The organism is Mycobacterium sp. MS1601 (genome assembly GCF_001984215.1).
Taxonomy (GTDB): Bacteria; Actinomycetota; Actinomycetes; order Mycobacteriales; family Mycobacteriaceae; genus Mycobacterium.
Genome location: NZ_CP019420.1, coordinates 1,538,267 through 1,592,188 on the forward strand (window position 1 = coordinate 1,538,267; position 53,922 = coordinate 1,592,188).

Genomic DNA, 53,922 nt, shown 5'->3' on the forward strand with positions numbered 1-53,922 from the left:
GTCCTATGTGGCCCAGTCCGCGCGCGGCATCTACCAGCCCGCGGTGCCGCAACGGCTCATCGACGAGTGCACCACCATCACCGCCCGGTTCATGACGCGATGGCAGGGCGAGCCCGACCCGCGCCATATCGAGGCCATCGACGCGTACTGGGTGTCGGCCGCCGAGCACGGAATGAACGCGTCGACGTTCACCGCCCGGGTGATCGCCTCGACCGGGGCCGACGTGGCCGCCTCGTTGTCCGGCGCGGTCGGCGCGATGAGCGGGCCGCTGCACGGCGGCGCCCCGGCGCGGGTGATCCCGATGCTCACCGAAGCCGAGCGCACCGGTGACGCCCGGTCGGTGATCACCGGGATCCTGGACCGTAAAGAGAAGCTGATGGGATTCGGGCACCGGGTCTACCGCGCCGAGGATCCGCGTGCCCGGGTGCTGCGAGCGACGGCCAAGCGCCTGGACGCCCCGCGCTACGAGGCGGCCGCGGCGCTGGAGCAGGCCGCGCTGACCGAGTTGCGTGAGCGTCGCCCGGACCGCGCCATCGAGACAAATGTCGAGTTCTGGGCGGCCGTCATCCTCGACTTCGCGAAGGTGCCGCCAACGATGATGCCCGCGATGTTCACCTGCGGACGGACCGCGGGGTGGTGCGCCCACATCCTCGAGCAGAAGCGCTTGGGCAAGCTGGTGCGGCCGTCGGCGATCTACGTCGGACCCGAGCCCCGGCGGCCCGAGTCGGTGCCCGGCTGGGACACCGTGGTGCGGGGCGCGATGAGTTGACGCGGCACCTTCGGTCTGTACCTGCAACAGTCACCGACCGAAGGAGCCACCATGGCCATCGAAGTCCACCCCGTCCTGGTGCCCCATCTCGTCGTCGACGACGCCGCAGCGGCCATCGACTTCTACGTCAAAGCGTTCGGGGCCACCGAACTGATCCGGCTGCCCGGACCCGGGGGCAAGCTGGCGCACGCGGCCGTGCAGATCAACGGCTTCATGGTGATGCTCAACGACGACTTCCCGGAGATGACCGACGGGAAGTCGATGACACCGACCGCGCTGGGTGGCACTCCGGTGACGCTGCACCTGACCGTCACCGACGTCGAATCCTGGTTCCAGCGCGCGGTCGACGCGGGAGCCACCGTGGTGGCGCCCCTGGCGGACCAGTTCTGGGGCGACCGGTACGGCGTGGTGCGAGATCCCTTCGGGCATCAGTGGTCACTCGCCCAGCCGGTGCGAGAGGTCGACATGGCCGAGCTGGTGAAGTCGATGAGCCAGTGAGTACCCGGCTGCGTGCTGTGGTCCTACCTCTAGCAAGCTAGGGGTATGCACCACGTCATCGAACTGCAGGATGTGACCTTCCGACGCAACGGTAAACAGATCCTCGACGGCATCTCCTTCGCCGTCGCCGAGGGAGAGCACTGGGCGTTGCTGGGCCCCAACGGCGCGGGCAAGACAACCATCCTGGGCTTCTGCGGCGCCGAGACGTTTCCCACCTCGGGGACGGTGCGGGTGCTGGGCGGCCACCTCGGCAAGGTCGAACTGGCCAAACTGCGCAAGACCATCGGACACGTCAACCCGCGCCACCCGCTGGACTTCCCGCTGCGGCTGCGGGAGGTGGTGATGACCGGTGTCACCGGAACCATCGACATTCCGATGCGCTGGGAACCCACCGCCGAGGACGTGGCTCGGGTGGATTCTCTGGTGGACACCCTCGGGCTGCGGCACCGGGCCGAGGAACGGTGGCCCACACTGTCGCAGGGTGAACGAGGGCGCGCGCTGATCGCCCGAGCCCTGGTGGGCCGGCCCCAGCTGCTGCTGCTCGACGAACCCTCGACAGGCCTGGATCTGGCCGCCCGTGAGCAGATGCTCGAGACCGTGGACGCCCTGGTGCACAGCCACCCCGAGTTGGCGTCGATCACGGTGACCCACCACCTCGAGGAACTGCCCGTCACCACCACACACGTGCTGTTGCTCGCCGAGGGCCGGATAGTCGCCCAGGGACCCATCGAGACGACACTGACCAGCGCGGCGGTCTCGGAAGCCTTCGCCCATCCGGTGGAGGTGCGCTCCGACGGCGGCCGGTGGACGGCCCGCGCCGCCCGAACAGCCGACCGCTGACCCTCAGCGCGCCGTGTCTGCGATCAACAGATCGACAACGTCACTGAGGCGGCCGCGCCGCCGCATCGCCATGCGTTGCCGGGCCGCCGAGCTTCCTTGTGAGAGTTGTTGCTGCACAAGGCTGTAGACCTGTTCCCAATCGCCGGCAGCAGTCAGTTGTGCCCTGAGCATCACCACGAGATCGGTCACCACCGCGTGCGCCGCCCGGGCTGTCGGCACTCCGGCATCAACCAGGACACCCTCCAACCCGGAGCGGGCGGCACGCCACAGCGCCGCGCGCCCCAGCGGCGCCGGCACCGAAAGTTGTGGCAGCCCCTGCCGCAGCCCGTCGAGTTCACGTTCGACCAGCGCGCGAAACAGCCCGGCGATCAGCACGATGGTGTCCGTCGACGGACAGCTGTCGCAGATCCGCAGTTCCAGGGTGGGTGCCGAATTGGCCGGTCGCACATCGAAATACGCCATACCGGAGTCGGATATCACCCCGGTGGCAACCAAGTCTGCGATCAGCCGGTCGTAGGCTGCCGCGCTGTCCACCGGCGCCGCGGGCCCAGCGGTTGGCCAGCGCTGCCACACCAGCGTGCGGCCGCTCGCGTAGCCAGTGTCGGTGCCGTCGGCACGGAACGGCGAGCTGGCACTGACGGCCAGCAAGGTGGGCAGGTACGGCGTCACCCGTTGTGCGACCAGCACCGCGTCATCTCGGTCCTCGACCCCGACGTGCACCTGGGTCCCACAGATCAACTGTTCGCGTGCCAGCAGTTGGTAGTCGGCGAGCATCCGGCGGTATCGAGCGGTGGCGGTGACCTGCAATTCGGCCAGCAGCGCCAACGGAACCGACCCGGCGGCCACCACCCCGATGCCCGCGGCCGCCGCCGCGGCGATGAGCGTGCGACGGTGGAATTTCAGATCGCGGCGCAGGGCGTCGAGCGTGGTGACGACATCGCTGTTGGTCTCGACCACACACTGCTGGAGTTCGGCGACATAACTCGGCGACAGATGCGACAGCAGTTCGGGCGCACGACCGGTCAACCGCCTGGTGTCGAGGTCAACCAGGTGGAATTCTTCCTCCACACCCAGGGTTCGCATCTCGTCCTTCTCCCCGAAATGTACCTCCTGGCCGGCAGCTGAAACTCAAACCTCACCGGATCCTCAGAATGGCTGCTGTACAAGCGATTTCGGTACATCCGTCACCAGGATAGGCGCAGCGGACACATAGCCCACTCATAGCCGACGCTCCTAGCGTCGAAGAGTCGGGGTCAATCGGACGACATCGCTCGAAACAGGAGTGAGACGATGAACCTGAAGAGAAGCATTGCAACCTTGTCTCTGGCCGCTGCTGTGACCGCCGGCATGATCGGCGCCGGATCCGGCGTGGCGATCGCGGAGCCGGGCGGCTGCGGACCGCATGCCTGCGGTGGACCGCCTTCGGCAGGTCCGCCCCCGCCCCAGGGAGGCCCGGGACGCGAGTGGCCGGGCCAGGGGCCTCCGCCTCCGGAACACCCGGGCGGCTTCCACGATGCGCCGTGGGGCTGGGGACCGCCGCCTCGCGCCGGTTGGCGCGGCCCGCTTCCTCCCCCGGGCGGCGTGTGGAACGCGGGACCGGTGAACTACTGGGGATACAACGTGCAGCCGGTCTGGAACCCCGGTTTCGCCCAGTGGGGCTTCTGGCTCTTCGGAGTCTGGATCCAGCTCTGAGCTGGTTTTCAGCCGCGCAGCATCGACATCAGGCGTTGTCGCGCAGTCGGTTTCGGAGCGCCGGCCGCGACAGCCAGCATGTCGGCGATATCGGTGAATTTGCCACGCGGCCGGCCGGTGGCCTCACCCCTGGCGATCTCGGCGGTGTCGATCGCCCGCCATCCGGCCGCGTCCACCACCTCGGGTTGCCTACTGCGCACCACCCGGTCCAGACCCCGCCCCGTGGGGTCGGAGAGCTTGCCGTTGTTGTAGTCGGCAACCAAGCGCTCCACGGTTTGCAGGGCACATGACTTGTTGGTGCCGATGAAGCCGGTGGGGCCGCGTTTGATCCAGCCCGCCACGTACACCCCGGGGCTCACCCGCCCGTCGTCGTTGGGTACCACCGCAGCCTGGTCGTCGAAAGGCAGTCCGTCCACCGGCGTGCCCCGGTAGCCGATGGACGTGAGCACCAGCCCGGCGTCCAAGGCATCGGCACCGTCGAATTCGATGCCCGTGACCCGTGTTTCACCCAGTACCCGCACCGGCGTCCGCCCGTAGACGAACCGGATACGCGGTCTGGTGATCGGCGCGGCACTGTCGTCGAGTTTGGTCAGGATCTCCAGCTTGGCGCGGGTCAGTGGGTCACGCTCGGTCTCGAGATCACGCTGCACCCACCGGTGGTCGTCGGAGTCGAGCACCACCGCGTTGGTGGCGGTCAGCCCGATCAGCTCCGGCAGCGTGAACGCCGAGGCAGCCGGTCCGCGGCGCGCGGCGATGACGACCTCGCGAACCTTCGAGGCGCGCAGCACCTCCAGTGCGTGGTCGGCGATGTCCGTGCGGGCCAGCGTGTCAGGGTCGGTGGTCAGGATGCGCGCGACGTCCAGGGCGACGTTGCCGTTGCCGATCACCACCACCCGATCTGCGCTGAGATCAACAGAGAGTGTGGCGAAGTCGGGATGCCCGTTGAACCAGGCCACCAGTTCGGTGGCCGTCGCGGTGCCGGGAAGATCCATCCCGGGAATGTCGAGCCTGCGGTCTTCTGCGGCACCCACGGCGTAGAGCACCGCGTGGTGGTGTGCCATCAGGTCGGCGTGGGTCAGGTGCTTGCCGATGTCGACGTTGAGATACATCGAGAAGCCGCGGTGGCCGGCGATCCGGTCGAACAGCGCGGTGACGCGCTTGGTGCTCTGATGGTCCGGTGCGACCCCGGCGCGCACCAAACCGTAAGGGGTGGGCAATTTTTCGAACATGTTGACGCGCACGCCGGGCTGGGTCAGCAGCTCGTCGGCGGCATACATCGCCGCCGGACCCGACCCAACGATGGCCACGGTCAGGGGGCTGGCGCCCTGCCGGACAGCCGGCGCCGGGATCACCGGAGCCAGCTTGGAGGTGGGCGGCAGCTTCTGCCCCTTGGGCCGCGGCGGATAAAAAGCAGCGTTGAGTTCGACGAACGGCAGTTGCTCGGGGCGCAGCTTCGAATCCGGAGCGATGGCACCCACCGGGCACGCGCTGACGCAGGCGCCGCAGTCCACGCAGGCGTCCGGGTCGATGTAGAGCATCTCGGCGGTGGCGAAGCCCGGTTCATCCGGCGACGGATGGATGCAGTTGACCGGGCACGCGAAGACACAGGACCCGTCGCTGCAACACGACTGGGTGATCACGTGAGGCATGAGCTCAGGCCGGAACGGACTCGGGCTGCTGGGTCGGCAGATGCGCACGCTGCGGTTCGCTGCGGTAGCGCGACGGTGCGCCGTTGATCTTGCACAGCCGCCAGATCAACCGGGCGACCGGGTTCATCAGTCCGGTTTCCTGGCAGAGCATGCGGACGTCGCCGAACATGTCCCGCAGCATCTGCCGCGACTCCGGCGCAGAGAAGAACACGTCCTTTTTCACCGACCGCGGGATGTCGAATTCTTTCCAGAAGGCCCGCGGCGGCACCAGGATGGCCTGGCACAGCACCCGCATGATGATCGGGACGTGCAGCGACAGCCAGAACCGCTTGCGCGGAGGCATGTGCGGGACACGCTTGCGCAGGTACTCGTGGGCGAAGGAGATGTGCCGTGCTTCCTCGGCCACGTGGATGGCCATGACGCGCTCCATGATCGGGTGCAGCGACCTGCCTTCGCGCAGCACGCTCTTCTGCGTGTGATCGATGGGCTCCTCGCCGGCGAGCACACCGAAGAAAAAGACAATGGGCAGCGGCCCTGCGGCCAAGGGGATGAACTGCGAGAGCCACTTGAGCATCCGGGGCATACCGGGAACGTCGGCGCCGATCCGGTTCACCATCTCCTGGAACATCATGGTGTGGTTGCACTCTTCGACCGACTCGTGCAGGCAGTAGCGATACTCCGGCGAGCCGTTGGGCACCCAGAAGGCGTAGTTCATCAGGCCGCGGATCAGAATCGACTCGAAGTGCAGGCCGACTTTGGCGACGTTGGCCTGGCGCCACATCCCGATCTCGATCTGCCGTTCCCGCGACTGCGCCTGGTACCACGGGTGCCTGCCGAACGGGTCCGTGGCGGGCAGGATCCAGCGCTGGTCATCGGGAATCACCGCAAACTCCGGGGAATCCCAGTCGATGTCGGTGTAAGGGTTGAAGTTCCGCCGCACCGACCCCTCGGACAGTGTGGTGAGCATGTCGACGTAGGGCTGATCGTCGCGCACATCCATGTTTTTGCGCCAGCGCCGGATGATGCGCGTCCGAGCGGTCTTGACAGCCATATCGAATCCTCTCAAGAGGTTTACATTCGCACGCTTGCTGTCCAACAACAGTACCCGCGGTCCCAGGATTCAACCAGGACTTTGTCCGCAGTGTGGCCCAGCCAGGTTATTTACATCACATGTGATACAGATCACTATGTCGGCCGCGGAAATTACCCCTCGGCAGACCGAATAGGCTTGCGGCATGGTTGAGCAGCTGACGATCCCCGACAACCTCAAACCCGCCGACGGACGGTTCGGGTGCGGTCCGTCGAAGGTTCGTTCCGAGCAACTTCAGGCACTGGTCTCCCAGGGCGCCGAGCTGTTCGGCACCTCGCACCGACAGGCACCGGTGAAAAACCTGGTGGGCCGCGTGCGCGATGGCGTCCGCGCGCTGTTCTGCGTGCCCGATGGGTACGAGGTGATCCTGGGCAACGGCGGTTCCACCGCCTTCTGGGATGCGGCCGCCTTCGGACTGATCAACGAGCGCTCACTGCACCTGACCTACGGAGAGTTCAGCTCCAAGTTCGCCTCCGCGGTGGCCAAGAACCCGTTCGTGGGTGACCCCATCGTCATCAAGGCCGACGCGGGCAGCGCACCCGCGTTGGCGGCCGACCCGTCGGCCGACGTGCTGGCCTGGGCGCAGAACGAGACGTCCACCGGCGTCGCCGTCCCGGTGGCGCGGCCCGACGGAGCCGGCGACGCCCTGGTGGTCATCGACGCCACCTCGGGCGCCGGCGGACTGCCCGTCGACATCACCGCGACCGACGCCTACTACTTCGCCCCGCAGAAGAACTTCGCAAGCGACGGCGGCCTGTGGCTGGCCGTGATGTCACCGGCCGCACTGGCCAGAGTGGAGTCCATCGCGGCATCGGGCCGTTGGGTGCCGGAGTTCCTGTCGCTGCCCATCGCCGTGGACAACAGCCTCAAGAACCAGACCTACAACACCCCCGCCATCGGCACGCTGCTGCTGATGGCAGAGCAGCTCGACTGGCTCAACGGCAACGGCGGACTGGACTGGGCGGTGGCCCGCACCGCGGACTCCTCGCAGCGGCTGTACACCTGGGCCGAGAAGACGCCGTACGCCACGCCGTTCGTCGCCGACCCGGCGCTGCGCTCACAGGTGGTGGGCACCATCGACTTCAACGATGATGTCGATGCTGCCGCCGTCGCAAAGGTGTTGCGCGCCAACGGCATTGTCGATACGGAGCCCTACCGCAAGCTCGGCCGCAATCAGTTGCGGGTGGCCATGTTCCCGGCCGTGGACCCCGACGACATCACCGCGCTGACGCAGTGCATCGACTGGGTGGTCGACAAGCTCTGACCTATCAGTTCGAACAACCCCCGCGTGTCTGCGCGGCGGGCGGTCTGAACTGCCGTAAGGTGCGGGGCAATCGGGCCCGGCGCGGTGGCCCCAAGGAGGTCGTCATGCGAGATCTGAAAGTGGTCGGACTCGATGTCGACGGTCGGCACATCCTGCTCGGAGACGACTCCTTGAGCTCCCAGTCGCCCGCGTCGGACACCTTCCGCCTGCGTATCAACGACAAACTGAGGGCGGCGGTGCGCGGCGACAAGGCTCGCCTGGACCAAACTCAGATGGACATCGAGGTCACCAGCGTGCTGCGCCCCAAGGACATCCAGGCCAGGATCCGTGCCGGGGCATCGGTGGAGCAGCTCGCCAAGAGCGCCGGCGTCGAAATCTCCCGCGTCGAGCGGTTCGCGCACCCGGTGCTGCTGGAGCGTGCCCGCGCCGCCGAACTGGCCGGTGCGGCCCATCCGGTGCTGGCCGACGGCCCCTCGGTACTGACGCTGATCGAGACCGTCACCACCTCCCTGGTGGCCCGTGGCCTCAGCACGGAGGCCACCAGCTGGGACGCCTGGCGCAACGAGGACGGCCGCTGGACCGTTCAGCTGGCGTGGAAGGCGGGACGCTCGGACAACGTGGCGCACTTCCGCTTCACCCCCGGCGCCCACGGCGGCACGATCACCGCAGCCGACGATGCCGCCAGCGAGTTGATCGATCCCCACTTCGACCGGCCGCTGCGTTCAGTGGCCCCGTTGGCACAGCTGGACTTCGACGCCGCGGTCGAGGCACCCGTCGCCCCGACACCCAAACCGGCACCCAAGCCGACTCCCGAGCCCGCGAAGGCCGCTCAACAGGAACCCGCCCAGGCCCCAAAGCCTGAGCCCACCCAGCGTCCCGCTCGGGCCCGTAAGGCCAAGCCGTCCGTACCCGCCTGGGAGGACGTGTTGCTCGGGGTCCGCTCCAGCGGCGACCGCTGATCAGCGGCCTGCGGCCACCAGACCCAACAGCGATATCCAACCGACGGCCACACCGGCCCCCACACCCAGCGCGAACCAGCGCACCACCGGTTTGTGCCGCCATCCCCAGACCGTCGGAGCCAGCCCACCGACGGCCACCAGGTTCAGACCGACGGCCAACAGCAGGTGCACCCGGATCAGGCCCAGGCTCAGCACCACCACGGCAGCGCCGGTGACGGCGGCGACAAAGGCTGCCACGGTGAGGCCGGTGGCCCAGGGGGTCGAGTCGTCGATCACGCTCGGAGCTTAAACCCGGGCACGCTCGTAGAACGCCAGCGCCGCGGCCGTCGCCACATTGAGAGAATCCGTCCCCCGCGCCATCGGGATGCGCACCCGCACGTCGCTGGCGCGCATGGTCGACTCGCGAAGGCCGGGCCCCTCGGCGCCCACCAGAATGGCCAGCCGCTGATCCGCCAGTGCCGGTACCGCCTCCGACAGCGCCAGGGCCTTGGCATCTGGCGTCATGGACAGCAGCCGAAAGTGATTGTCGCGCAATATGTTCAGATCACCAGGCCAGCTCTCGGCCTTGGCGAACGGCACCAGCAGGGCATGGCCCATCGACACCCGCACGGCGCGCCGGTACAGCGGGTCGGCGCACCCGGCGCCGAACACCACCGCGTCCACGTCCAACCCCGCGGCGTTGCGGAAGATGGACCCGAGATTCTCGTGGTCGTTGACCCCCTCGAGAACCGCGATGGTGCGAGCACCTTCGATCACCTGCGCCACCGTGAGCTCGGGCGGTCGGCGCGCTGCGGCCAGCACACCGCGATTGAGATGGAAGCCGACCACCTCAGCCATCACCTCGGCGCTGGTGCGGTAGCAGGGCACGTCGACACCGGCAAGGTCGGCTGCCAGTTCCTCGAAGCGCCGGGCGGTGCCCAGCAGCGCATGCGGGGTGAACCTGGACGCCAGCATGCGTTGCGCCACCAGGACACCCTCGGCGATCACCAGGCCTTTGCCGCTGGGCAGATCGGGGCGGCGGTCGATGCTGTTGAGGTCGCGGAAATCGTCCAAACGCGAGTCGGACGGATCCTCCAGGTCAATGAACGTCGACAAGCGCGCGGCTCACGCACCTTCTTCGACGATGGCCGACATCAGATCGGCCGCGCGTTTGAGGGTCACGCGTTGATCATGGTCGAGTTCGGCCAGTTTGCGCTGCAGCCACTCCTGGCTGGCGCGCCGCTCGGATTCCACCAAGTCCACGCCGGCGTCGGACACCGACACCAATACCTGCCTGCCGTCCACCGGATGCGCGGTGCGGGCCACCAAACCCAGCTCGGCCAACGACGCCACCACTCGCGTCATCGACGGTGGACGCACCCGTTCGCGGACGGCGAGGGCGCCGGGTGTCATGGCGCCTTCCTTGTGCAGGGTGGCCAATGCGGACAGCTGTGACATCGACACCGGGGATTCAGGACGACGGAACCGTAATTGACGAGCCATCCGAACAATTGCGAGCGACAGGTCACTGGCCAGACGGTGATCGACGTCTTTCACATCGCAAACGATACGACAGGGGCGACAATAAGTTCGGGCAAACCCACCTGAGCCACGTCACACACCGGCGCGGTCGACTAGTTTGGACCTCGATGACTTCCGAACAACGGGCCGCTGCGCAGCCTCCCCCGCTGCCGCCGGGACTCCTGGAGCCGTGGCGGGTGATCGCGGTCGGGGCCGCCGCATGGGTGGTGGTCACGGTTCTGTCGTTCACCATCTCCGCACTGCACGAGTGGCGACCGATCAGCATCGCCGGGCTGGCCACCGGTGTGGTGGGCACGTTGATCTTCCTGTGGCAGCGCAGCGCCGCTCAGCGTGGTGCACGTGGAGCGCAAACAGGCCTGACCATCCGCGACAACCGCACCTGAGAGTGCGCCTAGCAAACTATTCGGCTGATCCGGCCTCGGCCGCGACCGGGTTCTGCGCCACGTCGATGAGACCGTCGTCGTACGGGTCGAACTGGGGCGAACCGGCACCTGCGGGCGCCGGAGTGTCCGAGTGCGCTCCGCACCCGTAGGAGAAGTCCACCACGTGTCCGTCGGCGGCCATCTCGTTGGCGCACACCCCGAACATCACCCCGAGCGCACCCGCCAGCGGAAGGTAGAACCCACAGTCCCGGCAGACCCGCTTGGTCGACCTCGCCATCGCCGACTCCGGCCCGTAGTCACCGTCATGCCAGCGCTGGGCGGCGTCGTCGCGCCCCCACTGACCGAGCACCTGGCGCCGGCCCAGGCCGATCTCGGCGGCGGTCTCGTCGATCTCGGGATCACCGGTGAGCAGAAAGCCCGGCACCAGGCGAGGATCACCGGCAGGCGGGGCCAGCAGGTCACCCGGGCTGAGGTCGCCGGGGCGCACCCGCTGATCCCACGGCACCCACTGCGGCGCCAGTAACGCCGTCGGGCCTGGGACCAGCACCACTTCGCTGATCGTCACGTGATCGGCACCCGGGTAGGCGGCCACCACCACAGCCCACTGCCAACCCCGGTATCCGGCCAGATCGGCCAGGAACCGGTGGGTGGCGGAGGTGGGATCCTCATGTGTGACGCCGAGGTATTCACCGACCGAGCCGCCGCTGGACTCCTCCACCGCTGCCCGCGCGACGTCGACTGCGCCGGTGAGCAGGGACGCCAGAGGACCCGACGCCGGCGTATTGTCGGCCCGGAATTCGGTGGTGTCCACGGTTTCGGTGGTGTGAGTGGTTTCGGTGGCTTCGGTCATGCTGTCCATCGCCACTCATAGTGCCTGAACCAGCCCACATGAGCCACACCGGTAAGCCATCCGACCGCCACTGCACCCATAGGGAACAATCGACGCTGTGTCGGAGCGGCGGCGTGACCAACAGAGCCCTGGGCCGGACCGCCGCCGTCCGCACCAGCACGGCGAGCACCCGGGAATGGCCAACTACCCCAGCGAGGAACCCGGCTACCGCCAGACCCGCCGAAGCACTCCCACTCCGAGCGCCAACCGGTATCTGCCGCCGCTCGGCGAGGAACCGGCTGAGCCGGCACCAACCGATCCGCCACGCAGACGCACCGATCCAGCGGACCGCATCACGGTGACCAGAGCCGCCAGGCAGCGCAGCCGCGAGATGGGCTCGGCCGTGTACGGCCTGGTGCACCGAGCCGCCACCGCTGACGGCGCCGACAAGTCCGGACTGACGGCGCTGACCTGGCCTACGGTGGCCAACTTCGCCGTCGACGCCGCGATGGCCGTCGCACTGGCCAACACCTTGTTCTTCGCGGCTGCCTCCGGCGAGAGCAAGGGCAAGGTGGCGCTGTACCTGTTGATCACCATTGCCCCGTTCGCGGTCATCGCGCCGCTCATCGGACCCGCGCTGGACCGGCTGCAGCACGGGCGTCGGGTGGCCCTGGCCCTGTCCTTCGGCCTGCGCACCGTGCTGGCGTTGCTGCTGATCGCCAACTACGACGGCGCCACCGGCAGCTTCCCGTCCTGGGTGCTCTATCCGTGCGCGCTGGGCATGATGGTGCTCTCCAAATCCTTCTCGGTGCTGCGCAGCGCCGTGACACCGCGCGTGATGCCGCCGACCATCGATCTGGTGCGGGTGAACTCCCGACTGACCATGTTCGGGTTGTTGGGTGGCACCATCGTCGGTGGAGGTATCGCCGCCGGGGTCGAGTACGCCTGCACCAGGCTGCTGGGTGCCCCCGGAGCGCTGTTCGTGGTGGTGGGCGTCAGCCTGGCCGGCGCCTGGCTGGCCATGCAGATCCCCAGCTGGGTCGAGGTCACCGCAGGAGAGGTGCCCACGACCCTGAGCTACCACGACCACAGCGGTGTTTCCCGGGAGTCGGCGGCACCGGCCAGTTCGCTGCGACAACCACTGGGCCGCAACATCATCACGTCACTGTGGGGCAACTGCACCATCAAGGCGATGGTCGGCTTCCTGTTCCTGTACCCAGCGTTCGTGGCGAAGTCGCACGACGCCAGCGGATTGGAGCAGCTGGCGATGCTGGGCCTGATCGGTGCGGCCGCCGGAATTGGCAACTTTGCGGGCAACTTCACCGCGGCGCGCCTCAAACTGGGGCGACCGTCGGTGCTGGTGGTCCGCTGCACCATCGCGGTGTGTGCGGCGGCACTGGCCGCCGCCGTCGCCGGCACCCTGGTGGTGGTGGCCATCGCCGCGCTGATCACCTCCGGCGCCAGCGCCATCGCGAAGGCCTCGCTGGACGCCTCTCTGCAGGACGATCTTCCCGAGGAATCGCGGGCCTCGGCCTTCGGCCGGTCGGAGTCGGTGCTGCAGCTGGCCTGGGTCCTGGGCGGAGCCATCGGAGTACTGGTCTACACCGACCTCTGGGTAGGGTTCACCGCGATCACTGCCCTGCTGATCCCGCTGCTGGCCCAGACCGTCGTCAGTTTCCGCGGCAACTCACTGATCCCCGGCTTCGGCGGCAACCGACCGGTGATGGTTGAACAGGAGACGGTGGATCACACGGTGGTGACCAGGAAGTGAAACGAACGATCGCGGCGGCCACCGCCGCCGCTGTGGTGCTGGCCTCTGCGGGTACCGGCACGCTGGCGTGGGCCCTGACCCGGGGTGAAGGAGGCGGCCACGGGCTCCCGGAGATCAGCGCGTTCACCGGCGGACAGCTGATCCGCGTCGGTCCGTTCCTGTACTGCAATGTGCTGGACCTCAACGACTGCGCGACTCCACAGAGTCAAGGTGAGTTGCGGGTGACCGAGCGCAATCGGGTACAGCTGTCAGTCCCCGAAGCCATTGCCGCGGCGCCGTGGCGGCTCATGGTGGTCTACGAGAATCCCGACAACACCACCATCAGCACCTTCCGACCGGACAGCCGGCTGTCGGCGACCATTCCGACGGTGGATCCCCAGCGTGGCCGCGCGACGGGTCTTGCGGTGCAGTTGCTGACGCTGGTGACCGACGGCAACGACGAGATCCGCGAGGTCCCGCACGCCGAGTGGTCCGTCCGCTTCGTCTGGGAGTGAGTCACCGCGCGTGGTTGCGCAGGTACTCCAGATCCGAGGCGATGCCCTCGCCGGGAGTCTCGATGATGACGTCGCTGCCCGCCGCCCGGCAGATGTCGGCGATCACCGCCGAATCAAAAGTGCCCGCGTCAAAATTCGCATGCCGGTCGGCTCCCGAGTCGAAACCGTCGCGGGAGTTGTTGGCGTGGATCAGATCGATGCGACCGGTGATGGCCTTCACGCGGTCGACGATGTTGTCGAGCTCTTCACCGCCGGCCCAGGCATGGCAGGTGTCGAGCACAAAACCCGGCTCGTACTGTCCCACCGCGTCCCACAGCATGGCGAGGCGGTCGAACTTGCGGGCCATCGCGTTCTCGCCGCCCGCGGTGTTCTCGATCAGGATCGGCAGCGGGAACCCGCCGTCCTGTTCCTGACGTTCGAAGGCCTTTCGCCAGTTCTCCACTCCGACAGCGGGATCGTCCTTGGCGGTGACGTGGCCGCCGTGCACGATCAGGCCCTTGGCACCGATGCCCGCGGCGGCTTCGGCGTGCTGCAGAAGCATCTTGCGACTGGGGATGCGGATCTTGTTGTTGGTGCTGGCCACGTTGATCAGGTACGGCGCGTGGATGTAGATGGTGACGTCGCTGTCGCGCAGCGCGTCGGCATGCGGATGTGGTGGCGGCTTCTTCCAGCCCTGGGGGTCACCCATGAAGAACTGGATGGTCTCGGCACCGATGGCCTCGGCCGCGGTCAACGGGTCTTCGGAATCGACATGTGCACCCAGTAGAGCCATGCCGTCAGCCTAAACCGCGGCGATGACACCTCCCGGGAGTGTAATCTGCAATCGATTGCAGTCCGCACGCTTCACAATGGAGTGACATGACCACGAGTACACCGGACGACGACGTCGCCTCGTTCCACCTGACCGTCAACGGCCGTGGACACGACGTCGACGTTCCCGTGGGTACCTCACTGCTCGAGGTGCTGCGCAACGACATCGGTGACAAGTCACCGAAGTTCGGGTGCGGACTGGGTCAATGCGGCGCGTGCTTCGTGCTGATCGACGGCCATCCGACCCCGGCGTGTGACACACCCGTCGAGTACGTCCACGGTGAGGTGCGCACGCTGGCCGGGCTGGATCACAACCCGGTGCAGCGCGCCTTCCTGGAACTGCAGGCCGGTCAGTGCGGGTACTGCATCGCCGGGATGATCGTCAGCGCGACAGCGCTGCTGCGCGACAATCCCCGGCCCACGCGTGAAGCGGTGTCGGCCGCCCTGGACCGCAACCTGTGCCGGTGCGGAACCCATCTGCGTTTTGTCGACGCCGTGCTCGCGGCGGCAGACTCGGACGCGGGGAAATGACCGTCGAGCTGCCGCCCACCCTGGCCGCCAATCGCCGGATCTCGACGTGGCTGACCTTCACCGACGACGGCACAGTCCACCTACGGGTCGGCAAAGTCGAACTCGGACAAGGGATTCTGACGGCCCTGACGCAGATCGCGGCCCATGAACTCGACGTCGCACCGGAGACGGTGACCGCCACGGCCGCCAACACCGCGTCATCGCCGGACGAAGGGCTGACCGCGGGCAGCCTGTCCATCACGTTCTCCGGCGCAGCGGTCCGGCGGGTGTGCGCGGAAACCAGGGAGTTGTTCCGACGTGCCGCCGCCCACCAGGCGGCACTCGACATCACCCAGGTACGACTGGCGTCGGGTGTCTTCGTCAGAGCGGACGGCTCGCGCATCGGTTCCTATGCAGACCTCTCCAACATGGTCGACCTGCACGTCGACGTGGGCGATCCGTCCCTGGCCATCGAGTTCGCCCCGGCCACCTCGAAGGATCTGCCTCGGATTGACCTTCCCGACAAGGTGCTGGGCCGGCCCCGTTTCATCCACGATCTGGAGTTCGACGGCATGCTGCACGCCAGGGTGGTGCGCCCACCCGGCCCGGGTGCGCACCTGAACGACGTTGCACTGCACCGTGTCTCATCGATGCCCGGCGTCTTTGAGGTGGTGCGCGACGGTGATTTCCTGGCTGTTCTGGCCCGCCGCGAAGGCCAGGCCGCCCGGGCCGCCGAGACATTGGCCGCCACGGCCGCCTGGTCGCTGGGCATAGAGCTGCCCGACGTCGACGACCTGCCGAGTTGGCTACGTGCCGCCCAGGCCGAGACCCGCCAGATCCGTGCCGAGGGCGCCCACCACGGTGGAGCGGCCGTCGTCAGCGCGACGTTCTCCAGGCCGTTTGTGGCGCACGCGTCGATCGGACCCAGCTGTGCCATCGCACGCTTCGACGGCAGCCGGCTGCACATCTGGAGCCACAGCCAGGGCGTGTTCACCCTGGGACAGGCCATCGCGACGGCACTGGCCCTGAGCACCGACGACGTGGTGGTGCAGCATGTCGAGGGGCCGGGCAGCTACGGCCACAACGCCGCCGACGATGTGGCCATGGACGCCGCCCTGCTGGCGATGCAGGTTCCCGGCCGGCACGTGCGGGTGCAGTGGACTCGCCGCGACGAGTTCGGCTGGGAGCCGTTCGGCCCGGCCATGGTCGGCGACCTCACGGCCAGCGTCGACGACTCCGGCACCATCACCGATCTGTCCTATGAACTGTGGACCAACGGCCACACTGCCCGACCCGGCTACGCACCCGAGCACAGCCTGCTGGCCGACGCTCACCGCGACCGCCTGCAGATGCTGCCCCCGTCGGTCGACCCGCCTGCCGAACGGGGTCATGGTTCGGCGCGCAATGCCGAACCGTACTACGACGTCGCCAGGGTGGATGTCACCGTTCACCGTCTGCTGACGATGCCGATCCGCTCGTCGTCTCTGCGCTCCCTGGGTAGTCAGCTCAACACCTTCGCCCTGGAATCGGTGATCGACGAGCTGGCCGTGGAGACCGGTCGCGACCCGCTGGAGCTGAGGCTTGCGAACCTGTCCGACCCCCGCGCGCGGGACGTGCTGACCACCGCAGCCGCGGCGGCCGGCTGGGGCACTGCGCTGCCCGACGGGCTGGGTCGCGGAATCGCGTTCTGCCGCTACAAGAACCGTGGCTCGTACTGCGCTGTCGTCGCCGATGTGGAGGCCACCGACCGGCTGCGGGTAACCCGGCTGACCATCGCCGTGGACGTCGGCCGAGTGGTGAACACCGACGGCGTGCGCAACCAGATCGAGGGCGGCGCCATCCAGGCGACCAGTTGGGCTCTGTTCGAGCAAGTCCGCTTCGACCGCCACAGCGTCACCAGCACCGACTGGGAGGTCTACCCGATAGCTCGGTTCACCGATGTCCCCCGAGTCGACGTCCACGTGCTGGACCGTCCCGATCAACCATCTCTGGGCGCCGGTGAGGCCACCCAGGGGCCCGCCACAGCGGCCATCGGAAACGCTCTCGCAGATGCCCTCGGGATCCGGGTCCGCACATTGCCGTTCACACCACAGAACATCGTGGCAGCCATCGACAGCGCCGTCTGAGACGGCGCACGTCCCTCAGCCGCTAGGCCCCGTGTCCCTACCTTCTGGCCACGGTCTCCTGCACGGCTTCGTCCCTCAGCCGCTAGGCCCCGTGTCCCTGCCTTCTGGCCACGGTCTCCTGCACGGCTTCGTCCCTCAGCCGCTAGGCCCCGTGTCCCAACGGCACCTGTTCACCCGGCGGCGTCGTACCCGGCGGGGTGCCGTCGCCGAAAGGCCTGCCGCCCAACGACTCCCGCCCGTGCGGGGTCAGCCAGTTGGCCAGCTCCGGCCCCTTGGGCACCACCCGGGTGGGGTTGATGTCGGTGTGCACCATGTAGTAGTGCTGCTTGATCTGCACAAAATCGGTGGTGTCGCCGAATCCCGGCGTCTGGAACAGATCTCGTGCGTACGCCCACAGCACCGGCATCTCGGACAGCTTGGTGCGGTTGCATTTGAAATGCCCGTGGTAGACCGGATCGAAGCGCGCCAGCGTGGTGAACAGCCGCACGTCGGCCTCGGTGATGGTGTCACCCACCAGGTATCGCTGCGTCGAGAGGCGGTCCTCCAGCCAGTCCAAGGTGGTGAACAGCCGGTCGTAGGCGGCGTCATAGGCATCCTGTGAACCGGCGAAACCGCACCGGTACACGCCGTTGTTCACTTCGGTGTAGATCCGCTTGGCCACCACGTCGATCTCGTCGCGCAGTTCCTCGGGGTACAACACAGGGGCGCCGGGGCGGTGATAGGCCGTCCATTCCGTGGACAGATCCAACGTCATCTGCGCGAAGTCGTTGGTGACCACCTGCCCCGTGGCCACCTCGACGATGGCAGGCACGGTGATGCCCTTCGGGTAGTCCGGGAACCGGGCGAAGTACGCGTCCTGCAGCCGCGGGATCTTCAGTACCGGGTCGACGCCGCCCGGGTCCAGGTCGAACGTCCAGCTGCGCTCGTCGTGCGTGGGTCCGCAGAAGCCGATGGACATCACGTCCTCGAGCCCGAGTAGGCGCCGCACGATGATCATGCGGTTGGCCCACGGGCAGGCCCGCGCCACGATCAGCCGGTACCGGCCCGGCTCCACGGGATAGCCGTCACGGCCGTCGGCCGTGATGCGGGTGGTGATGTAGTTGGTGTCCCGGTTGAATTCGCTGCCCTGGGCGACGTAAGCCATGCGCCTAGATTGCCCGACCGGACGCGCGTTTACGCGTCGAGTTCGCGGGCGACGGCCTTGACCACCTCGGAAACCCGACGGGCCACCTTGCGATCCGGGTACTTGCCCTTGCGCAGCTCCGGCTGGACCGTGCCCTCCAGCAAGGTGATCAGATCGTTGACCATGCCGTGGAGCTCGTCAGGGGTGTGCTTGTGCTCGACAGGACCCGCCGACTCCCGCCGGGTACGCGACAGACTGGGCGGCGCTTCCAGCAGCTTGACCTGAAGGGCCTGCGGGCCGCGCCGGCCGGCGGCGACACCGAACTCGACCTTCTGGCCGGCCTTGAGACCTTCCACGCCTGCGGGCAGCGCCGAGGAGCGGACATAGACGTCCTCTCCTTCTTCCTGGGAGAGGAAGCCGAAGCCCTTCTCGGCGTCGTACCACTTCACCTTGCCGGTCGGCACTGGTCTCACCTGCTTGTCAAGTCTTGGCAACATAAGGAAGCGTCCCGCCTGCGCAGGACGCAATGACAGGTGATCCTACTCGGCCGCCGGCTCCGCCAGCATCCCCGTTACTCGGTAGGCTGGCCGTACCTCTGGAGGAGCGATGCGCCTGATATTGAATGTGATCTGGCTGATCTTCGGTGGCCTCTGGCTTGCACTGGGCTACCTGTTGGCCGCACTGATCTGTTTTGTCCTGATCATCACCATTCCGTTCGGTTTCGCATCGCTGCGAATCGCGTCCTATGCACTGTGGCCGTTCGGCCGCACCATCGTGGACAAACCGGGCACCCGTCCCGGCGCCCTGATCGGCAACATCATCTGGATCATCGTGGCCGGCATCTGGCTGGCGATCGGGCACCTCATCACCGCGGTGGCCATGGCGATCACCATCATCGGCATCCCCTTGGCAATCGCGAACCTGAAGTTGATCCCGGTCTCGCTGATGCCGCTGGGCAAAGACATTGTGCCGGTCGGCCAGGACCGTGCCGTTGCGGAGGCACTCCGGTGACGGTCACCGCCCTGGGCCTTCCTTCTATACAGCGGCCTCCCACAAGCGCTGCTCCCAGTGCGGGTCCTCTGGTCGACACCTTCGGCCGCGTCGCGACCGACCTGCGGGTGTCGCTGACCGACCGCTGCAATCTGCGCTGTACCTATTGCATGCCTGCCGAGGGCCTGGACTGGATGCCGCGCACCCAGATGCTCAGCCCCGAGGAGCTGATTCGACTGCTGCGCATCGCGGTCACCCGGCTGGGCATCACGATGGTGCGCTTCACCGGCGGCGAGCCGCTGCTGATACCCCATCTGGAAGAGGTGGTGGCAGCAACGGCCGCGATGCGCCCGCGGCCCGAGATGGCGATGACCACAAACGGGCTGGGACTGCACAAACGCGCAGCGGGCTTGGCCCGTGCCGGCTTGAACCGTGTCAACGTCTCCCTGGACAGCGTCGACGCCGCCCACTTCGCCGCCATCACCCGGCGCGACCGGCTCGACGACGTACTGGCCGGCCTGGCAGCCGCCGAGGCAGCCGGCTTGGGCCCCGTCAAGGTCAATGCGGTACTGGACCCGGTGACCGGCCGCGGTGATGTCGTGGACCTGCTGAGGTACTGCCTGGAGCACGGATACCAACTGCGGATCATCGAGCAGATGCCGCTGGACGCCGGTCATCAGTGGAAGCGAGGCGAGATTCTCAGCGCCGCCGAGATCCTGACGATTCTGCGCAGTCACTTCGTCCTGTCCCCTGATCCCCGTCCACGCGGGTCGGCTCCGGCCGAGCTCTGGCAGGTTGACGGGGGCCCGGCGACCGTCGGCGTCATCGCCTCGGTCTCGGAGGCCTTCTGCTCCGCCTGTGACCGCACCCGCCTGACGGCCGACGGCCAGGTGCGTAACTGCTTGTTCGCCACCGACGAGACCGACCTGCGCCTGCTGCTGCGCGGTGGCGCCGACGACGACGCCATCGAGTCCGCCTGGCGCGCCGCGATGTGGAGCAAAGCAGCCGGGCACGGTATCAACGACCCCGACTTCGTCCAGCCCGCGCGCCCGATGAGTTCCATCGGTGGCTGAGGTGACAGTGCGGTACTTCGCCGCGGCCCGCGCCGCAGCGGGTACCGAGGAGGAGACGCTGAAGGTGGCGGCGGGAACGACGGTCGCCGATGTGATCCAGATCCTCGCTCTGCGTGACAAGCAGCTGGACCGGGTGCTGCAGCGGTGTTCATACCTTTGTGACAACATTGCGATCCGCGATACCGCAACCGTGATCGAATCGGGACAAACGCTGGACGTGTTACCCCCATTCGCCGGCGGATGACCGTGATTTACATCACATAACAATCCGATAACGAGCTGGCTACGAGGGAATAGACACCATTTCGGACCTGGGAAAACACGTTCCCGTCGTGGCGTTTTAGAGCCTTCTTAGACTTTGCCCGGCCGCAAAACGCCAGGACAGAGCCAAGGTGACGCACACGTTTGAAGCCACTACCGTTCACTCCCAGGCCAGCCGAGCTCTTCCCAGCGGCAGGCTCATCCCTCCTCGTTGCGCCTAGCTCCATCCATGTGAGGCGGGATCCGACAAACCACTGGATGGAGGCGGGGGACCCACCGGTCCACCGAAGGACCAGGAATCGTCCGCGATTCCTCGGGGTGAAGCCGAGAACAGTTCGTGGAACTGGGATCGGCCGGGCAACCTCTCCAGCCCGAACCCGACAGCTGACCTCGCAGGCGCCACAGAGAGGACAACACCGACCTATGAGTGGACGGCATCGCAAGCCCACTACATCGGCCACCCAGGTAGCGAAAGTCGCCTTCACCGGCGCTGTGCTCGGCGGTGCCGGAATCGCGCTGGCCGGTCAGGCCAACGCCGCACCGGACGCCGAATGGGACACCGTCGCCAGCTGTGAGTCCGGCGGAAACTGGGCCATCAACACCGGCAACGGCTATCAGGGCGGCCTGCAGTTCTCTCCCAGCACGTGGTCAGGTCACGGCGGTGGCGAATTCGCGCCGTCGGCGCACCTGGCCACCAAGGAAGAGCAGATCGCAGTCGCTGAGCGTGTGCTCGCCAGCCAGGGCAAGGGCGCATGGCCTGTGTGCGGACGGGGCCTGTCCGGCGCCACCCCGCGCAACGTCGTCGCCGAGCCCGCACCGATGAACGCGCCGCTGGATGCAGCCGGCCTCAACGGTGTGCCGCTGCCTCCGCCGCCCCCGGCGCCGGACCTGCTGCCGCCCCCGCCCCCGCTCCCGAGGTCGCTCCGGTGGCGTTCGCCCCGGCTCCCGCGCCTGAGGTCCTGCCGCCGGCCCCGCTGCTTCCGCCGCCGCCCGCGCCTCCGGCCGATCCGACCGCTGTGGTGGTCGACGCCTCCCTGGCCGCTCCGGCCCCAGCCGGCGACTGGACTTTCGCCGATCCGGCCGCCGCACCACAAACGTGGTCGATGGATGCCCCGCTGCCACAGGCTCCCGTCCCGATGCCCGCCGAGCCCGCCCCGCTGCCGCCGCCTCCCGCGCCTCCGGCTCCGGTTCCCCCGGCTCCGCTGCCGCCCGCCCCGGCCCCGGTTGCCGCGCCCGCTCCGGATCCCCTGGCACCGGTCCCTGCTCCGGACCCGTCGGCACCGATCGTCGCTGCCGCCCCGGCCGAGACACCGCACCTGCCCAGCCCGGAGAACCTGCCTCCCGGTGCCACCGAACTCCCGGTCGGTCCCCAGGAGAGCGCCAACGTGGGCTACCTCAAGGAACTGTGGCACGCGGTCCAGACGCAGGAGATCAGCGGCGGCGACATGCTGCTCGCGCTGGCTCAGCGACCGATGACCTCCGGCCCCGCTCCGGCAGCCGTTCCCCCGCCCCCGGGGGCACCCATCCCGGCTGCACCGGCTCCGCTGCCGGTCGATCCGGCCGCTCCGGTGCCGCCCCCGGCACCACTGCCGCCCGCCTGACAAGACCCGAATACACGTCGAGACTGCACAGTGTGCAGTCTCGACGTGTTACTGGGGCCGTGTGGTCGGGGTGTTCTAGGCGCTGTTGACCCACTCGTCGGTGCCGTCACCGAAGAACTGGTGCTTCCACACCGGCAGCCGGTCCTTGATGACGTCGACCAGCAGCGCGCAGGTGTCGAAGGCGGCCTTGCGATGGTCGGCCGCCACCGCCACCACCAGCGCCGCGTCACCGATGGCCAGTGGACCGACCCGGTGACTGGCGGCGATGGCCCGGACTCCCACCGCACCGGCGGCGATCTCGTTCAGCACGTCGCTTATGGTCTGTTCGGCAGTGGGGTGTGCCGAATACTCGAGCCGCAGCACCCCGCGTCCGCCGTCATGGTCGCGGACCACACCGGCAAAGCCCACCACCGCGCCCGCAGCGACGTGTGCCACCAAGTCCTCGTGTTCGGTCAGCGAGATGGGCGCCTTCGTCAGGCCCGCACGCAGCACCACAGTCATTGCGAATGATCCTCTCCGGCAAGCTGATCCAGCGCGTGGTGCACCACATCGGCCAGCACCCCGAGGCCGTCGCGCACACCACCGGGCGACCCGGGCAGGTTGACGATCAACGTCGTGCCCGCCACACCGCAAAGGCCACGGGAGAGCACCGACGTGGGCACCTTCGGCAGACCCGAACGCCGGATCGCGTCGGCCAGACCGGGAATCTCGTAGTCCAGCACCGCACGGGTTTGTGCCGGGGTGGCATCGGTGGGCGAGATACCGGTGCCGCCGGAGGTGATCACCAGGTCGGCGCCGTCGGCCACCGCGGCCCGCAGGGCGGCGCCGACCGGATCACCGTCGGGGACAACCTTGATCTCAGGCACCGAAAAGCCTTGTTGTACAAGCCATTCTGAGATAAGTGGCCCGGTGCGGTCCTCGTACACTCCGGCCGAGGCCCGCGTGGAGGCGATCACCACCGACGCGGTACGCGTCATCGGGTCCAGGTCCCGGTGCGCCCGCCGGTCTTGCTGAGCACCCGCACGTCGTGGATGCTGCCCGCCGGGTCCACGGCCTTGATCATGTCGTAGACCGTGAGAGCGGCGACACTGACGGCAGTCAGCGCTTCCATCTCGACGCCGGTGCGGTCGGTGGTCTTGACGGTGGCGGTGATGTCGATGTGCTCGGCGCCGACGTCGAATTCGATGTCCACCCCGGTGAGCGCCAGGTGATGGCACAACGGAATCAGATCACTGGTGCGTTTGGCCGCCAGGATGCCCGCCACCCGCGCCGTCGCCAGCGCGTCACCTTTGGGCAGGCCGCCCGAGGAGATCAGCCCCACCACCTCCGCGGTGGTGCGCAGCGTGCCCGCCGCGACAGCTATCCGTTTGGTGGTCGACTTGTCCGAGACGTCGACCATGTGCGCCGCACCCCGGTCATCGAGGTGCGACAGCGGGTTGGAACCCGTGCCGCGTGCCACCGCTACCGGTTGACGACGGTGACCGGGTGGACGTACGGAATTTCCGACAAAGGAAGCGGAAAGACCAGGTCACCAAAGGGTGAGAGAGATCCCGTGCGGTCGGAGACCAGCTCGCTGACCGCGTGGTCGTCGGGTCCCACCTCGGGCCAGCCGTTGTCGACGTAGTTCTTCTTGTCAGCCACGAGGGCCATTGTGTCAGGTGATGGACGGATGGCGCGCACGAGAACCTGTTTTACGCTGGTCAACGATGACCAAGCACTCCCCAGGCGTACCGCTCGGCGCCTGGCTGGCCGAGCTACCGGACGAGCGGCTGATCCGGCTGCTCGAGTTGCGGCCGGATCTCGCCCAACCGCCGCCCGGCAGCATCTCGGCTCTCGCTGCGCGCGCACAAGCCCGCCAGTCGGTGAAGGCTGCCACCGACGAGCTCGACTTCCTGCGCCTCGCAGTGCTGGATGCGCTGCTGGTGCTGCATGCCGACACCGAACCGGTACCGCTGTCCAAGCTGGTGGAACTGGTCGAGGACCGGGCGCCCGAGGCCACCGTGATCGAGGCCCTCGACGACCTCAAGGACCGCGCCCTGGCGTGGGGCGACGCGTCGGTCCGGGTATCGGCCGAGGCGGCAGCCGGTCTGCCGTGGTACCCGGGCCAGGTCATCCTCGAGGATCCCGCGCGGACGTCGGCTCAGATCACCGAACTGCTCGACGGGCTCGACGCCCCGCAGCGCGACCTGTTGGACCGGCTGCTCGACGGCTCTCCCGTGGGGCGCACCCGCGACGCCGCGCCGGGCGCTCCCGCCGATCGTCCGGTACCGCGGCTGCTGGCCTCCGGACTGCTGCGCCAGGTCGACGACGAGACGGTGATCCTGCCGCGCCAGGTCGGCCAGGTGATGCGCGGCGAAGAAACCGGACCGGTGCACCTCGTCGCGCCGGAACCCACCGTGTCCACCAACACCGTCAAGGACATCGACGCCGTGGCCGCGGGCGCCGTCATCGACCTGATGCGCGATATCGACGTGCTGATCGAAACCCTCGGTGCCACCCCCATCCCCGAGCTGCGCAGTGGCGGGCTCGGGGTCCGCGACATGAAGCGGCTCACCAAGCTCACCGGCATCGCCGAGCCGCGGCTCGGTCTGCTGCTGGAGGTCACGGCGGCGTCCGGACTGATCGCCAGCGGCATGCCCGACCCCGACCCCGAGGACGGCGCCGGACCGTACTGGGCGCCCACCGTCGGCGCCGACCGGTTCACCGAATCCCCCTTGGCCGAGCGCTGGGAACTGATCGCCACCACCTGGCTCACGCTGCCCTCCCGGCCCAGCCTCATCGGCCACCGCGGCCCCGACGGCAAGCCGTACGCAGCCCTGTCGGATGCGCTGTACTCGACGGCCGCTCCGCTGGATCGTCGGCTGCTGTTGACTGTGCTGACCGGGATGCCGAAGGGAGCAGGAGTGGACGCCGCGTCGGCGTCGCGGGCCCTGATCTGGCGTCGGCCCCGGTGGTCGGTGCGGCTACAGCCCGAACCCGTCGGCCAGCTGCTCGAGGAAGCGCACGCGCTGGGAATTCTCGGCCGCGGCGCCATCACCTCGCCCAGCCGCGTGCTGATCGACACCACCCGCGAGGATGCCGGCGACGCGGCCGTGGTCGCGATGAACAAGGTGCTGCCACCGCCCATCGACTACTTCCTGGTGCAGGCGGACCTGACCGTGGTGGTCCCCGGCCCGCTGGAACGCGACCTCGCCGAGGAACTGGCCGTGGTCGCAACGGTGGAGTCGGCGGGTGCGGCCATGGTCTACCGGGTCGGCGAGCAGTCCATCCGGCGGGCCCTGGACACCGGCCGCTCCGCTGCCGCCCTGCAGTCGTTCTTCAAGAAGCACTCCAAAACACCTGTCCCGCAGGGGTTGACGTACCTCATCGACGACGTCGCCCGGCGGCACGGTCAGCTGCGCATCGGGATGGCGTCCTCGTTCATCCGCTGCGAGGATCCTTCGCTGCTGGCCCAGGCCATCGCGCTGCCCGGCGCCGCGCAACTGGAACTGCGGCAGGTGGCCCCCACGGTGGCGGTGTCGCAGGCGTCCATCGCCGACGTGCTGGCGGTGTTGCGCCAGGCCGGGCTGGCCCCTGCCGCCGAGGACGCCTCCGGGGCCATCGTGGACCTGCGCTCCCGGGGCTCGCGGGTGCCCACGCCGCAACATCGGCGCTTCTTCCGGCCGCTGCCCAGCGCTCCCAACCGGGATACCCTGGGCGCCGTCGTCGCGGTGCTGCGCAAAGTGGTGGCCCTGCCGCTGCCCGGTTCCACCGGCGAGCGTGTGGACCCGACGCGGGCCATGGCTCTGCTACAGCAGGCCGCCCACCGGCAGGAGTCAGTGGTGATCGGCTACATCGACGCGGCGGGGGTGGCGACGCAGCGGGTGGTGTCGCCGATCTCGGTGCGCGGCGGGCAGCTGATGGCCTTCGATCCGGCCTCCGGCAGGGTGCGTGACTTCGCGGTTCACCGCGTGACGACGGTGATGTCGGTGGACGACTGAATAATGGGCGGGTGCCCAGCGTTGACCACGACGCCACGATGCGGCACACAGAAGGGAGGGGCGCATGACCGACGGACCCCTGATCGTTCAGTCCGACAAGACCGTGTTGCTCGAGGTCGACCACGAGCAGGCCGGCGCGGCGCGCGCCGCCATCGCCCCGTTCGCCGAGTTGGAACGTGCCCCAGAGCACATCCACACCTACCGCATCACCCCGCTGGCGTTGTGGAACGCCCGGGCTGCGGGCCACGACGCCGAGCAGGTGGTCGACGCCCTGGTGAGCTTCTCGCGCTTTGCGGTGCCACAGCCGCTGTTGGTCGACATCGTCGACACCATGGCCCGCTACGGCAGGTTGCAGCTGGTCAAGAGCCCGGTCCACGGACTGGTTCTGGTCAGCCTGGATCGGGCGGTGCTCGAGGAGGTCCTGCGCAACAAGAAAATCGCCCCGATGCTGGGCGCGCGCATCGACCCCGACACCGTGATCGTGCATCCCAGCGAGCGTGGGCACATCAAGCAGATCCTCTTGAAGATCGGCTGGCCCGCTGAGGACCTGGCCGGTTACGTCAACGGCGAGGCGCATCCCATCGCGCTGGACCAGGACGGTTGGCACCTACGCGACTACCAGGAGATGGCCGCCGAGTCGTTCTGGGCTGGTGGCTCCGGGGTGGTGGTGCTCCCGTGCGGCGCGGGCAAGACGATGGTGGGTGCGGCTGCCATGGCCAAGGCCGGCGCCACCACGCTGATCCTGGTCACCAACACCGTCGCCGGTCGGCAGTGGAAGCGAGAGCTGATCGCCCGCACCTCGCTGACCGAAGAGGAGATCGGCGAGTACTCCGGCGAACGCAAAGAGATCCGGCCGGTCACCATTGCGACGTATCAGGTGATCACCCGCCGCACCAAGGGCGAGTACAAACACCTGGAGCTGTTCGACAGCCGCGACTGGGGCCTGATCATCTACGACGAGGTGCACCTGCTGCCCGCCCCGGTGTTCCGGATGACGGCCGATCTGCAGTCACGTCGCCGCCTCGGGCTGACGGCCACCCTGATCCGTGAGGACGGCCGCGAGGGTGACGTGTTCTCGCTCATCGGACCCAAGCGGTACGACGCGCCGTGGAAGGACATCGAGGCCCAGGGCTGGATCGCCCCGGCGGAGTGCATCGAGGTCCGGGTCACCATGACCGACAACGAGCGCATGCTCTACGCGGTGGCCGAGCCGGAAGATCGCTACAAACTCTGTGCCACAGCACGTTCCAAGATGGCGGTGGTGAAGTCCATTCTGGCGCAGCACCCCAAGGAGCAGACGCTGGTCATCGGCGCCTATCTCGACCAACTCGACGAGCTGGGCGCCGAACTCGATGCGCCGGTGATCCAGGGCGCCACCAAGAACGCCGAACGTGAGGTGCTCTTCGACCAGTTCCGCCGCGGCGAGATCCGCACGCTGGTGGTGTCCAAGGTGGCCAACTTCTCCATCGATCTTCCGGAAGCATCGGTGGCCGTGCAGGTGTCGGGGACATTCGGCTCACGCCAGGAAGAGGCGCAGCGGCTGGGCCGGCTGTTGCGACCCAAGGCCGACGGCGGTGGCGCGGTGTTCTACAGCGTGGTGGCCCGCGACAGCCTCGACGCCGAGTACGCCGCGCACCGGCAGCGGTTCCTGGCCGAGCAGGGCTACGGCTACGTGATCAAGGACGCCGACGACCTGCTGGGTCCCGCCATATGACCGTGGTGCGCGTTGTGCCGGTGCTGACGGTCCCGGACCTCGATTCTGCGGTCAGCGCACACAGCAGCGTCCTCGGCCTGAACGTGGTGATGAACCACGGCTGGATCGCCACGCTGGCCGGTGCCGACAATCGGCATCAGCTCAGCCTGATGACCAAAGACCAAACAGCGCAGGTCAATCCGTCGGTATCAGTGGAAGTCGACGACGTAGACGCCGCCTACGAACAGGCGGTGGCCGCCGGGCTGCCGATCCTGCATCCCCTCAGCGACGAGCAGTGGGGAGTGCGGCGGTTCTTCTTCGCCGACCCGTGCGGCAACGTCGTCAACGTCCTGAGCCACCGCGACTGAGCCAGGGCGTCCATGGTGACCTTGGACCGGCTCGTCAACGTGCTCGGCGGCTACGGGTTCAGTTTGCGGGCATGCGCAATTGAGCGGTCGACGGAATTGCGATCGGTGGTTCTGCGCGAGGACCGCGACGTGGTGGGCGACGTGCTGCTGGGGGTCGGGGCGCACTGCCTCGACGACGCGCTGGACTGGGCTCGCAAGGCGCGCGCCTCGGTGCTGCTGGTCCGCGACGACGCCTGGGGTGAACAGGTCGAGCCCACCGCGGACATCGCCATCTTGACTGTCGCCGGTGACGTCTCGTGGAGCGAGGTCGCCGCCGTGGTGTTCGGGCTGGTGCTCGAGGGCAGGGAAACCGAGTCCGGCCGGGGCCCCACCGATCTGTTCGCCCTGTCGGACAGTCTCGCCGACGCGGTGGGTGGTGCAGTGACCATCGAGGACCGCGTGGGCCGGGTGCTGGCCTACTCCCGGATGCAGCAGCACGCCGACAACGCGCGCGCCGAAACCATCCTGGGCCGGGAGGTTCCGCAGCGGCTGCGTGAGCTGTTGGCCGAGCGCGGGGTGATCCGGCACCTGGCCTCCTCCGATCAGCCGCTGTTCCTTGCGCCCGCACCCGCCGACGGATTGTCGGGGCGCATGGTGGTGGCCGCGCGGGCCGGCCGGGAGGTGCTGGGCTCGCTGTGGGTGGCCAGCCCCACCGAATTGGTGGGCGAGCGACTGCAGGCGCTCACCGACGGCGCCAGGACGGTGGCGCTGCATCTGCTGCGCTCGCGAGCCAGCGCGGACTTGGAGCGTCAGGTGGAATCCGATCTGGTGATCGGGCTGCTCGAGGGCACCGTGGACGCACCCACCGCGGTGAGCAAGCTGGCGTTGCCGGCGTCCGGTTTACGGGTTATCGGGTTGCGCGCACGCGTGGGCGAGGAACTGCACGCGGCGCTTCTCATGACGTTCGAGCGTGCCACCACAGGTTTCGGTTGGTCGCGGCCGGGCCGCAGCGCGCTCGCGGCCAGCACGGTCTACACCATCTTGCCCGGCGATTCGGCCGTCGCTGCCCGCCGCTGGGTCGACGACGTGCGGGCCGCGTTGCCCGCGGAGTCGGTTGTGCACGCGGGGATCAGCGGTGCGGCGACGGTGTTGGAGTTGCCCGTGGCCCGCGACGAGGCGGACGAGTGCCTGGCGATGCACGAGCTGCGCCGCGGCGCGGCGGGAGATCCGCCCGCCTATGACGAGTCCTGGGACGAGATCGTGCTGCAGCGTCTCACCATCGCGGCACGCCTGGGCCGCACTCCGCAACGTGGCCCGGTGAGTGATCTGCGCCGTCACGACCAGTTGCACGCCACGCAATATGTGGCCACCCTGCGCGCCTGGCTGGCCGCGCAGGGTGACCTGCATGCGGCGGCGGCGAGCTTGGGGGTCCACGACAACACCGTGCGTTACCGGATGCGCAAGATGGCCGAGGCCACCGAACTCGATCTCACCGATGCTCGCAAGCGTTTCGCCATGACGGTGGAATTGGCTGCCGCCGACACCTTGTCCGCAGAGGACAATCAGTTGTAGGGATTTTGTTCGCCCTGTCCAACACCCGGTGCCACTCCGCGGGCCACTATCGATAGGAGTAGCTCATTCGACGGAGGTGACCTGATGGCCGGCGGCGTTGGGATCGACGGCGTGCCGCGATCGGTGCTTGTCGTGGGGGCGGGCATCGTTGGCCTGTCCACTGCGTGGTTTCTTGCCGAGCGTGGTGTCGAGGTGACGGTGGTGGATCGCACCGGCGTAGCCGCGGGCGCATCCTGGGGCAATGCCGGATGGGTGTCGCCGGCGCTGACGATTCCACTCAATGAGCCGGCGGTACTGGCCTACGGTCTGCGATCCCTGGTGAATCCCGCTGCGCCCCTGCATATTCCACCGACAGTCGATCCGAAGTTGTGGTCGTTTCTGATCCGCTTCGCCATGAACTGCCGCCGCTCGTCGTGGCAGCGGGCGGTGGCGGCCAACCTGCCGTTCAACCGGGAATGCCTCGAGGCATTCGATGTGCTGACCGGCAACGGGGTGGACGTGCCGACCACTGACGGCCCCATCACCGCGGTGTTCGGCGACACCCGCCAAGCCGCACATCTCGACGCCGAGCTGCGCGCGCTGCAACGCGCCGGCCAGGAGCTCGAGTACCGCATGTTGTCAGGGGCCGAACTGCGCGATCAGGCGCCGCTGGCATCCTCGGCAGCCGCGGTGGGTGTGAGCGTCGAGCATCAGCGCTTCGTGGATCCGGGCCGATTCACCCACGCCTTGGGCCGGGCTGTCGCGGCGCGGGGTGTCGTGATCGCCACCGGTGAGGTCACCGATGTGCGCCCGGGCCCGCATGGCGTCCAGGTGTTCCTCCGGGGCGAGCCTCCACGCCTGGCCGACGCCGTCGTCCTGGCCACCGGCGCCTGGCTCTCGAAACTGGCCGGCCGATGGGTGCGCACCCCGGTTCGCGCCGGACGCGGATACTCGTTCACCGTGCCCGTCGACCGTCCGGCGCCGGGGCCGATCTATCTGCCCGAAGCACGGGTGGCGTGCACGCCGTACCAGGGTGCGTTGCGGGTGGCAGGCACCATGGAGTTCCGCGACCCGGACGCACCGCCGGTGGCGGCGCGTGTCCGTGCCATCGTCGAGTCCGCGTCCCCGCTGCTTGACGGTGTGGACTGGGATCGGCGTAGCGATGTCTGGGTGGGCCCTCGACCGGTCACCTCCGACGGACGCCCACTCATCGGCGCGGTGCAGCCCGGCCTGTTCGTCGCCGGCGGGCACGGCATGTGGGGGCTGGCGCACGGTCCGGCCACCGGTCGTTTGCTGGCTGAGCTGATCACCACCGGAAAGCGCAGTGCGGCACTGGATGCCGTCGATCCGCTGCGCTGAATTCACCGGCCTGTACCGAGTCGTCAGGGGCGGCGTACCGACCCGCCCCTGACGGCGATTTTCCTGTTTCGGACAACTTTTGGGAGAGACCCATGACCACAGCGCAGCCGAGTTGGCTGACCACACAAGCGCACAGCCGGCTGATGGCCGAGCTGGATCTGCTCAACAGCCTGGGCAGCACCGAGCGCAGGGATGACGATGACGCCAATGCGGTGGCCGTCGAGCATGCCCGCCGCTCCCGGATCCAGCGCATCCACGACCTTCTGCTCAATGCCGTTGTGGGAGAGGATCCGCCCGACGACGGTGTCGCCGAACCGGGGATGGTCCTGACGGTGCGCTTCGCCGACACCGGCGAGACCGAGACGTTCCTGCTCGGCGTCGGGGGTGTCGAATACGGCGATCTGGAGGTCTACTCCGTCACCTCACCGCTGGGCGCCGCACTGGTGGGTGCCCGCCCGGGTGACCGCCGCGTGTATCACGTGCCCAGCGGCGCCGCGATGGAGGTGACGCTGGTGAAGTCGGTGCCGTACGGGATGCACATGCGCTGATCCACCGATACGCACTCCCCTACGTCAGGCCCGGCCGGATCACCACCGCCGACAGGGGATCTGAGCGTCCGGCGGCAATGTCGCGCCAGGTCTGGTCAGCGGCGTCCAGACCGGCCAGGGTGCGTACCTGCAACCACTGCGACGCCCACCCGTTGAGGTCCGTGCGGGCCGCGGGGTAGAGCTGCTCGATGGCGTCCTGGCCTATCTCGGCGGCCAGTTCCTGTTCGCGGTCACCGGTGTTGAACACCGACACCGTGGGGTCATGGCGACCGTCGGCCGACCATGTGCGCAGGTGGGTGCCGCCGACGATCACCGTGGCCGCCAGGCCCGATCCCAGGCGGTCTCGCACCGCGGCGCTCACCTCGGCCGCACCGGCCAGGTCGACGTAGACGACCTCACCCGCGGTCGGCAGCGCGGCGATGTTGTCGTAGCTCAGCACCTGCTCGTACACCCCGAACGACTCCACGGCGGTGCGGTGGCGCGCACTGGTGAGGCCGGTGACGTGGGTGCCCGTGGCGCTCAGCAGCCGGGCCAGCGCCGCCGCCGACCTGCTGGACGCGCTGGACAGCACCACCCGGTCCGCGTACCCCAGGTCGCGGGCCAACAGGGTGGCGAACGGGAAGACGGCCAGCAGCACGGTGTCGACGTCGATCTGGTGGTCGTCCCACTGCGCCAGCACCGGCGGCGCCGCGGTCAGCCGGCGGTAGATGGGCAGCATGCCGGCTCGGGGCTGATCGACGGCCAGCAACCCCTCGGGTACGGCGGTGGCTCGCAGCGCGGTGTGGGTGGCCATCGGCAGGTAACCGGTCACCACCGCCCCGGCCTCGGCGACCGCGCTCGGCGCGGACACCACGCGGGCGGCGCCCCAGACCGGCACCCGCCCCCAGCCCGGCGACGGTGACGGGTAGGCGTCCCAGGAGCGCAGGATGTCACCGAGCATCACATAGCCCAGGTTGTTGGTGGCCAGGCTGAAACGCTGCACCTCCAGAACCACGGCGTCGGGAGCGTCGGGCAGATGGTCGGACACGATCCGGGTGTGGTCGAACGCGGCGGCGCGTTCGACTTCGAGAACGGACACGGGCAGGTCTTCCGCAGTCATGCTTCGACCTTACTTGCTATTCACATAGCATGTTGCGATGACCGGTCACCGCCCCCGCACCCAGCAGCAGCGCCGCGCCGAGACCGAGCACCGCCTGCTGGAAGCTGCGCTGGCGCTCATCGCCGAGTCGGGATCCCGGGCGATGTCGACAGCGCAGGTGGGCACCACCGCCGGCTACAGCCGCGGGATCGTCAACCACCAGTTCGGTTCCAAGAAGGAACTACTGCGTCGCGCCGTCGAGCACGCCCAGATTCTGGTGACCGTCCCACCGGAGGCCAGCGGCCTGCAGTGGATCCTCGAGCTCACCAGGAGCTATCTGGCGCTGCCCGCCGAAGGCATCGCCGGGGTCACCCGCGCGTTCCTGCTGATGTGGGGTGAGGCGGCCGCCAACGACGTCAACGTCCGCGAGGTCTACCTCGAGCGCGACCAGTGGTTTCGCGACCTCATCACCACCGCGGTCACCGACGGCATCACCGCAGGCGACATCCGCGCGGACGTCGACGCGACGGCGTTCGCGTATCTCCTGGTCGGCATGCTGCGCGGGACGATGCTGCAGTTGATGCTGACCCCCGACCCGGCGATGCACGAACGGCTGAGAGCAGAATGCCTGGCGCTGGTGCGCCACCACCTGGCGGTCACGCCGTAGTGGCGACCTCGTCCAGGCTGGTGTCCTTGGTCTCGGGCATCACGAGAAGGGCGATGAACGTCAGCGCCGCCGCCGACGCCAGGTAGACCCCCACCCATCCGACGCTGTAGGTGGTGGCCAGGTAGGTGGCGATGAACGGGGCCACGGCCGCGCCGAGGATGCTGGAGAGGTTGTAGGAGATACCGGATCCGGTGTAGCGGACGTTGGTCGGGAACAGCTCCGGCAGCACCGCACTCATCGGCGCGAACGTCAGACCCATGAGGGTCATACCGACCACCAGGAACAGCAGCGTCATGCCTTCGGTGCGCGAACTGAGCAGCATCCCGAAGCAGCCGCCGAAGACGATGATGCCCGCGGTGATCACCAGTAGGGTCCGACGGCGACCGAACTTGTCGGCCAGCAGACCCGAGATCGGCAACGCCCCGGCGAAGAACAGCACCGAGATCAGTTGCAGGTACAGGAAATCCACGTACCCGAAGCCCAGTCCGCTGCCGTCGGGCGGGCGCTTGCCGGTGCCGTAGCTCAACGCCCAAGTGGTCACGATGTAGAACAGCGTGTAGGTGGCCAGCATGACGAAGGTCCCGATGATCAGCTGCCGCCAGCTACCGCGGAACACCTCGGCCAGGGGTGTCTTGACACGTTCGCCGCGTTCCACGGCGCGGGCGAACACCGGCGTCTCGGTCAGCTTCAGCCGAACGTACAGACCGATGGCCACCATGATCGCCGACAGCAGGAACGGCACCCGCCAGCCCCAGGTCAGGAACGCACCGTCCAGGTCCGGTTCGGTGTTGCTGTGCCCCAGGGCGATGATCAGTATCAGGAATAGCCCGTTGGCCAGCAGGAAGCCGAACGGGGCACCCAGCTGGGGCCACATCGCCGCCCACGCGCGTTTGCCCGGTCTGGCGGTCTCGGTGGCCAGCAGTGCCGCACCGCTCCATTCCCCGCCGAGTGCCAGGCCCTGGGCAAAGCGCATGACGGCCAGCAGCGCCGGCGCCAGCACGCCCACCTGGGCGTAGGTGGGCAGCAACCCGATGGCGAATGTCGCGATCCCCATCGTCAGCAGCGAGCCGACCAGCGTCGCCTTGCGTCCCACCCGGTCGCCGAAGTGGCCGAACAGGACAGATCCCACCGGCCGGGCGACGAACGCCAACCCGAACGTCGCCAGCGAGGCCAGCAGGGCTGCAGTGCCGTCGCCTTTGGGGAAGAACAGGTGCGGGAACACCGATACCGCCGCGGTGGCGTAGATGTAGAAATCGAAGAACTCGATGGTGGTGCCCACCATCGACGCCACCACGATGCGGCTGCGCGGCACCCCTGCGACGAGGTTCTCGTCGGTCCTGCTCATAAGCAACTCGTCCTTGTTAGCTCAGTGGGTCAACAAGGCATCTTGACATCACGGGTGCGTTCGGGTCACATCGTCGCGACGGCCGCTTCCAGATCGGCGATCACGATCTTGCGCATCTCCAGCATCGCCCTGGTGGCCGCGGCGGCGACGGCCGGGTCGGCATTCTCGATCAGCTCGTAGAGCCGTTGCGGCACCACCTGCCAGCTCAGCCCGAACCGGTCCTTGAGCCAACCGCACTGCGATTCCTCACCGCCGTCGGTCAGCTTGGCCCAGTAGTAGTCGACTTCGTCCTGGTCAGCGCAGCGGATCTCGAACGACACAGCTTCGGTGAAGCGGAACTCCGGCCCACCGTTGATCCCCAGAAAACGGTTGCCGTCGAGCACGAAGGCGCCGTAACAGACATCACCGGGTTTCCCGGGCCCGGCCTCGGTGTAGCGGACCAGAGACTCCACCGAGGAGTTGGGGAACACCGAGGTGTAGAACTCGATGGCTTCTTCGAGGGTGTAGTCGAACCATAGGCAGGGGGTGATTGTTGTCATGCCGGTACCGACTGCACCCGTGGCCGGAAGTCATCGAGGCGTCACTGCAGGGCGGGGATGACCTCCCGCTCGAACATCTCGATACCGGAGCGGTCATAGGCCGCCTCCGGGAAGTAGCAGATGACGTACTCGCAGCCCAGGCCGCGCAGATTCTGCAGCGTCTCGGTGACCTGCTCGACGGTGCCCGCGCCGGTGCCGGGGCCGCTCATCGAGGCGATCATGGCGTCGGTGGCAGCCTCCCCCGCCACGCCGGAGATCCGGGACCGGATGCGTTCGAGTCGGTCGGAGACATCGAATTCCGAGGTCCCGAGTACGACGTTGACGTTGGAGGACCGCACGATGGCGTCGAAGTCGGTGCCGACCTCGCGGCAGTGTCCGGCCAGGATCTCCGACTTGTTCTTGAAGACGTCCGGGGTCGAGGCAAAGTTGGTGTACTGCGCGTACTGGGCGGCGATGCGCAACGTCACCTTCTCACCGCCGCCGGCGATCCACAGCGGGATGCCGTCGTCCTGCAGGGGCTTGGGTGCCACGATCGCGCCGTCCACCTGGTAGTGCTTGCCGTCGAAGTTGACCACGCCGTCGCGCCAGGCCTCGCGCATGATCTGCACGCCCTCGTCGAGCCGGGCAAGCCGTACACCTGCGGACGGGAAGCCGTAGCCGTAGGCGCGCCATTCGTGTTCGTACCAGCCACCACCGATGCCCATCTGGACCCGTCCGCCCGAGATGATGTCGGCGGTGGCAGCCACTTTGGCCAGGTAGACGGGGTTGCGGTAGCTCATGGCCGTGCACATCTGGCCCAGCTTGATCCGCGAGGTCGTGGCGGCGTACGCCGACATCAGCGACCACGCCTCGTGGGTGGCTTCGCTGCTGGGCACCGGCACGGTGTGGAAGTGGTCGTACACCCACAGCGAGTCCCACGCCTGGGTGTTGTCGGCATAGGTGGCAAGCCCGTTCATCACCGCCCACTGCTCTGCGGGGTCGATTCCGACCAGATCCAGACGCCAGCCTTGCGGGATGAACAATCCGAAGCGCATGGCACCCGACTCTAGCCCGAGGACGGGGCACGGCAAGTAATCGGGAGTTCACTGCGTTACACGGCCTGGTAACACGGGTCGGCGAACGTGGACCGTGTGACCGTCACCATCAATGCGAACCCGTACGTATGGCCGTACGACGGCGACATCCCGCCCGACAGGACCGCACTGATCAACATCGACTGGCAGGTCGATTTCTGCGGCGAGGGCGGTTACGTCGACGCCATGGGTTACGACCTGTCGCTCACCCGCACTCCGCTGGGCCCGGCGCAGGAGGTGCTGGCGGCGGCCCGCGATGCCGGGCTGTTCATCATCCACACCAGGGAGGGGCATCGGCCGGATCTGTCCGACCTGCCGCCCAACAAACGGTGGCGCTCGGCACAGATCGGCGCCGAGATCGGCTCCGCGGGGCCCTGCGGTCGCATCCTCACTCGCGGAGAGCCCGGCTGGGAACTGGTGCCCGAAATGGCGCCGCTGCCTGGTGAACCGGTGATCGACAAGCCCGGCAAAGGCAGCTTCTACGCCACCGACCTGGATCTGGTGCTGCAGAGCAGCCGGATCACCCACATCATCTTCACCGGCATCACCACTGACGTGTGCGTACACACCACCATGCGCGACGCCAACGACCGCGGCTACGAGTGCCTGGTGGTCTCCGATGCCACCGGCGCCACGGACTATGCGAATCATGTTGCGGCACTGAACATGATCACCATGCAGGGCGGGGTGTTCGGCGCGCATGCCGACAGCGCGACGGTGGTCGAATCGCTGCGCCGTCTGCCTCAGAGTCCGAGAGCGGACATGGCTCCGGCGATGACGACTTCGCGCAGTTCCTGAGGCTGCGCGTCGGGGAACTGCAGACAGCAGTCCTGGAGTCCGCCGAGAGCGATCACGGCACGGGCCGCCTGCTCGAGTGTCGGTTCCGGTCCGAAGATCAATATGCCCAGCCGCTGCCGCCACGACAGCATCCTGTCGATGAGGCCGAGGTCGGCGATGGTGCTCAGTTCGGAGACCACCAGCAGCAGATCCGCCCGGTGCCCATAGTGGAAGTCGAAGTACCTGGCCAGGATCTCCCGCGGGGTCCACTCCGGGTGGGTTTCGCACTCCAGCGCCAACTGTTCACCGCCGTCGATCAGCGGTTGCACGATGCTGCGGACCAGTTCCTCCCGCGAGCTGAAGTGGTAGTACAGCGCCGGCTTCGTGATGCCGAGCCGCGCTGCGATGTCCTGCAGGCTGGTGCGCTGGACTCCTTTGACCGCGAACAGTTCCCGGGCGGCGTCCTGGATGCGCTGACGCGTGTCTGATCTCGGGGAACTCACGGACCTACCCTAACTAACCGATCGTTAGGTAAGCTCTCATCGACACTTACCGACCGTTAAGTAATTGAGGTTGTCATGCGAGTTCTGATCTCCGGTGCGAGCATCGCCGGCCCCGTGCTGGCCTACTGGCTCAACCGCGGCGGCTTCGAGGTCACCGTCGTCGAGCGGTCGCCCGAACCGCGGAAAACCGGCGGGCACGCCATCGATTTGTTCGGCCCCGCCATGAACATCGCCGAACAGATGGGCGTCCTCGACCGAGTTCTCGACCACGCCACCGGCACTGATCGCATCCTGGCGTACCGCGACGGGTCCCCCCGCCCAGCCCACATCGACTACCGCAAGTTGTCGGCGGCCATCTCGGACCGGCACGTCGAGATCATGCGCGACGACCTCAGCGAGATCTTCGTCGACGCCGGTACCGACATCGAGTACATGTTCGGCGACCAGATCACCGCGATCGACGGTGCCCGGGTGACGTTCGCCCACTCCCCGGCGCGGGACTTCGACGTCGTGGTCGGCGCTGACGGCCTGCGCTCCGGGGTACGGCGGCTGGTGTTCGGCGACGACGCTGGACGCACCGAGTTTCTCGGCACGTACCTGTCTGTCCTATCGATTCCCAAATCACTTGCCCGAGAGGGGGAATCATCGATGCACTTCGGTGCCGACCGCAGCGTGATGATGTACACCGCCAACCACCTCGACGACGCACGGGCGGTGTTCCTCTTCCGACCCACCACCGACTACCGCTATGACCACCGCGACCACGAGGGTCAGAAACAGCAGCTGCGAGCCCACTTCCGCGGTATGTCGGCCGACGTGGACCGCTGGCTCGATGAACTCGACGGCACGCCGACGTTCTATTTCGACGCCATCGACCAGCTGCAGCTGACCACCTGGTCCCGGGGTCGGGTGACCCTGGTCGGTGACGCGGGCTACTGCCCCGGCCCAGCTGTCGGCGGCAGTACCAGCCTGGCGGTGATCGGCGCCTACGTGCTGGCCGGCGAGTTGGAGCGCGCCGGCGGGGACCACGCCGCAGCCTTCGCCGCCTACGAGGAGGTGATGCGTGCGCCGGTGCTCGGTGCTCGCGCGTTGGCCAAGAGCATCGCCAAAGGGATCCTGCCGTCGACGCAGCTGGGCGTCCGTGCGCTGATCGGCGCCGGCCGGTTGATCTCGATCCTGCCCACACCGGTGACCGCGGCGCTGGCACGACTCAACAGCACGGGCATCCGGTTCTACAACTCGATCAGCGTTCCGGACTACGGGTTTCCTGTCAGCGCCGCGGGATAGCCTGAGTTTCATGGCCCTATCCACCGCTGATCGCGAACAGTTCCTGGCCCAGCCGCACATCGCCGCACTATCGGTGCACGCCGGCGCCGACCGCGGCCCCCTGACGGTGCCCATCTGGTACCAGTACACCCCGGGAGGTGAGCCCTGGATCCTCACCGGCACCGACTCCCGCAAGGCCCGGTTGATCCAGGCCGCAGGCTTCTTCTCGCTGATGGTCGAACAACTCGAGCCCAGCGTGCGCTATGTCGCGGTGGACGGCGCGGTCAGCCGGATCGAGCCGGGTACCGACGCTCAGATGGAAGAGCTGGCCTACCGGTACCTCGACGACGCCGCTGCCCGGCGCTATCTGGAGTTCGCGACAGCCAACTTCGGCGACCACGTGGCGATCTTCCTGCGGCCGCAGCACTGGCTGTCCTCGGACATGGGCAGCTTCTGAGGCAACAAAAGCCCCCAGCACACCGTTGTGCTGGGGGCTTTTGAGGTCTGCTGCTAGCTGGTCAGCGAGGCAGGCGGGGTGAAGCGCTCACCGTAGCGCTCGGCCAGCTGCTTGGCGCGCGCCACAAACGCTTTCTTGCCGACGCCGAGCTCACCCTGGTATCCGACGATGAACTGCGCGCTGCCACCGGTGTACGGCGGGAAGCCGATTCCCATGATGGAGCCGATGTTCGCGTCCGCGGTGGAGGTCAGCACGCCTTCGTCGAGGCACTTCTGCGTCTCCAGGGCCTCGGCGAACAGCATGCGGTCGATCATGTCCTGCAGCGGGATCTCGGTCTTTCCCGAGTTGAACGTATCGGCCAGACCTTCCCACAGACCGACGCGCTTGCCGTCGACGTAGGAGTAGAACCCGGCACCCTTCAGTCGCGACGGACGCCCGATCTCGATCATCTTGTTGACGACCTCTTCGGCCGGGTGCGACACATGGGTGCCGCCGGCCGCCTCGGTGGCCTTGCGGGTCTCGGTGGCGATCTTCTGCATCAGCTCCAGGTTGAGCTCATCGGAGAGCTGCAACGGCGCCGCCGGGTAACCCGCCTGGGCACCGGCCTGCTCGATGCTGGCGGCGGCAACGCCCTCGCCCAGCATCGCCAGCGCCTCGTTGACGAAGGTGCCGATGACACGGCTGGTGAAGAAGCCGCGGCTGTCGTTGACGACGATCGGGGTCTTGCCGATGGCCAGGGTGTAGTCGAACACCCGGGCCAGCGCCTCGTCGGAGGTCTTCTCGCCCTTGATGATCTCCACCAGCGGCATCTTGTCCACGGGGGAGAAGAAGTGGATGCCGATGAAGTCCTCTTGGCGCTTGACCCCGGAAGCCAGACCGGTGATCGGCAGCGTCGAGGTGTTGGAGCCCAGCAGCGCGTTGGGTTCCACGATGTCCTCGATCTCACCGAACACCTTGTGCTTGAGTTCCTGGTTCTCGAAGACGGCCTCGATCACGAAGTCGACACCCTTGAGATCCTGCGGGTCGGCGGCCGGGGTGATGCGGGCCAGCAGCGCGTCGGATTTCTCCTTGGTGGTGCGTCCACGCTCCAGCGCCTTGGCCTCGATCTTCTCGGAGTAGCTCTTGCCCTTCTGCGCGGCTTCGAGCGAAACGTCCTTGAGCACAACGTCATAGCCGGCCTTGGCCGAGACGTAGGCGATGCCTGCGCCCATCATGCCCGCGCCCAGCACGCCGATCTTCTTGATCTCCTGCTTGGCGATGCCGTCCGGGCGCGAGGCGCCGCCGTTGATGGCCTGCAGGTCCAGGAAGAACGCCTGGATCATGTTCTTGGCGGTCTGGCCGGTCACCAGCGAGACGAAGTAGCGGCTCTCGATGCGGGTGGCGGTGTCGAAATCCACCTGGGCGCCCTCGACGGCAGCGTCGAGGATGGCCCGCGGCGCCGGCATGGGCGCACCCTTGAGCTGCTTCTTCAGCAGGGCCGGGAACGACGGCAGGATGGCAGCCAGGGCCGGATGCGACGGCGTGCCGCCGGGCATCTTGTAGCCCTTCTGGTCCCACGGCTGGGTGTGGGCGTCAGGGTTGGCCTTGATCCACGCCTTCGCAGCAGGCACCAATTCCTCGGTGCTGGAGACCAATTCGTCCACCAGACCGACGTCCTTGGCCTTGCCGGGCTTGAAACGCGTGCCCTGGCTCAGGATCTCCATGAAGGCCTTCTGGATGCCGAACATGCGCACGGTGCGCGCCACGCCGCCACCGCCGGGCAGCAGGCCCAGGGTGACCTCGGGCAGGCCGATCACCACACCCTTGACGTCGGCAGCGATCCGGTGGTGCGTGGCCAGCGCGATCTCCAGGCCACCACCGAGGGCGGCGCCGTTGATGGCGGCCACCACGGGCTTGCCCAGCGTCTCCAGCTTGCGCAGGTCGGCCTTGATGAACTCGACCTCGGCGAACGAGGCTGCCGCGTCGTCGGGGCCGACGTTCATCATGCCCTTGAGATCACCGCCGGCGAAGAAGGTCTTCTTGGCGCTGGCGATCACCACGCCGGTGATCGAATCCTTTTCCGCTACAAGCTTTTCCACGGCATTGTGCATGGACTCCTTGTAGTGGGAGTTCATCACGTTGGCCGAACCCGTGGGGTCGTCCAGCGTCAGGGTGACGATGCCGTCGGCATCCTTGTCCCACTTGATGGTGTTTTCAGCCATTGGTCAGACCCTCTCGATGATGGTGGCCACACCCATGCCGCCGCCGATGCACAGCGTGATCAGCGCACGCCGGGCGCCGCGCCGCTCGAGCTCGTCGACCATGGTTCCGGTGATCATGGCGCCGGTGGCGCCCAGCGGGTGGCCCATCGCGATGGCGCCACCGTTGACGTTGAGCTTCTCGTCGGGGATACCCAGGTCCTTCTGGAACTTCAGCACCACCGAGGCGAAGGCCTCGTTGAGCTCGAACAGGTCGATGTCGTCGACGGTCAGGCCGGCACGGTCGAGCACCTTGCGGGTGGCCGGCGTTGGGCCGGTCAGCATGATCACCGGGTCGGCACCGCTGGTGGCGGTGGCCACGATGCGTGCCCGCGGGGTCAGGCCCTGCGACAGCCCGGCCTTCTCGCTGCCGACCAGCACCAGTGCGGCGCCGTCGACGATGCCGGAACTGTTGCCGCCGGTGTGCACGTGGTTGATCTTCTCGACGTAGTGGTACTTCTGCAGGGCCACGTCGTCGAAGCCGCCCATGGCGCCCAGGCCCTCGAAGGCCGGCTTGAGCTTGGCCAGGCTCTCCAGGGTGGTGCCGGGGCGCATGTGCTCGTCATGGTCGAGCACTACCAGGCCGTTCTGATCCTTGACCGGAACCACGGACTTGGCGAAGTAACCACCGGACCAGGCCGCAGCGGCGCGCTCCTGCGAGCGCACCGCATAGGCGTCGACGTCGTCCCGAGAGAAGCCCTCGATGGTGGCGATCAGGTCGGCGCCGATGCCCTGCGGGACGAAGCCGACGCGGTAGTTGGTCTCGGGGTCCGACGCCCAGGCGCCGCCGTCGGAGCCCATCGGGACGCGGCTCATGGACTCCACGCCACCGGCGAGCACCAGGTCGTCCCAGCCGGAGCGGACCTTCTGCGCGGCGGTGTTCACGGCCTCCAGGCCGGAGGCGCAGAAGCGGTTGAGCTGGAAGCCGCCGGTGGTCTCGGGCAGCTTGGCCACCAAACCGGCGGTGCGGGCGATGTCACCGCCCTGGTCGCCCACGGGTGAAACGACACCGAGGATGAGGTCGCTGATCAGGTTCTCGTCCAGGTCGGGATAGCGCGCGCGGATCTCGTTGATCAGGCCGACCACCAGGTTGACCGGCTTGATCTCGTTGAGGGAGCCACCGCGCTGCTTGCCGCGCGGTGTGCGAATGGCCTCGTAGATAAAGGCTTCTTCGGACATACGTTGTCTCCAGGTGCTGTTCAGGGTTGATGCAGGGAGGTTTGTCCTCTATTGCGCCAGCCTAGCAGCCTCGCCCAACCGCTTGGTTGGGAGCCTGTTCTCGCCCTGGTGGTCAGGTGGGCACCACCTGCCTGCGAGCACCTTCCACCACTCGCGACACGAGTGCCCCGAACACCAGCGCGATCGCCACCCACATCACCAGCTGGGTGCCGAAGGAGTACAGCCGGAATTCGTAGAGGTCGTCGGCCGGGAAGCCGCCGAACACGATCACCCCGGCGTCGTCGACGATGGGTCCCGGCGTCTCGTCGATGGTCGGCAGCACCAACATCAGCACCGCGACCGCCCCCACGTAGGCGCCTCCGGCCGACAGCGCGGCATTCCAGGCGCCCAGTTTGGTGGTCAGCCGGCGACCCAGGTGCACGGCCGCCACCAGAATCACCACCGACAGCACCACCATCAGCACATACAACAGCGTGCGCTGTTGAAGGGTGCCGTCCAGACTGACCGCAGGCGGGTTCGGTGGGTACTTCAGCGCGGGCACCACCCACACCGACAGCAACATCCCAGCGGCCAGCACACCCGACAGTGCCCGCGCCGAGATGTCACCGATATGTCCGTAGGTCACGCAGAAGACGACGGCCAACAGCGCGCCCATCGCCGCCGAGAACGCCAGGACACCGAAGCCCATCCCGATGTTGGCCTGGACGGCGCGGGTGAACAGTTCGACGCCCTCGCCGTGGGAGTGGCCGCCGTGGCTGGCCTCGTGGGCCGCGCTGACGCCCTCTTCGTATCCGATGGCCCGCTCGATCACCGGTTCCAGGAAAATCCGCGCGAACACGAATGCCGATACCGCGCCTGCGACGCCGGCCAACACGCCGCGCCCGATGATGTGCTTTTCCATGGTCGGCGACTCAGTGGCAGGGGAAGCCGAGGAGGTGACGGGCATCGTGGGTGAACTCGTGCACGTAGGTGTTGTTGCCGAACACCGAGGTTGCGCCCTGGTCCATCCCGACGAAGTAGAGCGCCAGCAGCGCGAAGAAGGCGGTGAGGGACAGCCAGGCCACTGCCTTGGCTGCGGAAAGATCCAGCGCTGTCGAGCGCTTCTGTGTGGTGTCCATGATGTGCCTTTCTCAGATGTGATTACGTGGGGACGACGGCGCGGTCAGGCCGGCTCAGTGCGCCGGCCAGTTGCTCGGCGACATAGCCGAAAGCGGTGCCCAGCACCATGGCCATCAGCGCGATGGCGGCAGGGTGCGAGATGGACGGTGCGTCGGCGATCGAGCGGCCGGTCACGCCGATGATGCCGACAGTCGAGGCGAAGCCGAAAAAGGAAGCGGGAGTGAAGGAGAACAGGTCGAACCGACCGATGGCCACCAACACGCCCGCTCCGAAGACTATGCACAGGGCAGTCGCCCACGGGCCGCCGCCGAGTGCATGCGCCACCAACAGGGTGGCGGTGGCGCTGACGATGCCCACCACTGCCATGGGCAGTGATCGGCGCATCCCGGCGATGCCGCCGCCTGCGGCGACAAACGATGCCCAGGCGATGAACAAGGCCCAGATGGGCACAGTCACCAGATAAACGGTGACCAGAAAGGAAGCAGCCCCCAGGACACCGATCACCAGGGTCGCCGCCAGACGTTCGTTCATCGGTGAGTCCTCGAGTTGGCAACCGGCTGTCCTGCGTACACCGCGATGGGTTTGATCCGGTCCCGGATCTCGGCCAGCGGGGTCATCGGATGGTCATGATCGTGATCATGTGCCGGAGTCGGGCAATCACGTTGCACCCGATGATGATTGGTCAGTTCGATGGGCTGCCCGTGTGGGGTACCCAGGTAGGCAAGGCGCCACTGCTCGTGCCGCTCGTCCACCATCTCGTCCGAGACCCCGGCGTGCCGGTCGATCATCCGGTTCACGGTGGTCAGCCACTGCCGATAGTAGGACTCGGTGACCGTCTCGTGCTCGCGTCGCGGCGATCCGTTGATCTCGGCGGAGAACTCGTCCACCCACTCGGTCCAGGTGAACATCTTCTGCCGGGTGAGCGCCACGACCAGCGCGAAAGCCTCTACCTGCCAAGGCTCTTCGAAGGCAACTTCCGGATCTTCGCCCGCGGACAGCAGCGCGTTCACAAGGCCCGTGCCGGATCGAGGTAGCTGTCCCACAGATCGATGTAGATCCACGAGTTGGGGGTGCCGCGGTCGCCGAACAACTCAGCGCTGCTGAACTTGATGCTGTAGAGGTGCTCGGGGTTCTCCCCGCGGCCATGGGCCATGGTGTCGGGGTAGACGAAGAACCCGTGATGACGGTCGACGACGCCGACGTGGCATTTGGCGTAACCCGGCAACCGGGTGTGACCGATCGGATTGTGGTTGCGCACCACAACGGTGTCGCCTTCGGCGAAGCGTGGCTCGACCGTGACAGGCCGAGTGAAGTCACCGGGAGTGCGGATTGCGCCGAGAACCTCGGCGGGAGCGAGCTTCTGCATGTCAGGCCTGCTTCTCTTTCTCTTCCGGGGCCGAGAGTTCCGCGATGCGGGCGTCCAGTTCTTCCTTGGTGAACAGGCCGTTGCCGTAGCCCAGGTTCTCGGCCGCGCGCAGCCAGTGCACGTAGTACGGGGTGGTGAGATACTCTGCCGGATCCATGATCTCGATGGAGTGCCGGAACTCGTCGAGTGGGCACAGGCCGGCGGCGAAGTACAGGCCGATCACGGAGAAGACGTCCTTCTCCCAGTCACCGTGGAACACCACCTCGTCCTCCTCGGTCTTGACGGCCCCCATCCCGTCTTTGCCGCCAACGTCGTGAATTCCGTTCATGCCGCCGCCCCCTGGGGTGTCGATGCCAGTTTTGTACCGATCATGGCGTCGCGGCTCACCAGGTCGGCGAGTTCCTCGACGGTCAATCCCTCTGTGCCGGAGGGGCGTTGCGGAATGACGATATAGCGGATCTCAGCAGTGCTGTCCCACACCCTGATCTCGATGTCGTCGGCAAGCGTGGTCCCGAACTCTGCGAGCACCGCCCGCGGTTCGAAGACCACCCGCGCCCGGTACTGCGGCGCCTTGTACCAGGCCGGAGGCAGACCCAGCACGGCCCACGGGTAGCAGGAGCACAGGGTGCACACCACGACGTTGTGCACGTCGTCGGTGTTCTCGACGAAGATGACGTGTGCCCCTTCGAAACCCGTCATGCCCAGCTCGGCCAAGGTGGCGGTGCCGTCGGCCAGCAGCTTGGCTTTGAAATCCGGTTCCGTCCAAGCCCTCGCGATCACCGCGGCACCGTCTTTGGGGCCGATCCGATTCTCGTAGATGTCGACCACTTCGTTGAACGAGTCGGGGTCGATGATGCCCTTTTCCACCAGCAACGACTGGACCGCCTTGATCCGCAGTTGGGCGTACGGCGGCGGCGCGGTGTAGCCGTCGCTGCGTGTGATTTCTTCCATGGGTGTGTGACCCCTTTCTGGTTGGGTTTATCCGGGCACGACGGACAGCGCCGGCGCGGGTACGGCGTCGGCGGTCGACAAGCTGCCGTAGTGGTGCGGCAGTCGCATACTCACCAGGTCCTTGCGGCGTACCACGTTGGCCGGGTACGGTCCGGGACCGTCGCTGGTGTTGATGGGTGTGGCCACCACCTCGGCGGTGGAACCGGCCACCCGCTCCCGACGTGGGAACTCGAAGGTATCCGGGCCGAATACCCCACTGCGGCCACCGAATTCGGGTGGGTTGGCATAAGCCAGGTACACGTTGTTCTCCCCGGCCCGCACCCGCATGTGATGCCAGTGCAGCGGGCTGGCGGCGCGTGGGATCGGGTAGTTCAAGGGCACCCTGGTCCCGGGGTGGCCGTGATGCAGCTTCGCCGCGATGCGCGCGGGTACGGCGATCACGTCGCAGCCGCGCAGCGCCGCCACCCGGCCGGACTCCGGACGCAGCACGTCGTCACCGTGCAACAGCGCCACCCGACCCACCCGGATATCGGAGTGCGTCCAGGAATCGCCTGCCGTGAAGTACATCTCGTCGACCTCGTTGAGGTGCACCTTGCGGTGCACGGCCACGATTCCCTCGGGTCCGAGCAGCACCACACTGTTGTAGGGCGATGTCCCGGGTTCACCGCGTTCGGCCACACCCACCACCAGGTAGCTGCCACACCCGGCGGCGGCATCCAGCAGCGGCAGCAGAAGCCCTTCGCCGTCAACACTTTCCGCGTAGTCGGCAGCGGCGCTGGGTGGACCCGAGACGCTGAGTTCGGGGAACACCACCAGATCCGCTCCTGCACCGACCGCCTCGAGAAAGGCGTCTCTGATGGCCGCGACGTTGGCCGCCGGGTCGGTGGTGGGGTCCTGTTGGACCACGGCCAGCACCGACTCGCGGCCGGGCGGAATCGGGTCGTTGCCGTAGAGGGTGAAGAAGTCCCGCGGATTCCACAGGAAGGTGTTGGTCTGCAGCTCCCGGTACAGCTCGGGGCGACGACCCGCCAGTCCGGAGTCCCGACCCGCCTTCGCGGCACGCACGGCAGCCAAATCGATTTCGGCGCTCACGATCTCGTCGCCGCTGTCACATACGGCCAGGATCTCGGAATCCGGTGCGATGATGCAGGATCCGCCGCTGAACTGGACGCCGCGCTCCAAACCCCAACGGTTGCTTTCCATCAGGTAGCAGGAGTTCTCGTAGGCGCGGCTGATCCAGTACGGCGCGGGTGTACGTTCGGCGAGCCAGTTGCTGATGTGGCAGATCACGTCCGCACCGTCGAGGGCGACCACCCGCGCGGTTTCCACGAAGTGGATGTCCATGCAGATCAGCACAGCGATGCGGCCCAGCGCGGTGTCGAACACCTGGTGCCCGAGGTTGCCCGGCGCAGCCCACTTGGGTTCAGCGATGTAGCCGTGGGTCTTTCGGTGCGTGCCGATGATGCCCCGGGGGCCGATGAGCACCGCGGAGTTGTACAGCAGCCCGGTGTCGAGATCACGTTCCGGCATCCCGATCACCAGGTGGCAGTCCAGGCGCGCGGCCAGTTCGGCGAACACATCGGTGGCCGGTCCGGGAACCGGCTCGGCCATGGTCTCGGCTTCGGTGATGTCGAAGAAGCAGTACCCGGAGATACCCATTTCCGGGGTGGTGATCAGCTTGGCGCCGCCGGCTGCGGCTTGCGTCACGAGTTCGGCCAGTCGGGCGATGTTGCCCTGCTTGTCGAACAGCACGGGTTCGAACTGGACCGCCGAAGCCAGGTAGGTCGTTTCCGACACGGTGTTCCCTTCGTCGTCGCTGCCACCGCACGGGTCGGTGACGGCTTGAACGCTAGAAACGTTGTGTGTCGATGAGTCGCAACTCAGGTTTCGTCAATGTTAATGACGTTTGGTTATGTTTCCTTTGTGTTACCTGTAGCGGCTTGAGCTGCTCTGTTGCTGATCCAGAAAACATTTTCTTCAGAAACTGATTCGGCCGATCCGAGGACATCCAGCGCATTGGCGACGGCCGTCTGCAGCGTGGAAAGGGCATCGGAGACCTCGGTGTCGAGGTGGGTGTCGGCGCGGTCGAGGACGTCGGCGCAAGCACGGTGCACGGCGGCCCCGCGGCTGGTCAGGTGGATGTTGATGCGGCGCCGGTCCGCCGGATCGATGCGACGGTAGAGCAGGTTGTTGGTGACCATCCGGTCCACCAGCTTCGAGAGCACCGACGGCGCCAGGCCGGCGTCCTTGCCGATCTTCGACATCACCGCAGGCCCGCCGGAGGCCACGTGGTCCAGGACACGCCACTCGTCGAGCGAACACCCCTGGACGGCAAGCAGAGCTTCCACGCGGCCTCGTAGCATGCGGACCAGGGCATCGGCCTGTAGTGCCACCTGCGATGCCGTTCCCATTGCCGGGTCCCTCCGATCGGTCTACCGTGGGCGCCAATGGCACACCACCGTCGGTGGCGACCTTAGTCGCCCGAATCGGATCGGGCCTGACGAAAACCCGTGCCGCTAGTCGAAAGTCACCACGATGCTCACATCACACCACGACGACGTCTTCAGCGTCGCGGTGGTGAACCCGCTGCAAGGTCCACTCGGCATCATCGGGCCGCCTGCACAATTGTGCACACAGCTGGCGGCCGAGGAGATCAATGCCGCAGGCGGCATCCTGGGTCGCGAGCTCCGGTTGGTGACGGTCGACGGGGGCCTGCCGCCCGCGGTCATCGCAGCCCGGCTCGATGCGTTGGTGTCCACCCGCCAAGTGCATTCGGTGATCGGCACACACACCTCCGCGGTGCGCAGGGCGGTGGCGCCGAGGTTGGCGGGGCGGGTGCCCTACATCTACACGTCGTTGTACGAAGGCGGCGAACGTGATCCCGGGGTGTTCGTCACCGGTGAGACTCCGGACACCCAGTTGCTTCCGGCGCTGACGGTGTTGGAACAGGAGTTCCGGGTCCAGGACTGGTTTGTGGTGGGCAACGACTACATCTGGCCGCGGTCCACCGCCCGCCAGATCGGCGCCCACCTCGCGGCAGACAATCGAGCATTGCGCGGAGCTGCGTATGTTCCGTTGGGGTGCAACGATTTTGCCGCCGTACTGGACCGTGTGGAGCGCTCGGATGCCACGGGAGTGGTGGTACTGCTGGTGGGGCAGGACGCGGTGGACTTCCACCGCCAGTTCGCCGATCGCGGCCTACACCACCAGATGGTGCGCCTGAGTCCGTTGATGGACGAGAACATGCTGCTGGCGGCGGGCGCCGCGGCCGCAGAACAGCTCTACGTGAGTGCGGCGTACTTCTCGGCGCTGCCCACTCAGGGCAGCCTGGACTTCACCGCACGGTATTCACAACGCTTCGGGCCCGACGCCCCGATGGTCGGGACCATGGCCGAATCCTGTTACGAAGGTCTGCACCTGCTGGCTGCGCTTACCGAATCCGCTGGCAGCGCTGCCGTCTCAGAGCTGTGTCTGGTGGCCGACGACGTCGAGTTCGAAGGCCCCCGTGGTGCGCAGCGCCTCACTGCGCACCACACCTCGCAGCAGAACTATCTGGCCAAAGCGGCCGGACTCGACTTCGATGTGCTGGCCTCACTGAGTTCGGCCAAAGTCGGGTAGTCGGTGTAGCCCACCGGACCCGCTGCGTAGAACGTGGCGACGTCCGGCTCGTTCAGGTCGGCGCCCAACTCCAACCGGGTGATCAGGTCAGGGTTGGCCAGGAACGCCCGGCCCACGGCGGCAGCGCTGATGACGCCCCACTCGGCCAGCTCTTCGAGTTGGCAGAAGTTGGTGTCACGGTCACGGCCGGTGTTGAGCACCAGCGGTCCGTCCCAGAGCGACCTCAGCGTGGCGAACACCGGGTCCGACGGATCGATCAGGATGTGCAGGTAGGCCAGCCCCAGCGCGTCGATACGCCGCAACAGGGCCTCGTAGGCACTCACCTTGTCGTTCTCGCGCATGTCGCCTGCGGTGTTTCCTGGCGAGATCCGCAGGCCCACCCGGCCCGCGCCGATCTCGTCGGCCACGGCTTCCACCACCTCGGCGGTGAGTCGCGCCCGGTTCTCCGGCGAACCGCCGTAGACGTCGGTGCGCTGGTTCACCACGTCGGATGAGAACTCGTGGAGCAGATAGCCGTTGGCACCGTGGATCTCCACACCGTCCATCCCCGCGTCGACGGCACGACGTGCCGCCGAGCGGAACTGTCCGACAATGGTCTCGATCTCCGCAATGGTCAGGGCCCGCGGCTCGGGCAGCGGCTGCTTGCCCGACGGGGTGTGTGTCACCATGTCAGCCGCGATGGGAGACGGCCCCACCACGTCGAATCCGCTGATCTCCGGATGCGCCATGCGGCCGACGTGCCACAGCTGGACGAACATCTTGCCGCCTTCGGCGTGCACGGCCGAGGCGATCTCACCCCACTTCTCCTGATGCCTGTCGGTGTACAGACCCGGGGTGTGCATGTAGGCGCCGTTGGCCTGCTCACAGATGGCGGTCGCCTCGCTGATGATCAGGCCCGCCGCGGCGCGCTGGGCGTAGTAGGTCACCGCCAGGTCCGACGGCGTGGCGTCGGCGTCGGCGCGCGAACGCGTCAGGGGTGCCATGAAGATCCGGTTCTCGGCAGAGGTGTCGCCGATCTGAATGGGCTTGCGCAGCGCCGCATCACTGCCGAGGGTGAATGTCATGCAGCTTTAGAGCGCACGGGCGAGACGATTCATTCCCGGCCCGCGTTTCTAGGATGATCACGGAGAATCCCCCATCGAAAGGTCACGACCTTGGCCCGCGAAGGCGCGCACTACTACCGACCCGCACACGGAACGGGGTTGCCCCATGACCCGTTCAACGCCATCGTCGCGCCCAGACCCATCGGCTGGATATCGACAGTCAGCGGTGACGGCGTGGCCAATCTGGCCCCGTACAGCTTCTTCAACGGGTTCAACTATCACCCGCCTATCGTCGGGTTCGCCTCGGTGGGCTGGAAGGATTCCGTCGCCAACGTCGAAGCCACCGGAGAGTTCGTGTGGAACCTGGCCACCCGCAGTCTGGCCGAGGCCATGAATGAGACCTCGGCGCCGCTGCCGCCCGACGGCGACGAGTTCGCGCGCGGCAAGCTGACCCCGGTGCCGTCGACCCTGGTGTCGGCACCCCGGGTGTTGGAGAGCCCGGTGAACTTCGAGTGCAAGCTCACCCAGCTGGTGCAGTTGACCACCAGCGCCGGCGAGGTGGTGCCCACGTGGTTGGTCCTCGGTGAAGTGGTGGCCGTGCACATCGACGCCGACCTACTCACCGACGGCATCTTCGACACGGGGGCGGCGCGCCCGATCGTCCGGGCCGGGGGGCCGGCTCAGTATTTCGAGATCACTCCCGACGCCGCATTCGAGATGCGCCGCCCCACAAGCTGATCGACGCTCACCGCCCACACACTCGCACCGGCATGGCGCCCTGACCGACGAGATCGCCTCGGCGTCAGTCCTCCGAGCTGTTCAGGATGTCGAAACACTCGAGCAGAGTGGCGATCTGACGCGAGGTCAGCCGGCCGAGACGATCACGCAGCATCGGGCCCACCCGCCCCTCCACCTCGGAGACAGCGACCTCGGCCGCGGGGGTGAGGGTGAGGGTGGACCGCCTCGAGTCGCCCGGATCGACAGCTCGCACGAGCAAACCGGCCCTGGCCAGCTTGGTCACCGCGCGGCTGACCACGGACGCGTGCAGCCCCAGATCCCGAACCAGATCGCCCGGTCCATCGACACCGAGTTCGATCGACCGGAGTATCAGGAAGTCGACGAGATCCAGTTTCGCGACTGCCGCCACGTGGGTTCGGGCCGCCCCCAGAACCGACTTGTTCAGTCGATACAGCGCGTCGAGTAGCCGCATCTCGAGGGCACCTTCATCACGCTTCACCGGGACGACCCTAGCAATACCATCTGTCAATTATTGACAAATATCAACTATCTGGCACTCTGATGGCATGCCCGCGACAACACCGACCACTTCCAGGATCGATCTTCACCACCACGCGTTCCCGCCACAGCTGTTCGGTGCACACGTCGCTGGCACGCTGACTGCGAATTCGGGTTGGAAGTACTCAGCGGAGTCGCCGGCCTGGAGTCCCAGCGCGAGCCTGGCCTTCATGGACGCCCTGGGTGTGTCCACGGCAATCCTGTCTCTTCCCAACGACATCGAGTCCTATCTACCGGAATCGGCCCGTCGCGGGTTCGCCCGCGAGATCAACATGTTCTGCAGTCAGGTCGCCGACGAGCATCCCGGCCGCTTCGGCTTCTTCGCCCACCTGCCGACACCAACCGATCCGGATGCCGCTCTCGAGGAGTTGACCTATGCGCTGGACGTACTGGGCGCAGACGGGGTCACCCTGACCAATGTCTACGGAACCGGCGAGAATGCCCGGTCGCTCGGCCATGCCGTCTTCGAACCCGTGTGGGCCGAACTCGACCGCAGGAATGCCGTGGTGTTCCTGCATGGCGAGCAGACTCCCGGCCGCAACTCCGCACCGAACCAATACCTGCCAGTCCCCGTGATCGAGGTGCCCAACGAGACCTACAAGGCCGCCGCCGACCTCGTCACGAGCGGCCGCAAGCGACAGTTCCCGAATGTCCGAATCATCTTGTCGCACTCCGGTGGAAGCACACCATTTCTCGCGTCCCGGGTCGCCGGACTGTGCTCGTTTCACACCGACTGCGGTCTCACCGCAGACGAGATCCTCGCCGACTTCCGCACCTTCTACTACGAGACCGCGCTGTCGGGATTCGAGACCAATCTCGTCGCACTGGAAAACTTCGTACCGGTGGATCACATTCTGTTCGGCACCGACTTCCCCGCAGTCAGCCCGTCGGCGGCGGGGTGGTACACACGTAATGTCGACGCCTACTTCGGCGACCGGCCCGACACCCTGGCCGAGGTGATGGAGGGCAACGCGCGAAAGCTGCTGCCCCGATACACATCGAGCTAGCCCCGCACCGGAGCGATGCCAGGCCGGAGTGCTGCTGTCACAGTGGTGAACCAGCATCCTCGACGATCGCGGACACCTTGATCTCGACCCGCATCTTGGGCGCCCCCAGGGCGGCCACGCCGATCTCGGTCCAGATGGGGGCCCGGTCTCCCATCCTCTTGCGGAACTGTTCGACCATCACTGCGGTGTGCTCGTCGCCGATCTCCACCGACGAGGTGGGGATGTGATGGGAGTCGACGGTCACCACGTCACGCCAACTGGCACCCGCGAGCGCCAGGGTGCGCTCGACATTATCGAAGGCGCGGATGATCTCCTCTTCCAGGGACTCCGGGAAGGTGATGTCGTCATCCCAACCGCCCTGGCCGGAGATCTCCACCCGATTCCCGATCCGCACCGCCTGGTTGTAGTGGAGCATGTCGCGCAACTTCTCGCCGTAACCCGGAGTTACGAAGAACTCGACGTCCTGCATGGTCTTCCTCTCATCATCACTTCACGCTTGAACTAACCATACACAGAATGACTTCAAACGTGAAGTTATTCCAGGTGTGCTGCGCTAAGGTTCAAGCGTGAATCCGACGTGGCTCAGCCCGGACGAGAAGGAAGCGTGGACGGGCCTGGTGTCGCTGATGCTGATGCTGCCAGGCAAGCTCGAGGCGCCGCTCAAGCAGGT

The 53,922-nt window shown here is 67.2% G+C and carries 61 protein-coding genes, 1 pseudogene and 1 riboswitch (2 of these 63 only partly in view); of the genes and pseudogenes, 29 read left to right on the forward strand and 33 right to left on the reverse strand.

Annotated features, from left to right (window positions below; translation table 11 throughout):
- The 3 genes in view from BVC93_RS07475 to BVC93_RS07485 are tightly spaced (at most 51 nt apart) and all read left to right on the forward strand, a layout consistent with a single transcriptional unit that may run on beyond the window.
- Window positions 1–769 carry the 3' portion of a citrate synthase 2 gene (locus tag BVC93_RS07475; protein ID WP_083740881.1) on the forward strand. It extends 359 nt beyond the left edge of the window, so 769 of the gene's 1,128 nt are visible here — the last part of the coding sequence; its start codon lies beyond the left edge, outside the window; it ends in the stop codon at window positions 767–769.
- A 51-nt stretch (window positions 770–820) separates the two neighbouring features.
- Window positions 821–1,267 carry a VOC family protein gene (locus tag BVC93_RS07480; protein ID WP_083736610.1) on the forward strand — a complete coding sequence of 149 codons (447 nt, stop codon included), beginning with the start codon at window positions 821–823 and terminating at the stop codon, window positions 1,265–1,267.
- 45 nt (window positions 1,268–1,312) lie between these two features.
- Window positions 1,313–2,107: an ABC transporter ATP-binding protein gene (locus BVC93_RS07485; protein ID WP_083736611.1), complete on the forward strand. Its 795-nt coding sequence runs from the start codon at window positions 1,313–1,315 to the stop codon at window positions 2,105–2,107.
- A gap of 3 nt (window positions 2,108–2,110) precedes the next feature.
- Here the strand turns inward: BVC93_RS07485 and BVC93_RS07490 are convergent, their stop codons facing one another.
- Window positions 2,111–3,190 (reverse strand): carboxylate-amine ligase, encoded by a 1,080-nt coding sequence (locus tag BVC93_RS07490; RefSeq protein ID WP_083736612.1) that lies wholly within the window; start codon window positions 3,188–3,190, stop codon window positions 2,111–2,113.
- A 207-nt stretch (window positions 3,191–3,397) separates the two neighbouring features.
- On the opposite strand from BVC93_RS07490, the gene BVC93_RS07495 reads away from it, so the two are divergent.
- Window positions 3,398–3,799 (forward strand): hypothetical protein, encoded by a 402-nt coding sequence (locus tag BVC93_RS07495; protein WP_083736613.1) that lies wholly within the window; start codon window positions 3,398–3,400, stop codon window positions 3,797–3,799.
- Between the two features lie 8 nt (window positions 3,800–3,807).
- Here BVC93_RS07495 and BVC93_RS07500 read toward each other — a convergent pair whose 3' ends face one another.
- Together BVC93_RS07500 and BVC93_RS07505 are read right to left on the reverse strand one after the other, a co-directional pair.
- A complete protein-coding gene (locus BVC93_RS07500; RefSeq protein ID WP_083736614.1) occupies window positions 3,808–5,448 on the reverse strand; it encodes an FAD-dependent oxidoreductase in 1,641 nt (546 codons plus the stop codon).
- A gap of 4 nt (window positions 5,449–5,452) precedes the next feature.
- The gene (locus tag BVC93_RS07505) at window positions 5,453–6,499 is read right to left on the reverse strand and encodes an AurF N-oxygenase family protein (protein ID WP_083736615.1); all 1,047 of its coding nucleotides are present in this window, start codon (window positions 6,497–6,499) and stop codon (window positions 5,453–5,455) included.
- A gap of 184 nt (window positions 6,500–6,683) precedes the next feature.
- On the opposite strand from BVC93_RS07505, the gene serC reads away from it, so the two are divergent.
- Window positions 6,684–7,802, forward strand: coding sequence for a phosphoserine transaminase (gene serC, locus BVC93_RS07510; protein ID WP_083736616.1), 1,119 nt, complete (start codon window positions 6,684–6,686; stop codon window positions 7,800–7,802).
- A 104-nt stretch (window positions 7,803–7,906) separates the two neighbouring features.
- On the forward strand, window positions 7,907–8,761 hold the full coding sequence (gene sepH / locus BVC93_RS07515; protein ID WP_083740882.1) for a septation protein SepH: 855 nt from the start codon (window positions 7,907–7,909) through the stop codon (window positions 8,759–8,761).
- On the opposite strand, the gene BVC93_RS07520 is transcribed toward sepH, so the two are convergent.
- Genes BVC93_RS07520 through BVC93_RS07530 form a run of 3 tightly spaced genes read right to left on the reverse strand, consistent with a single transcriptional unit; the run spans window position 8,762 to window position 10,297 of the window.
- Window positions 8,762–9,037, reverse strand: a complete 276-nt coding sequence (locus tag BVC93_RS07520; protein ID WP_083736617.1) for a DUF2537 domain-containing protein — start codon at window positions 9,035–9,037, stop codon at window positions 8,762–8,764. It abuts the gene before it with no gap.
- Between the two features lie 9 nt (window positions 9,038–9,046).
- A complete protein-coding gene (locus BVC93_RS07525) occupies window positions 9,047–9,856 on the reverse strand; it encodes a TrmH family RNA methyltransferase (RefSeq protein ID WP_083736618.1) in 810 nt (269 codons plus the stop codon).
- A gap of 9 nt (window positions 9,857–9,865) precedes the next feature.
- Entirely contained in the window at window positions 9,866–10,297 is a 432-nt protein-coding gene (locus BVC93_RS07530; protein ID WP_083736619.1) for a MarR family winged helix-turn-helix transcriptional regulator, read from the reverse strand.
- Window positions 10,298–10,389: 92 nt separating this feature from the next.
- Between BVC93_RS07530 and BVC93_RS07535 the strand changes: the two genes are divergently transcribed.
- Window positions 10,390–10,665, forward strand: coding sequence for a DUF2530 domain-containing protein (locus BVC93_RS07535; protein WP_083736620.1), 276 nt, complete (start codon window positions 10,390–10,392; stop codon window positions 10,663–10,665).
- Window positions 10,666–10,681: 16 nt separating this feature from the next.
- On the opposite strand, the gene BVC93_RS07540 is transcribed toward BVC93_RS07535, so the two are convergent.
- A complete protein-coding gene (locus BVC93_RS07540) occupies window positions 10,682–11,524 on the reverse strand; it encodes a DUF3027 domain-containing protein (RefSeq protein WP_157516815.1) in 843 nt (280 codons plus the stop codon).
- 166 nt (window positions 11,525–11,690) lie between these two features.
- On the opposite strand from BVC93_RS07540, the gene BVC93_RS07545 reads away from it, so the two are divergent.
- Complete coding sequence (locus BVC93_RS07545) at window positions 11,691–13,265, forward strand: MFS transporter (RefSeq protein ID WP_083736621.1); 1,575 nt, start codon at window positions 11,691–11,693, stop codon at window positions 13,263–13,265.
- Window positions 13,262–13,759 carry a DUF2771 domain-containing protein gene (locus BVC93_RS07550; RefSeq protein ID WP_083736622.1) on the forward strand — a complete coding sequence of 166 codons (498 nt, stop codon included), beginning with the start codon at window positions 13,262–13,264 and terminating at the stop codon, window positions 13,757–13,759. The genes BVC93_RS07545 and BVC93_RS07550 overlap by 4 nt, the downstream gene beginning before the upstream one ends.
- 1 nt (window position 13,760) lies before the next feature.
- On the opposite strand, the gene BVC93_RS07555 is transcribed toward BVC93_RS07550, so the two are convergent.
- Complete coding sequence (locus tag BVC93_RS07555; RefSeq protein ID WP_083736623.1) at window positions 13,761–14,531, reverse strand: deoxyribonuclease IV; 771 nt, start codon at window positions 14,529–14,531, stop codon at window positions 13,761–13,763.
- Between the two features lie 86 nt (window positions 14,532–14,617).
- On the opposite strand from BVC93_RS07555, the gene BVC93_RS07560 reads away from it, so the two are divergent.
- Both BVC93_RS07560 and BVC93_RS07565 read left to right on the forward strand, forming a co-directional pair.
- On the forward strand, window positions 14,618–15,100 hold the full coding sequence (locus BVC93_RS07560) for a (2Fe-2S)-binding protein (protein WP_083736624.1): 483 nt from the start codon (window positions 14,618–14,620) through the stop codon (window positions 15,098–15,100).
- Entirely contained in the window at window positions 15,097–17,205 is a 2,109-nt protein-coding gene (locus BVC93_RS07565; RefSeq protein WP_083736625.1) for a xanthine dehydrogenase family protein molybdopterin-binding subunit, read from the forward strand. Before BVC93_RS07560 ends, BVC93_RS07565 begins: the two co-directional genes overlap by 4 nt.
- Before the next feature lie 142 nt (window positions 17,206–17,347).
- Here BVC93_RS07565 and BVC93_RS07570 read toward each other — a convergent pair whose 3' ends face one another.
- Both BVC93_RS07570 and BVC93_RS07575 read right to left on the reverse strand, forming a co-directional pair.
- Window positions 17,348–18,349: a glutathione S-transferase family protein gene (locus BVC93_RS07570; RefSeq protein WP_083736626.1), complete on the reverse strand. Its 1,002-nt coding sequence runs from the start codon at window positions 18,347–18,349 to the stop codon at window positions 17,348–17,350.
- A 29-nt stretch (window positions 18,350–18,378) separates the two neighbouring features.
- A complete protein-coding gene (locus BVC93_RS07575; RefSeq protein ID WP_083736627.1) occupies window positions 18,379–18,792 on the reverse strand; it encodes a cold-shock protein in 414 nt (137 codons plus the stop codon).
- Between the two features lie 142 nt (window positions 18,793–18,934).
- Between BVC93_RS07575 and BVC93_RS07580 the strand changes: the two genes are divergently transcribed.
- From BVC93_RS07580 to BVC93_RS34575, 4 genes and pseudogenes are all read left to right on the forward strand, one after another.
- Window positions 18,935–19,339: a YccF domain-containing protein gene (locus tag BVC93_RS07580; protein ID WP_083736628.1), complete on the forward strand. Its 405-nt coding sequence runs from the start codon at window positions 18,935–18,937 to the stop codon at window positions 19,337–19,339.
- On the forward strand, window positions 19,336–20,391 hold the full coding sequence (gene moaA / locus BVC93_RS07585; protein ID WP_083736629.1) for a GTP 3',8-cyclase MoaA: 1,056 nt from the start codon (window positions 19,336–19,338) through the stop codon (window positions 20,389–20,391). The genes BVC93_RS07580 and moaA overlap by 4 nt, the downstream gene beginning before the upstream one ends.
- Window position 20,392: 1 nt before the next feature.
- Window positions 20,393–20,635, forward strand: a complete 243-nt coding sequence (locus BVC93_RS07590) for a MoaD/ThiS family protein (RefSeq protein ID WP_083740884.1) — start codon at window positions 20,393–20,395, stop codon at window positions 20,633–20,635.
- Between the two features lie 251 nt (window positions 20,636–20,886).
- Window positions 20,887–21,066: riboswitch (cyclic di-AMP (ydaO/yuaA leader) on the forward strand.
- A 9-nt stretch (window positions 21,067–21,075) separates the two neighbouring features.
- Window positions 21,076–22,253, forward strand: a pseudogene (locus BVC93_RS34575) (transglycosylase family protein).
- A gap of 75 nt (window positions 22,254–22,328) precedes the next feature.
- Here BVC93_RS34575 and BVC93_RS07600 read toward each other — a convergent pair.
- The 4 genes from BVC93_RS07600 to BVC93_RS07615 all read right to left on the reverse strand — a co-directional run bounded on the left by BVC93_RS07600 (window position 22,329) and on the right by BVC93_RS07615 (window position 23,903).
- A complete protein-coding gene (locus tag BVC93_RS07600; RefSeq protein WP_083736630.1) occupies window positions 22,329–22,754 on the reverse strand; it encodes a molybdenum cofactor biosynthesis protein MoaE in 426 nt (141 codons plus the stop codon).
- Window positions 22,751–23,230 carry a MogA/MoaB family molybdenum cofactor biosynthesis protein gene (locus tag BVC93_RS07605; protein WP_083736631.1) on the reverse strand — a complete coding sequence of 160 codons (480 nt, stop codon included), beginning with the start codon at window positions 23,228–23,230 and terminating at the stop codon, window positions 22,751–22,753. Before BVC93_RS07605 ends, BVC93_RS07600 begins: the two co-directional genes overlap by 4 nt.
- The gene (gene moaC, locus BVC93_RS07610; RefSeq protein WP_157517189.1) at window positions 23,227–23,652 is read right to left on the reverse strand and encodes a cyclic pyranopterin monophosphate synthase MoaC; all 426 of its coding nucleotides are present in this window, start codon (window positions 23,650–23,652) and stop codon (window positions 23,227–23,229) included. Before moaC ends, BVC93_RS07605 begins: the two co-directional genes overlap by 4 nt.
- Window positions 23,653–23,714: 62 nt before the next feature.
- A complete protein-coding gene (locus BVC93_RS07615) occupies window positions 23,715–23,903 on the reverse strand; it encodes a hypothetical protein (protein WP_083736633.1) in 189 nt (62 codons plus the stop codon).
- A gap of 56 nt (window positions 23,904–23,959) precedes the next feature.
- Between BVC93_RS07615 and BVC93_RS07620 the strand changes: the two genes are divergently transcribed.
- The 6 genes from BVC93_RS07620 to BVC93_RS07645 all read left to right on the forward strand — a co-directional run bounded on the left by BVC93_RS07620 (window position 23,960) and on the right by BVC93_RS07645 (window position 31,731).
- On the forward strand, window positions 23,960–26,233 hold the full coding sequence (locus BVC93_RS07620; RefSeq protein WP_083736634.1) for a helicase-associated domain-containing protein: 2,274 nt from the start codon (window positions 23,960–23,962) through the stop codon (window positions 26,231–26,233).
- 64 nt (window positions 26,234–26,297) lie between these two features.
- Window positions 26,298–27,947 (forward strand): DNA repair helicase XPB, encoded by a 1,650-nt coding sequence (locus tag BVC93_RS07625; RefSeq protein ID WP_083736635.1) that lies wholly within the window; start codon window positions 26,298–26,300, stop codon window positions 27,945–27,947.
- Entirely contained in the window at window positions 27,944–28,294 is a 351-nt protein-coding gene (locus BVC93_RS07630; RefSeq protein ID WP_083736636.1) for a VOC family protein, read from the forward strand. The genes BVC93_RS07625 and BVC93_RS07630 overlap by 4 nt, the downstream gene beginning before the upstream one ends.
- 12 nt (window positions 28,295–28,306) lie before the next feature.
- Entirely contained in the window at window positions 28,307–29,845 is a 1,539-nt protein-coding gene (locus tag BVC93_RS07635; protein WP_083736637.1) for a PucR family transcriptional regulator, read from the forward strand.
- An 84-nt stretch (window positions 29,846–29,929) separates the two neighbouring features.
- Entirely contained in the window at window positions 29,930–31,183 is a 1,254-nt protein-coding gene (locus BVC93_RS07640) for an NAD(P)/FAD-dependent oxidoreductase (RefSeq protein ID WP_083736638.1), read from the forward strand.
- Window positions 31,184–31,275: 92 nt separating this feature from the next.
- The gene (locus BVC93_RS07645) at window positions 31,276–31,731 is read left to right on the forward strand and encodes a GreA/GreB family elongation factor (protein WP_083736639.1); all 456 of its coding nucleotides are present in this window, start codon (window positions 31,276–31,278) and stop codon (window positions 31,729–31,731) included.
- Window positions 31,732–31,750: 19 nt separating this feature from the next.
- Here BVC93_RS07645 and BVC93_RS07650 read toward each other — a convergent pair whose 3' ends face one another.
- Window positions 31,751–32,830 carry a DUF2855 family protein gene (locus tag BVC93_RS07650; RefSeq protein ID WP_083736640.1) on the reverse strand — a complete coding sequence of 360 codons (1,080 nt, stop codon included), beginning with the start codon at window positions 32,828–32,830 and terminating at the stop codon, window positions 31,751–31,753.
- A gap of 37 nt (window positions 32,831–32,867) precedes the next feature.
- Between BVC93_RS07650 and BVC93_RS07655 the strand changes: the two genes are divergently transcribed.
- Window positions 32,868–33,476: a TetR/AcrR family transcriptional regulator gene (locus BVC93_RS07655; protein ID WP_083736641.1), complete on the forward strand. Its 609-nt coding sequence runs from the start codon at window positions 32,868–32,870 to the stop codon at window positions 33,474–33,476.
- Here BVC93_RS07655 and BVC93_RS07660 read toward each other — a convergent pair.
- The 3 genes from BVC93_RS07660 to BVC93_RS07670 all read right to left on the reverse strand — a co-directional run bounded on the left by BVC93_RS07660 (window position 33,466) and on the right by BVC93_RS07670 (window position 36,394).
- Entirely contained in the window at window positions 33,466–34,821 is a 1,356-nt protein-coding gene (locus BVC93_RS07660; protein WP_083736642.1) for an MFS transporter, read from the reverse strand. The two genes, BVC93_RS07655 and BVC93_RS07660, sit on opposite strands and share 11 nt — an antisense overlap.
- A gap of 65 nt (window positions 34,822–34,886) precedes the next feature.
- A complete protein-coding gene (locus BVC93_RS07665) occupies window positions 34,887–35,360 on the reverse strand; it encodes a VOC family protein (protein WP_083736643.1) in 474 nt (157 codons plus the stop codon).
- A gap of 41 nt (window positions 35,361–35,401) precedes the next feature.
- Window positions 35,402–36,394, reverse strand: a complete 993-nt coding sequence (locus BVC93_RS07670) for an LLM class F420-dependent oxidoreductase (protein WP_083736644.1) — start codon at window positions 36,392–36,394, stop codon at window positions 35,402–35,404.
- 96 nt (window positions 36,395–36,490) lie between these two features.
- On the opposite strand from BVC93_RS07670, the gene biuH reads away from it, so the two are divergent.
- A complete protein-coding gene (gene biuH / locus BVC93_RS07675) occupies window positions 36,491–37,231 on the forward strand; it encodes a biuret amidohydrolase (RefSeq protein ID WP_083740885.1) in 741 nt (246 codons plus the stop codon).
- On the opposite strand, the gene BVC93_RS07680 is transcribed toward biuH, so the two are convergent.
- Window positions 37,177–37,713 carry a TetR/AcrR family transcriptional regulator gene (locus BVC93_RS07680; RefSeq protein ID WP_083736645.1) on the reverse strand — a complete coding sequence of 179 codons (537 nt, stop codon included), beginning with the start codon at window positions 37,711–37,713 and terminating at the stop codon, window positions 37,177–37,179. The two genes, biuH and BVC93_RS07680, sit on opposite strands and share 55 nt — an antisense overlap.
- Before the next feature lie 75 nt (window positions 37,714–37,788).
- Between BVC93_RS07680 and BVC93_RS07685 the strand changes: the two genes are divergently transcribed.
- Together BVC93_RS07685 and BVC93_RS07690 are read left to right on the forward strand one after the other, a co-directional pair.
- Window positions 37,789–39,000 carry an FAD-dependent monooxygenase gene (locus BVC93_RS07685; protein ID WP_083736646.1) on the forward strand — a complete coding sequence of 404 codons (1,212 nt, stop codon included), beginning with the start codon at window positions 37,789–37,791 and terminating at the stop codon, window positions 38,998–39,000.
- 10 nt (window positions 39,001–39,010) lie between these two features.
- On the forward strand, window positions 39,011–39,436 hold the full coding sequence (locus tag BVC93_RS07690; protein WP_083736647.1) for a pyridoxamine 5'-phosphate oxidase family protein: 426 nt from the start codon (window positions 39,011–39,013) through the stop codon (window positions 39,434–39,436).
- 53 nt (window positions 39,437–39,489) lie between these two features.
- On the opposite strand, the gene BVC93_RS07695 is transcribed toward BVC93_RS07690, so the two are convergent.
- From BVC93_RS07695 to BVC93_RS07745, 11 genes are all read right to left on the reverse strand, one after another.
- On the reverse strand, window positions 39,490–41,637 hold the full coding sequence (locus BVC93_RS07695; RefSeq protein WP_083736648.1) for a 3-hydroxyacyl-CoA dehydrogenase NAD-binding domain-containing protein: 2,148 nt from the start codon (window positions 41,635–41,637) through the stop codon (window positions 39,490–39,492).
- A 3-nt stretch (window positions 41,638–41,640) separates the two neighbouring features.
- Window positions 41,641–42,852: an acetyl-CoA C-acetyltransferase gene (locus BVC93_RS07700; protein WP_083736649.1), complete on the reverse strand. Its 1,212-nt coding sequence runs from the start codon at window positions 42,850–42,852 to the stop codon at window positions 41,641–41,643.
- A gap of 112 nt (window positions 42,853–42,964) precedes the next feature.
- Window positions 42,965–43,753: a CbtA family protein gene (locus BVC93_RS07705; protein ID WP_083736650.1), complete on the reverse strand. Its 789-nt coding sequence runs from the start codon at window positions 43,751–43,753 to the stop codon at window positions 42,965–42,967.
- A 10-nt stretch (window positions 43,754–43,763) separates the two neighbouring features.
- Window positions 43,764–43,970 carry a CbtB domain-containing protein gene (locus BVC93_RS07710; RefSeq protein ID WP_083736651.1) on the reverse strand — a complete coding sequence of 69 codons (207 nt, stop codon included), beginning with the start codon at window positions 43,968–43,970 and terminating at the stop codon, window positions 43,764–43,766.
- Window positions 43,971–43,992: 22 nt separating this feature from the next.
- The gene (locus tag BVC93_RS07715; protein ID WP_083736652.1) at window positions 43,993–44,502 is read right to left on the reverse strand and encodes a DUF1097 domain-containing protein; all 510 of its coding nucleotides are present in this window, start codon (window positions 44,500–44,502) and stop codon (window positions 43,993–43,995) included.
- A complete protein-coding gene (locus BVC93_RS07720; protein WP_083736653.1) occupies window positions 44,499–44,981 on the reverse strand; it encodes a nitrile hydratase accessory protein in 483 nt (160 codons plus the stop codon). The genes BVC93_RS07715 and BVC93_RS07720 overlap by 4 nt, the downstream gene beginning before the upstream one ends.
- Window positions 44,978–45,337, reverse strand: a complete 360-nt coding sequence (locus BVC93_RS07725) for an SH3-like domain-containing protein (RefSeq protein WP_083736654.1) — start codon at window positions 45,335–45,337, stop codon at window positions 44,978–44,980. Before BVC93_RS07725 ends, BVC93_RS07720 begins: the two co-directional genes overlap by 4 nt.
- 1 nt (window position 45,338) lies before the next feature.
- Window positions 45,339–45,665, reverse strand: coding sequence for an SH3-like domain-containing protein (locus tag BVC93_RS07730; RefSeq protein ID WP_083736655.1), 327 nt, complete (start codon window positions 45,663–45,665; stop codon window positions 45,339–45,341).
- Entirely contained in the window at window positions 45,662–46,288 is a 627-nt protein-coding gene (gene nthA, locus BVC93_RS07735) for a nitrile hydratase subunit alpha (RefSeq protein WP_083736656.1), read from the reverse strand. The genes BVC93_RS07730 and nthA overlap by 4 nt, the downstream gene beginning before the upstream one ends.
- Window positions 46,289–46,315: 27 nt before the next feature.
- Window positions 46,316–48,085 carry a nitrilase-related carbon-nitrogen hydrolase gene (locus BVC93_RS07740; RefSeq protein WP_083736657.1) on the reverse strand — a complete coding sequence of 590 codons (1,770 nt, stop codon included), beginning with the start codon at window positions 48,083–48,085 and terminating at the stop codon, window positions 46,316–46,318.
- A 113-nt stretch (window positions 48,086–48,198) separates the two neighbouring features.
- A complete protein-coding gene (locus BVC93_RS07745; protein ID WP_083736658.1) occupies window positions 48,199–48,699 on the reverse strand; it encodes a MarR family winged helix-turn-helix transcriptional regulator in 501 nt (166 codons plus the stop codon).
- Window positions 48,700–48,823: 124 nt separating this feature from the next.
- Here BVC93_RS07745 and BVC93_RS07750 point away from each other — a divergent pair, with 124 nt between their 5' ends.
- Window positions 48,824–49,906: a substrate-binding domain-containing protein gene (locus BVC93_RS07750; RefSeq protein ID WP_083736659.1), complete on the forward strand. Its 1,083-nt coding sequence runs from the start codon at window positions 48,824–48,826 to the stop codon at window positions 49,904–49,906.
- Here the strand turns inward: BVC93_RS07750 and BVC93_RS07755 are convergent.
- Complete coding sequence (locus BVC93_RS07755; RefSeq protein WP_083736660.1) at window positions 49,837–50,970, reverse strand: alkene reductase; 1,134 nt, start codon at window positions 50,968–50,970, stop codon at window positions 49,837–49,839. The two genes, BVC93_RS07750 and BVC93_RS07755, sit on opposite strands and share 70 nt — an antisense overlap.
- A 90-nt stretch (window positions 50,971–51,060) precedes the next feature.
- On the opposite strand from BVC93_RS07755, the gene BVC93_RS07760 reads away from it, so the two are divergent.
- Window positions 51,061–51,687, forward strand: coding sequence for a flavin reductase family protein (locus BVC93_RS07760; protein ID WP_083736661.1), 627 nt, complete (start codon window positions 51,061–51,063; stop codon window positions 51,685–51,687).
- Window positions 51,688–51,751: 64 nt separating this feature from the next.
- Here the strand turns inward: BVC93_RS07760 and BVC93_RS07765 are convergent, their stop codons facing one another.
- Entirely contained in the window at window positions 51,752–52,186 is a 435-nt protein-coding gene (locus tag BVC93_RS07765) for a MarR family winged helix-turn-helix transcriptional regulator (protein ID WP_083736662.1), read from the reverse strand.
- Window positions 52,187–52,253: 67 nt separating this feature from the next.
- On the opposite strand from BVC93_RS07765, the gene BVC93_RS07770 reads away from it, so the two are divergent.
- Window positions 52,254–53,252 carry an amidohydrolase family protein gene (locus BVC93_RS07770; protein WP_083736663.1) on the forward strand — a complete coding sequence of 333 codons (999 nt, stop codon included), beginning with the start codon at window positions 52,254–52,256 and terminating at the stop codon, window positions 53,250–53,252.
- A gap of 37 nt (window positions 53,253–53,289) precedes the next feature.
- Here the strand turns inward: BVC93_RS07770 and BVC93_RS07775 are convergent, their stop codons facing one another.
- Window positions 53,290–53,721 (reverse strand): Rid family hydrolase, encoded by a 432-nt coding sequence (locus BVC93_RS07775; RefSeq protein WP_083736664.1) that lies wholly within the window; start codon window positions 53,719–53,721, stop codon window positions 53,290–53,292.
- Window positions 53,722–53,878: 157 nt separating this feature from the next.
- Between BVC93_RS07775 and BVC93_RS07780 the strand changes: the two genes are divergently transcribed.
- Window positions 53,879–53,922: the start of a MarR family winged helix-turn-helix transcriptional regulator gene (locus tag BVC93_RS07780; protein ID WP_083740886.1), read on the forward strand. It continues 352 nt past the right edge of the window; 44 of the gene's 396 nt are visible here — the first part of the coding sequence; it begins with the start codon at window positions 53,879–53,881; its stop codon lies off the right edge, out of view.

Bases quoted from the DNA above. Each gene is read 5' to 3' on its own strand.
- BVC93_RS07480 (WP_083736610.1), top strand. From the start codon at position 821: ATGGCCATCGAAGTCCACCCCGTCCTGGTGCCCCATCTCGTCGTCGAC.
- BVC93_RS07485 (WP_083736611.1), top strand. From the start codon at position 1,313: ATGCACCACGTCATCGAACTGCAGGATGTGACCTTCCGACGCAACGGT.
- BVC93_RS07490 (WP_083736612.1), bottom strand. From the start codon at position 3,190: ATGCGAACCCTGGGTGTGGAGGAAGAATTCCACCTGGTTGACCTCGAC.
- BVC93_RS07495 (WP_083736613.1), top strand. From the start codon at position 3,398: ATGAACCTGAAGAGAAGCATTGCAACCTTGTCTCTGGCCGCTGCTGTG.
- BVC93_RS07500 (WP_083736614.1), bottom strand. From the start codon at position 5,448: ATGCCTCACGTGATCACCCAGTCGTGTTGCAGCGACGGGTCCTGTGTC.
- BVC93_RS07505 (WP_083736615.1), bottom strand. From the start codon at position 6,499: ATGGCTGTCAAGACCGCTCGGACGCGCATCATCCGGCGCTGGCGCAAA.
- serC (WP_083736616.1), top strand. From the start codon at position 6,684: ATGGTTGAGCAGCTGACGATCCCCGACAACCTCAAACCCGCCGACGGA.
- sepH (WP_083740882.1), top strand. From the start codon at position 7,907: ATGCGAGATCTGAAAGTGGTCGGACTCGATGTCGACGGTCGGCACATC.
- BVC93_RS07535 (WP_083736620.1), top strand. From the start codon at position 10,390: ATGACTTCCGAACAACGGGCCGCTGCGCAGCCTCCCCCGCTGCCGCCG.
- BVC93_RS07540 (WP_157516815.1), bottom strand. From the start codon at position 11,524: ATGGACAGCATGACCGAAGCCACCGAAACCACTCACACCACCGAAACC.
- BVC93_RS07545 (WP_083736621.1), top strand. From the start codon at position 11,691: ATGGCCAACTACCCCAGCGAGGAACCCGGCTACCGCCAGACCCGCCGA.
- BVC93_RS07555 (WP_083736623.1), bottom strand. From the start codon at position 14,531: ATGGCTCTACTGGGTGCACATGTCGATTCCGAAGACCCGTTGACCGCG.
- BVC93_RS07560 (WP_083736624.1), top strand. From the start codon at position 14,618: ATGACCACGAGTACACCGGACGACGACGTCGCCTCGTTCCACCTGACC.
- BVC93_RS07565 (WP_083736625.1), top strand. From the start codon at position 15,097: ATGACCGTCGAGCTGCCGCCCACCCTGGCCGCCAATCGCCGGATCTCG.
- BVC93_RS07570 (WP_083736626.1), bottom strand. From the start codon at position 18,349: ATGGCTTACGTCGCCCAGGGCAGCGAATTCAACCGGGACACCAACTAC.
- BVC93_RS07580 (WP_083736628.1), top strand. From the start codon at position 18,935: ATGCGCCTGATATTGAATGTGATCTGGCTGATCTTCGGTGGCCTCTGG.
- BVC93_RS07600 (WP_083736630.1), bottom strand. From the start codon at position 22,754: ATGACTGTGGTGCTGCGTGCGGGCCTGACGAAGGCGCCCATCTCGCTG.
- BVC93_RS07605 (WP_083736631.1), bottom strand. From the start codon at position 23,230: ATGACGCGTACCGCGTCGGTGGTGATCGCCTCCACGCGGGCCTCGGCC.
- moaC (WP_157517189.1), bottom strand. From the start codon at position 23,652: ATGGTCGACGTCTCGGACAAGTCGACCACCAAACGGATAGCTGTCGCG.
- BVC93_RS07615 (WP_083736633.1), bottom strand. From the start codon at position 23,903: ATGGCCCTCGTGGCTGACAAGAAGAACTACGTCGACAACGGCTGGCCC.
- BVC93_RS07620 (WP_083736634.1), top strand. From the start codon at position 23,960: ATGACCAAGCACTCCCCAGGCGTACCGCTCGGCGCCTGGCTGGCCGAG.
- BVC93_RS07625 (WP_083736635.1), top strand. From the start codon at position 26,298: ATGACCGACGGACCCCTGATCGTTCAGTCCGACAAGACCGTGTTGCTC.
- BVC93_RS07630 (WP_083736636.1), top strand. From the start codon at position 27,944: ATGACCGTGGTGCGCGTTGTGCCGGTGCTGACGGTCCCGGACCTCGAT.
- BVC93_RS07635 (WP_083736637.1), top strand. From the start codon at position 28,307: ATGGTGACCTTGGACCGGCTCGTCAACGTGCTCGGCGGCTACGGGTTC.
- BVC93_RS07640 (WP_083736638.1), top strand. From the start codon at position 29,930: ATGGCCGGCGGCGTTGGGATCGACGGCGTGCCGCGATCGGTGCTTGTC.
- BVC93_RS07645 (WP_083736639.1), top strand. From the start codon at position 31,276: ATGACCACAGCGCAGCCGAGTTGGCTGACCACACAAGCGCACAGCCGG.
- BVC93_RS07650 (WP_083736640.1), bottom strand. From the start codon at position 32,830: ATGACTGCGGAAGACCTGCCCGTGTCCGTTCTCGAAGTCGAACGCGCC.
- BVC93_RS07655 (WP_083736641.1), top strand. From the start codon at position 32,868: ATGACCGGTCACCGCCCCCGCACCCAGCAGCAGCGCCGCGCCGAGACC.
- BVC93_RS07660 (WP_083736642.1), bottom strand. From the start codon at position 34,821: ATGAGCAGGACCGACGAGAACCTCGTCGCAGGGGTGCCGCGCAGCCGC.
- BVC93_RS07665 (WP_083736643.1), bottom strand. From the start codon at position 35,360: ATGACAACAATCACCCCCTGCCTATGGTTCGACTACACCCTCGAAGAA.
- BVC93_RS07670 (WP_083736644.1), bottom strand. From the start codon at position 36,394: ATGCGCTTCGGATTGTTCATCCCGCAAGGCTGGCGTCTGGATCTGGTC.
- BVC93_RS07685 (WP_083736646.1), top strand. From the start codon at position 37,789: ATGCGAGTTCTGATCTCCGGTGCGAGCATCGCCGGCCCCGTGCTGGCC.
- BVC93_RS07690 (WP_083736647.1), top strand. From the start codon at position 39,011: ATGGCCCTATCCACCGCTGATCGCGAACAGTTCCTGGCCCAGCCGCAC.
- BVC93_RS07695 (WP_083736648.1), bottom strand. From the start codon at position 41,637: ATGGCTGAAAACACCATCAAGTGGGACAAGGATGCCGACGGCATCGTC.
- BVC93_RS07700 (WP_083736649.1), bottom strand. From the start codon at position 42,852: ATGTCCGAAGAAGCCTTTATCTACGAGGCCATTCGCACACCGCGCGGC.
- BVC93_RS07705 (WP_083736650.1), bottom strand. From the start codon at position 43,753: ATGGAAAAGCACATCATCGGGCGCGGCGTGTTGGCCGGCGTCGCAGGC.
- BVC93_RS07710 (WP_083736651.1), bottom strand. From the start codon at position 43,970: ATGGACACCACACAGAAGCGCTCGACAGCGCTGGATCTTTCCGCAGCC.
- BVC93_RS07715 (WP_083736652.1), bottom strand. From the start codon at position 44,502: ATGAACGAACGTCTGGCGGCGACCCTGGTGATCGGTGTCCTGGGGGCT.
- BVC93_RS07725 (WP_083736654.1), bottom strand. From the start codon at position 45,337: ATGCAGAAGCTCGCTCCCGCCGAGGTTCTCGGCGCAATCCGCACTCCC.
- BVC93_RS07730 (WP_083736655.1), bottom strand. From the start codon at position 45,665: ATGAACGGAATTCACGACGTTGGCGGCAAAGACGGGATGGGGGCCGTC.
- nthA (WP_083736656.1), bottom strand. From the start codon at position 46,288: ATGGAAGAAATCACACGCAGCGACGGCTACACCGCGCCGCCGCCGTAC.
- BVC93_RS07745 (WP_083736658.1), bottom strand. From the start codon at position 48,699: ATGGGAACGGCATCGCAGGTGGCACTACAGGCCGATGCCCTGGTCCGC.
- BVC93_RS07750 (WP_083736659.1), top strand. From the start codon at position 48,824: ATGCTCACATCACACCACGACGACGTCTTCAGCGTCGCGGTGGTGAAC.
- BVC93_RS07755 (WP_083736660.1), bottom strand. From the start codon at position 50,970: ATGACATTCACCCTCGGCAGTGATGCGGCGCTGCGCAAGCCCATTCAG.
- BVC93_RS07770 (WP_083736663.1), top strand. From the start codon at position 52,254: ATGCCCGCGACAACACCGACCACTTCCAGGATCGATCTTCACCACCAC.
- BVC93_RS07775 (WP_083736664.1), bottom strand. From the start codon at position 53,721: ATGCAGGACGTCGAGTTCTTCGTAACTCCGGGTTACGGCGAGAAGTTG.